The organism is Planktothrix paucivesiculata PCC 9631, from assembly GCF_900009265.2.
GTDB lineage: Bacteria > Cyanobacteriota > Cyanobacteriia > Cyanobacteriales > Microcoleaceae > Planktothrix > Planktothrix paucivesiculata.
Genome location: NZ_LR735013.1, coordinates 1 through 57,671, shown reverse-complemented (window position 1 = coordinate 57,671; position 57,671 = coordinate 1). Strand labels below are relative to the sequence as shown.

Sequence of the window (57,671 nt, the reverse complement as noted above, 5' to 3'; positions counted from 1 at the left end):
GAACCGAAAGAGTCCAAGTCCCGTCTGTGTCTTTTAAATACCAATTGGCGGGAGTAGGATTTATTAACCACCCACATCGGGTTTCTAGGGCGTTAGCGGGTAGAATAACAGTAAAAAGAGATGAAACAACTACAGGAAGCAGAAGGTTTTTTTTCATTGTTTGATTTCTTTTGACTAACATCGGGCTCCACACCTTCTAATCATGTTAATATAAAATGGAATTATAGCAAGCCTAAAAAGATATCAACAACCCATAAATCTTCCTAAGAATAAAATTAGATCTGTATTGCGATCGCGAATAAAAAACAAAAAGGGTTGATCTGCATAGAAATCCTCATAATCGGGTACAGAAAAGCACCTGGAGATTAATGCAGTAACAGCCGCCGCTTTCGTTCCTTCTTCATCCACTTCTAAAAAGGTTTGGTGAATAACTTCATCAATCTGAATCTCACCATCATACATTTTTTGAAATTGAGCATTTGCGTTAAAAGCCCGGGGCATTCCTAAATCGGATAAATATTTTTTTAAGGAAAATCTAGTCTCAATTTTGAATTTTGGCATCAGTAAATTACAGGAAGTAGGCGAAAGTTGAGCTAGCCATTGATTCAGTTTTTCATAACTTAATTGGGATTCCAAAAAGGGCAGTTGATCATGAGCAGCAGGAAGTAGAATCACCATTGAGAATTGCTGATTCCGATACGGTAACTCAATGATTTGTACCTGGGGTACTCTTTCCTGTTCATCCAATCTTGTTTGAAAAAATTTACTTTTTTCACCCTGCTCAACATTAAAGCAACCATAGTTAAATTTTTCTTCTCTCATGTTCATAAAGGGAATTTTTATTTTTGTCCCCTCTAATTGAGTAAAATCCTGGTCATGGGTATTTTGAGGATTAAATTCATGCAGCCAATTGCCTCGAAAATAAATCGCATTGATTAAAACTAGGATAGTAGTAGGATTAATATCTTCAGGTTTTAAGCAATCTTTGATTTTTTGTCCAGTATTATTTTCAATCCACTGGTTAATTTCTAGCCTAACTTGTTCGGATTGTGTAAAATCTACAGGATGGACAACTTCACCATAGAATTGATTTAAAGTTTCTAAAAAAGTTGGTTTAAAATCCACTTTTTTTTCTTGCCAAATACTATTGGCGATCGCAATTTCTACAGGTATACCTTGCTTATAAAGCAAATTTAATTGTTCAGCAGTTGATTGTTCTTCTTGCCATAAGTGCTCTTGATAACTTCTATAATATTCTAAAGTTTGGGCATTCGGTTGCTTTTGTAATTCTTGAAGTCTGATCTTATAAAGTTCTTGTGCTTGTTTACCAATCTCTTTAAGATGTTGCTCAATTTCTGCTTGTTCTTGTTTAATTTTAGGATCAGTTATAGCTTTAACTTGGTTATAGTTTTCGTAGCACTGTTCATGAATAATTTGACGTTGTTTACTATAATTCATCTCGGCTTCATAACTTAAATGACGATAATCGTCGGATTGTTTTTGAATCAGTTTAAGATTTTCTTCTAATTCTTTAATTTGATTATTAATTGCTAGTTTATTTTCAGAAGATTCTGTAACTAAGTTGATTAAATTTCGAGTTAATTCTGCAACCATAGGATGAACATTTTCTGTTAACCAAGGCGAATCTAAAGACTCAGCATTACTTACATTTTCTGGCAAACATAAAACCGCTCTCATTTGTTGAGCCGTTTCCCCATTTGCTCCTTCTAATGCCATTAATAACGGAATAAAAATAGAGTAAGGGGACAAAAATAGATTGTTAGGTTTATTTTTATTATCTTGGCTGAGTTGATGATATAAATTCAACCCCAAGCTATTAATTGCATCACTCACTGGATTTAAGGAGTTGATCATAGGAAATATACTCATTAGTTTGCGGAACTACAGGAGGTTAAAGCCTACAAAAAAACAAATCAAAGGGGCGGGTTATTGAAATACCTTCACGTTTGTGACATCACCCGCCCATCAATGTTAATTATGCCGACTCATGTTGTCGATGCCAAGCGGGATGCCATAATATTTCGGCTGTGGAACGTTTTTCTACCATTTCTTGGGTGATCACACAGTGAACCACATCCTTTCTGGAGGGAATTTCATACATGACTTCTAACATTAATTCCTCTAAAATTCCCCGTAAGGCTCGCGCCCCGGTTTTGCGACGGAAGGCTTCTTTGGCAATAGCTTTTAACGCTTCGGGTTCAAATTCTAACCGGACATTATCCATGCGTAATAGCTTTTTATATTGTTTAACTAAAGCATTACTCGGCTCGGTTAAAATTTGCATTAATGCCCCTTCATCTAAAGGAGAAACCCGAGTTAAAACGGGAAGGCGGCCAATAAACTCAGGAATTAAGCCAAATCTTACTAAATCTTCCGGTTGAACATGATACAAAACTTCGTCGGACTGGAGGGGAGCAATCGGAGTTTTAGGATCTTCTCTGGACTGCACAAAACCGAGGGATTTTTTGCCTAAACGTTGTTCAATTAGTTTTTCTAAACCCACGAAAGCGCCGCCACAGACAAATAGAATTTTGCTAGTATCAATTTGGATAAAATCTTGATAGGGATGCTTACGTCCGCCCTGGGGAGGAACATTAACTACTGTTCCTTCTAACATTTTTAATAGGGCTTGTTGTACCCCTTCTCCAGACACATCTCGGGTGATGGAGGTATTTTCACTTTTGCGGGCTATTTTATCAATTTCATCAATATAAATAATCCCTTGTTGTGCGGCTTCAATATCAAAATCAGCAACCTGTAATAACCGCAATAAAATATTTTCCACATCATCCCCAACATAACCGGCTTCGGTTAAGGTTGTCGCATCGGCAACGGCAAAGGGAACATCTAATAATTTGGCTAAAGATTGGGCGAGTAAGGTTTTACCGCAACCGGTTGGCCCCATCAATAGGATATTGGCTTTTTGTAATTCTATAGCATCATCAGCCTCGGTTTCAGAAGCTTTTAACTTTTCTACACTCAGGCGTTTATAGTGATTATAAACCGCAACGGATAGCACTTTTTTTGCCCCATCTTGACCGATGACATGATCATCTAAATAGTTTTTAATTTCGATGGGTTTAGGAATGGAAGTCAGAGAAAATCCTTTATTCGTAGACTGTTTGGAAGAACTTACTCCCGGTTGTCCTGTGACAGAAGCCGTAGCTAGATTTTTGTCCGAAAATTCTTCTTCTAAAATCTCGTTACAGAGTTCGACGCATTCATCACAGATATAAACACCAGGGCCTGCAATTAATTTGCGAACTTGCTCTTGAGATTTACCGCAGAACGAACATCGTAAATGAGAATCATATCTGGACATATTGAATTAATTTTTAATTAACAACTGCTGGTGGTTTTTCCCTAAATAGGGGAGATAGACTGAATTGGGTCACGACTGAGACTGGGGTAAATTTCCGAACATCCACACGCCAGATCAATCCCATACTATCTTTCCCTAAACTAACACTAAATGAAGAAAACGTGGGAATTATTAGTTATTTTTTTGTAAAGTTCAGATTAAACCGGGGCTGTTGGGAGATAAACTGTAAATTTAGAACCGACACCGAGTTCGCTAGAAACGCTGATTTGTCCTCCCAGCATTTTGCAATAGTGATGGGTAATTGCTAAACCCAAACCCGTGCCGCCATACTCCCGACTTAAAGAATTATCAACTTGGGTAAAGGCTTGAAATAAATTTTTCTGCTGTTCACGAGAAATACCAATTCCGGTGTCCGTGACTTCAAAACAAATCCAGTCTAAATCTTGATTCTGTTCTCGCTTTAGGCTGAGGGTGACTTTCCCCTGATGGGTAAATTTTAGAGCATTACTCATTACATTATAAAGAATTTGTCGAATTTTAGTGATATCTCCCTCCATGATATCCAAATTATTTTTACAACAAATTTGCACCGTGTTTTGATTTTGCTCGGCGAGGGGTTGTAAGGAAGTCACCACATCATGAACAAAACTAGCCACTTCAAAGGTTTCTAAAGATAAAGGCATTTGTCCGGCTTCAACCTTACATAAATCTAGAATATCATTAATTAAGGTAAGTAAATGGTAGCCTGACTGATGAATTTTTTCCACATCGGGTAATAGGTCATAGAGTTTTTTATCCACTACTTCTTCAAGTAATAAATCGCTAAAACCGATAATGGCGTGTAGAGGTGTGCGTAACTCATGACTCATGTTTGCTAAGAAGGTACTTTTAGCTTGGGAAGCGGCTTGAGCTTGATGTAAAGCCGTTTCTAAAATCCCTTCTACTTTCAACCTTTCTACCATTTCTATTCGTAACTGTTGAACAGCTTCTTGTAATTCTTTTGTGCGTTTTTTAACTCTAATTTCTAGCTCATTTTTGACCTGAGCTAATGCTTTTTCAGCTTTAATCCGTTCAAATCGTTCAATCGCTAAGGCGACTAAATTCGCCAAGGAATCAATAAATATTCGATCTTCTAGGCTACAGTCCTGTTGATCGAGGGGATATTCAACACAAATAAACCCAATAATTTTGCCATCTAACCAAATGGGTCGATCTAAACAGTGACTCAAAAAAGCAGCCAGACTATTATCAATCAGTTCCGATGATTTAGATAAAGATTTAGTTAATAAATCGAGAGGATAAAATGAGAATTTTTTCAAATTAAACGGATTTGAACACAGGGAAATATTATGATTAATGATTGCTGATTCATCGGGTGAATGATGATGGGTTTGACGTTCATACAAATCTAAACAAGTCCATTCTAAAGCATTTTTTTTAACCCAAACTTCATCTCCCAAATCGGCGTTTAAATCATTGACTAGCTCGTGATCGGACACCGCATCACCCAAGCCACTATGGAGCCAAACACTCACTCTGTCAACGTCTAAAGTATGAGCCGCAGTTTCGGTAATTTGACGAATAGCCGTATCGATATGATCAGAATTGCGGGTTTGTTCTCGACTTAAATCCCGTAGGGCAACATTTTGACGATAGAGGCGTTCTGTACTCAATTGTAGGGTGGCTTCGGTTTTTTTTCGCTCCGTAATATCATGGAAAATTGAAAGGATGGCTCGCTCGCCTTGAAAGGGTAAAATTTGGAAGGAACCCATCACCCAAAAAGGAGTTGCATCGGTTTTTCTGACTTCTAATTCATGGTTATAAACATAGCCTTCCGTGATAATTTTATCAATTAATTTTTGTCGATCTAAGGCAATAGGATAAAAATCCAGAGTTGTGATAATTTTGATTTGATTCAGGGGGAAATTAAATAACTGACTGGAGAAAGAATTAGCGTATAAGATTAAGCCATCAGATAGACGGCTAATCATGATGGGAATAGGAGTTACCTCGGCGATCGCTTCAAAAATTTCCCGTTGTGGCATCAAGAGTTCAGGACTATCGGCAGAAACAGGAGGTTTGTTTTTCTGTTTTTCATACCAAACTTTAAGGTCAACGGTCGTATTTTTCCAGGTTTCAACTTCTGGAAAGTGGGTTTGACCCATAAAGGATTCTGGGGAAAGTTTTTTTTCTGGCATCATTCAAGAGTTTAAAGGTTGAACTAAAGGTTTAATCAAAAACCCATTAACGGGTAATTTGCCAATAGCAAACTAAGGGAAAATCGACTCATATATCACTAATCAGCGTCAATCCAATATTCTCTGGTTGATATTACATAAAAGTCCGAGTCCTATTCTTCCGACCCCCATGAATTTGAGGAAGAAGTCGGAGTCAATTCGTATCGTCGCTTACATTTTCCCTGCACCCTGTATGACTTCGATAATTCTGAACAGTGTAGAACAGGATAGTCGGGTTTGGGCACAGATACCAGGATTTTATTTACAAATCCGATTGCATTCTAGCTTAATCAAAAATTTGATCAGCCTTTAGGCACAGAAAATGAAAATATTCCTCTAATTCCCAAGCTGTGGGATATTAATTCTTGCACTCTCACCGGATGGATGTTTGCTGTGTCGTTAACATACGCAATGGTTCATGAATGGTTAACACCCCTGGCAACGGGAGGTTCAGAACTCGTTGTCCAGGAAATTCTCAACCATATTCAGGCGGATGTTTACTCATTAATTGATTTTGAATCCACCAACCCCGATAGCTATTTATATCAACGCTCCATTGGCACAACCTTTCTTCAGCATTTCCCCAAAGCGCGTTCCGGGGTGCAGAAATATCTGCCTTTGCTCCCCCTGGCCATTGAACAACTCGATGTCCGAGGGTATGACGTGATCCTCTCCTCCTCCCATGCGGTGGCGAAGGGAGTGATTACCAGTCCCCATCAACTCCACCTCTGTTACTGCCATACACCCATGCGCTACGCCTGGGATTTAACCTTTGACTACCTGAACAGCAGTTCGGCTGGAAAGGGGCTACAAGGGGTGTTTACCCGCTATCTGCTGCACCGTTTGCGCCAGTGGGATGTGATCTCGGCGAACCGGGTGGATTATTTTATGGCGAATTCCAAACATACAGCCCGACGAATTTGGCGCTGTTATCGTCGCCGGGCTACGGTGATTTATCCCCCGGTACAGGTAGAACGTTTTCAGTTTCAACCGCAAAAACAGGATTTTTACTTAACGGTTTGTCGTTTGGTTAGTTATAAAAAAATTTCCTTGATTGTCCAAGCCTTTAACCGCCTAGGATACCCGTTGATTGTGATTGGGACGGGGGCGGAATTGAACGCCATTCAACAAATGGCTAAACCCAATATTCAGGTTTTAGGGTGGCAACCCAATGAGGTCGTAGACCAGTATATGCGGGATGCCAAAGCCTTTGTTTATGCCTCCTGTGAGGATTTTGGCATCGCCCTAGTCGAAGCTCAAGCCTGTGGAACTCCGGTAATTGCCTACGGGGCCGGAGGTGCTTTAGAAACCGTGCGAGATCTGCGACAATATCCAGATTCAGCAACGGGTTTATTATTTTCAGCCCAAACTGACGAAGCCCTAGTGGAGACAGTAGAAGCCTTTGAGGAGTCTAAGGACAGGTTCAACCCCGAGATGGCTCGATTAAATGCCACCCAATTTAGCCCGAAACAATTCCAAGAACATTACTTGGGATTCGTAGAGCATTGCTTACAACAATTTCAATCGGGCAATATCAGCTAAAATGCCAATTAATTTCGGACTTATGAAAATCCGTTCCCGATTGCAGAGGCTTGAAAATCCAAGAATACTTAGATTTCTGGGTAACAAATTTAGCTGTTTCCCCCTCTGTCCTTGAGTTTTCCCGTCCTCAAAGGAACGATTTTCTATCCGAATTTTGACGAACTAAAGCCGAATTACCTATATTGGGTGTCTTGAGGCTTTATGATCAGGACTGTGTGTGGTGTGAATTGAAGGAGTAAGATGACTGCCAATAGCCAACTCATCTTTGGTAAGGGACTTCGGCGTGGGTTCACAAGGCGAGGGGTTTTACCCTTGGCCTATCGAGCGGTACCTGAACGCCTCTCTCTACAGCGTGTAGATGAGGAATTTTGGAAGCGATTATTTGATATTGTCTTCTCTCTGTTTGTTCTGATTTTATTCGCTCCGGTTTACTTAATTTTGGCTCTGCTGATTGCATTAAGCTCTCCAGGGTCAGTTTTTTATGTACAGGAACGAGTCGGAAAAAACCGCCAGTTATTCGGCTGCATTAAATTCAGAACCATGGTGAGTAATGCCGATGAAATATTAACGCAAATTATGGAAACTTCTCCCCATTTGCGAGAGGAATTTCAGAGCAATTTCAAACTCAAACATGATCCTAGAATTACTTGGATAGGTCGGTTTCTCCGGGTGACAAGTTTAGATGAATTTCCCCAATTTTGGAATGTTTTAATAGGAGACATGAGTGTAGTCGGCCCCAGACCTTTAGTGGTGGAAGAACTACACAAATATGGTCGTCACATGGATAAAATCCTAACTATTAAACCTGGACTCACTGGACTATGGCAAGTTTCGGGGCGCAATGATATTCCCTATCCGCGTCGAGTTCAGATGGATTTATACTATGTCACTTTCAAGAATTTTTGGACAGACTTGGGAATTGTCATCAAAACAATTGGTATTGTGATTTTTCCTAAAAATAATGGAGCTTATTAGTTCAAACAGAAAAATACATAGGTAATTTTATTTCCCCTTAACTCTTTTATCGATGGGTTTAGGGGTTTTATTTTGAGTCTAATGGAAGTAGACTAGAAGATATAAGTTAGGTTTAGATCTCCGGTTTCTAAATTAAACGGATAGAAGTAGAAATTGATCCTAACCTTGAATTAAACCTGATCTCAGGTTAATTTGGGTGTAGCTACGGCTAGAACACTCAAAGGTCTAGCAAGACTTTGACGACTAAATCGCTGAATCTATATCTAGGGTGCATAATCAACACACTTCCCTGATTAGTTATTATATATAATTAAACCAGGGAATATTAACCCACAAAACTCTAAGGAATTCTTGAAATGACAGAACGGAAACGGGCATTGATTACTGGAATCACGGGTCAAGATGGCTCATACTTAAGTGAATTGTTACTAGAAAAAGGCTATGAAGTCCATGGGATTATCCGCCGATGCTCTAGTTTCAATACCGAACGCATTGACCATATTTATAAAGACTCTCACAACCCTGATGCTCGGTTATTTCTACACTATGGAGATTTAACCGATGGCACAACTTTGCGGCGGATTATTGAAGAAGTTAAACCCGTAGAAATTTATAATCTGGGTGCTCAATCCCATGTTCGGGTTAGTTTTGACTCTCCAGAATATACGGTTGATGCCGTTGGTATGGGGGTATTACGTCTATTAGAAGCAATTCGAGACTATCAACAACGTACCGGAATTGAAGTCCGATTTTATCAAGCGGGTTCCTCGGAAATGTTCGGGAAAGTGTTAGAAATTCCCCAAAAAGAAACCACACCATTTTATCCCCGTAGTCCCTATGCCTGTGCTAAGGTTTATGGACATTGGCAAACCGTAAACTATCGAGAATCCTATGGTTTATTTGCCTCTAATGGGATTTTATTTAACCATGAAAGTCCCCGTCGCGGCCCTACTTTTGTTACCCGCAAAATTACCCGGGCGGTGGCTCGAATTGTCAAGGGAAAACAGAAGGAAATCTACTTAGGAAATCTGGATTCCAAACGGGATTGGGGCTATGCTAAAGATTATGTTCGAGCTATGTGGCTGATGCTCCAACATTCTGAACCGGATGATTATGTGGTTGCTACCAATGAAACCCATTCGATTCGGGAATTCCTCGATATTGCCTTTGGTCATGTTAATTTAGATTGGCAAAATTATGTCAAATTTGATGAGCGTTATCTGCGTCCGGCGGAAGTCGATATTTTAATTGGTGACGCCACTAAAGCCAAAGAAAAATTAGGCTGGGAACCGACTGTTACCTTTGAAGAATTGGTGAAGTTAATGGTAGATTCCGATCTCAAAGCCTTAGAAGAAACTGAAGAAACCCACCATCAATTTGATTAATTACGGATACAGTAGAGGCTAGATTTATGAGTCCATTAGATTTAACAAATAAACGGATTTTAGTAACAGGAGGTGCGGGGTTTTTAGGGCGTCAAGTCGTAGCTCAACTACTGCAATCGGGCGCTGATCCAAATAAGATTATGATTCCTCGTTCTCAGGAGTATAATCTTTGTACCTTAGACGCTTGCCAAAAAGTTGTTCAGGGTCAAGATATTGTGATTCATTTAGCAGCCCATGTGGGTGGAATTGGCTTAAATTTAGTCAAACCCGCCGAACTTTTTTATGATAACTTAATGATGGGGACTCAATTAATTGAAAGTGCCTATCGTGCGGGGGTGAAAAAGTTTGTCTGTGTGGGGACAATTTGCGCCTATCCAAAATTCACTCCAGTTCCTTTCAAAGAAGATGATCTTTGGGAAGGTTATCCCGAAGAAACTAACGCCCCCTATGGAATTGCTAAAAAAGCCCTATTGGTGCAATTACAATCCTATCGTCAACAGTATGGTTTTAACGGTATCTATCTGTTACCCGTGAATTTATACGGCCCAGAAGATAATTTTGATCCGAAAAGTTCCCATGTTATTCCCGCATTAGTTCGCAAGGTTCATGAAGCTCAAAAACGGGGAGATCAGACCCTTCCAGTTTGGGGAGATGGCAGTCCAACCCGGGAGTTTCTGTATTCAACCGATGCCGGGCGGGGCATTGTGATGGCGACTCAATTATATAATGAACCCGACCCAGTTAATTTAGGCACAAATCACGAAGTCACAATTAAAGACTTAGTAGAAACGATTTGTGAATTAATGGAATTTCAGGGGGAAATTGTCTGGGAAACCGATAAACCTAACGGTCAACCTCGCCGTTGTTTAGATACAACTAGAGCTAAAGAAAAATTCGGGTTTATGGCAGAAGTTGGCTTTAAGGAAGGGTTGAAAAATACCATTGAGTGGTATCGTCAACACGGGGAGTAATTGTTAACCCATAGGGCTTAGTAGGATGGGTTATGCCCATTCTACTATTAAAAAACGTCCTTTAAAATATGTTTGTAGTCTCATAATATATTCCCTCTTTATTGATAGGTACTCGGATTTTATTTTAATAAATGCAGGCGGTGCATATTCATAATGAAAAATATTCATATTACAAAAAGATAAATTTATAAAGTTATTCTGTACTATCAATTATTAATCACTATCATTAGAGATCAAAAATTAATGAGCAATCCCGTGCAACTTAACGCCGATACCTCGACTAATCCCATAGTCAGCGTCAAAGTCAATCGAACTATCATCTCTGAAAATGGTGGGGTAGGGGCTTTCATAATCCGACTCAGTGAGCCTGCACCCAGCACCGGGCTGAATCTGAATATCAGTGCCCTCGACAGCGATAATGCCGGGCCAGATGTCACCAATACTAAGAGTACAAATCTAAGCATTCAAATGGATCCGGTCACCAATAAACCTGCTGCCCTCACCATTGTCCCAGGTGCCACCGAAGCCAGACTCATCCTGACAGGCATACCTGATAATGTAGTCGAAGGGGATGAAGTCAGTACCCTCAGCTTGTTACCCGGTACAGGCTATACCGTTGCACCCGGCTTTAGCACCGATGCGATTACAGTGACTGAGAAACTCGTGGTGAGTGTCACGGCTAGTCCAAATGCGATCGCTGAAAATGGTGGGGTAGGGACTTTCACCATCAAACTCAGTGAGCCTGCACCCAGCACCGGGCTGAATCTGAATATCAGTGCCCTCGACAGCGATAATGCCGGGGGAGATGTCAGCAACACTAAGAGTGAAAATCTAACCACTCAAATGGATCCGGTCACCAAGAGACCTGCTGGCCTCACCATTGCCCCAGGTGCCACCGAAGCCAAACTCATCCTAACTGGGATACCTGATAATGTAGTCGAAGGGGATGAAGTCAGTACCGTAACCCTGTTAGCCGGTGAAGGCTATATAGTTTTACCGAGCCAGAGCACCGATGGGATTACGCTAATTGATGGTATTATCAGCAATCCCAGCTTACGGACTGCGACTCAATCACCTTCCTTTACAACTGGTGCTGCTGATCCCCTGACCGGTGAAAACCTGGGGATTCGCTTAATGAACTTAAATACAAACAGAGGTACAGAAGTTGACTTTGATAATATTAGTCTAAAAGCTCAAAGTTTAATTACTAATTCGATTACACCTAATCAAGCATTACTCAGTCGCCCTGAAGTGATGCTCAGTAGCCATCAAGATAATGACCTCCTCTATAGCAAAGTCTTGTCTCCCATGATGTTTAGTAGTAACGAGAATAATACAATTTACCCTAATAATGGGAATGGGTTTTTTGTGTAATTAGGGTATTTTAAAATTAAGTTTTGCACCTTTTTTTACAAATATCAAATAAACCCCTTGTTGTTGGAATGAGTGTCCCCAAAAAAGACAGAATTCAAGCCCAACAACTGGGGAATTTCGTTTGTTACTGCCAAGACCCCTAAAAAAGACAGGGCTAAAGCCCAACAACGAACAAGGATAATTAGCTTGAACTCAAGACGTTTGATTAGCAGAATAATTGTAACAAATTATTGTCAATTCTTGTTGATTTAAGAGGGATAGTTTATAATACTATAGTGACATGAATTAGAACTAAAACAGAATTAGTTATTCCTTCAGATTCCTGACTGCTGCGGTGAGTAAGAGTGTTCGTTTTGAACAAGGAGCAAACCGTGATTACTACAGCGATTTTCCCAGCCCGATATGTTCAAGGTAGTCATGCCATCCGGTTCCTGGGTGAAGAATTGAGTCGTTTAGGTCGAAAAGCCCTGGTGATGATGGGGCCAGTCATTTTTCCGAAATTGCAACCCATTGTTGAAGAATTCACCCAGGGAAAAATAGAGATTTATCTCGAACGCTTTGGAGGTGAGTGTTGCGATCGCGAAATTGAACACATGGTCAGTTTAGGTAAAACTCAGGAAGTTGATTTAATTGTGGGGATTGGCGGCGGAAAAACCATCGACACGGCTAAAGCCACCGCCTATCACCTGGAACTGCCCGTGGCGATTGTTCCGACCATTGCTTCCACCGATGCCCCCTGTAGTGCCCTATCTGTGATTTATACCCCGGAAGGGGTGTGGGAGCGTTATCTAGTCTTACCGCGCAACCCTGATTTAGTGTTGGTAGATACCGATATTATTGCCCAAGCCCCTGTACGGTTCTTGGTGGCCGGGATGGGAGATGCCCTGGCAACTTGGTTTGAAGCCGAAGACTGTCAAATTAAACGCGCCAAAAATATGACCGGACGCATGGGGCCCATGACCGCCTTTAGTTTGGCCCATTTGTGCTATGAAACCTTGCTCGAATATGGGGTTTATGGAAAAATTGCCTGTGAACAACAGGTCGTTACTCCCGCCTTGGAACGGATAATCGAAGCGAATACCTTACTGAGTGGGTTGGGTTTTGAAAGTGGTGGACTGGCCGCCGCCCATGCCATTCATAATGGGTTTACGGTTTTGGAAGAAACCCAAAAATTCTGGCACGGTGAAAAAGTCGCCTTTGGGGTTTTAGCGATGTTGATTTTAACCGATCGCCCGAGTCCAGTGATCGATCGGGTGTTCAGTTTCTGCGAGTCCATCGGACTGCCTACGACTTTGGCGGATATCGGACTGGAAGGAGTCAGTCGCGATCGCCTATTATTAGCCGCAGAGCGGGCTTGTAGTACGGGTGAAACTATCCATAATGAACCCTGTGAAATCAGTCCTGAAACCGTTCTGGCGGCTATGTTAGCAGCAGATGCCCAAGGACGGCGACGGAAACAATTCTAGGTTGATTTTCTAATAATTTAGGGGCGATCGCTTTTTGGGGAGGTATAAAGAGCGATCGCATTGATTACTGATAACGTGGAGTATAAACCCATGGCTTTTTTTCCCCTTGCTGAATCATCCGAGTTTTACTCGATCCGATTAAAATAACCGTCCGCATATCGGCATCTTCAACAGTTAATTCTTCTAGGAATTTAATCGTCACAGTTTGCCCTTTTCTCCCTAAATTACGGGCTAAAATAATAGGGGTTTGGGGCGATCGCCAATTTAATAAAATCTCTTTTGCCTTCAACAGTTGCCAAGTCCGATCCTTAGAAACCGGGTTATAAAATGCGATCGCTAAATCCGCTTCTGCTGCTAACTCAATCCGTCTAGCAATAGTTTCCCAGGATTTGAGAATATCAGATAAAGAAATCACACAAAAATCATGTCCTAACGGGGCTCCCACACTCGCCGCCGCCGCTTGCATAGCTGAAATCCCAGGACATACCTGAATATCCAGGGTTTCCCATTGCGGTTTTGCCTTTTTTTCTAATACCTCAAACACCGCCGCCGCCATAGCATAAATCCCCGGATCACCGGAAGAAACGACCACCACTGACCGCCCCTGGGATGCTAAATCTAAGGCCGTTTCCGCCCGATCTAATTCCACCCGATTATCCGATTCATGGCGAATAATTTCCGGTTTCCGCAGGGATTCTACCAAATCTAAATAGGTTTTATAACCCACCCAATCCGTTGCGGTTTCCAGCACCTCTCGCACTTCTGGGGACATCCAACGAACTGCACCCGGCCCCGTTCCCACGATCGCTAATTTCCCCGGATTTAGCCCGGTTTCTGGCGGGGAAATCGGGTTTTCTGACCCTAGAATAGTGGGGTAGAAATCCTTTTTTTCCTCCGTTGAGTTGCCCTGATCTAAGAGATAAACCAAAGAATTTAAACTCGGTTTTGCTAATTCTAAACTATTATGATCTCGAATCTCAATAGTTAATTTCCCATCAGTTGTAAAGGGTAACTGACTCTTTTCTAACCAGTCGGCTTTACCGATTAATTTTACTGTTTCCCCCCCCAACAAATCAGCAATAAAAGTTTTAGCATCATCGGGATTAACTAATTGATAACCCGCCGGGGGAGATAATAACGTGGTTTTAAATCTAATCTCGCCACTGGTGGTAATTGCCGGGGAAATATTCAGGGTTGAAGCAATTTTACGGGCTAAATCATTTACTCCTTGTAAACCTCCCAATAAAGGCACAACAGCACTACCATCTTCCGCGATCGCTAAAACCGGAGGTTCGGTATTTTTATTGATTAATAAAGGAGCAATTGTCCGAATCAAAATTCCCGCCGCACAAACTCCAATTATCGGTGTTCCCGTTTGGAATAATTCTCGCACCGTTTCCCCAAAATTAGTATAGGTTAAATCCGCCGATTGGGTACGATTAATTAAACCATAAATCATCCCTGAACCGATGCCCTCTTGAATTTTCCGAGCAACTTTTATACTGGTTTCTGTTAGAATAATAATAGCAGGTGGTTTCATTGCGGTTGGGTGATACTCGGAACTAAAATTAATGACCAATAGGTGACAGCTTCAGGATCAACTTCAGTAATCGGAATAATTTTCTGATTTGGTAAAGTAGCTCTTTCGATATAAAGGGCGCGATTTAATAACCCTAATTCCTCTAAAATATCCCGAACTTTAGCAAAATGTCGGCCTAATTTAATAATAGCCGCCGCGTCAACTTTGGAAAGGCGATCGCGCAATATTTCCGCCTCCAATGTGCCGGGCATAATGCTAAAAACATCATTGCGATAGGTGATCGGCACGCCCAACATGGCGGCACTGGCCATCACCGAAGAAATTCCGGGGACAACTTCAATGGCAAACCGCCCCGCTAGGCGATTAAAGATATACATAAAACTGCCATACAGCATGGGATCGCCCACACAAAGCACCGCCACATCTCGCCCCAGACTCAACTGTTCGGCAATCTTTTCGGCCGCGATATCATAATAGGGTTGGGAACTGCGCTCCACACTAAAGGGTAGGGGCATGGGAATTTCAATTTGATCGGGGCGAATAAAATCAGCCACGATCGCCCGGGCCAAAACCTTGCCATTTTCTAAGGTCGGATAGGCAATGACCGGCACGGCGGTTAGAATGCGGTGGGCTTTGAGGGTGAGTAATTCGGGATCTCCAGGGCCAATACCCAATCCATAAAGTCGTCCTAATGGGCTCATAATTCGTTTTCCTTTGCTAAGGCGTTGACTGCTGCGGCTGCGATCGCACTTCCCCCCCGCCGTCCGTGCAGGGTGATAAAGGGAACGCCGCGACTATTGGCTGCTAATTCGGCTTTTGATTCTTCTGCCCCCACAAACCCCACGGGAAAACCCAAAATTAGGGCGGGTTTTGCTATTCCCAAATCCAGTAATTCTAGTAAGCGAAATAGGGCGGTGGGAGCATTGCCAATGGCAACTACAGCCCCGGCTAAATCCGGTTTCCATAATTCTAACGCCGCGGCCGATCTGGTATTATTAATTCGATGGGCTATTTCGGGAACTTCTGGATGATTCAGGGTACAAATAATCGGGTTATTTTGAGGGAGTCTTTTGCGGGTAATCCCATTAGCAACCATCTGAGAATCACAGAGAATTTTAGCCCCATTTGTAAGGGCATCCCGTCCAATTTTTACCGCATCGGATGAGGCTTCTAAATCCTTAACAATATCGGTCATTCCACAGGAATGAATCAAACGCACTGCCACATGAGCTAAATCCTGGGATAGATTTTCTAAGGGAGTTTCAGCGCGAATCATCGCAAAGGATTTTCTATAAATATCGTCACCATTTCGCAGGTAATCCAGCATATTAATTGTTTGATGTTTAAAAAATTATTCGGGTTGGGTTTTATTGATATCAACACAAACTTTTTTAATTAATGGAAGAATATCAACCAGTTTTCCCTCACCCACTTGATGATTTAACGATGCTTGACCCTTGCCAATATAAACTTGATACCCCTCAACTCTTTTGCCATTTTGTTCAATTGTTGTTCCTAGAAGTGTAATTTCTGCCGGACTCGGTTGGGCGCATAATTTATCACAACCGGTTAAATGAATATTCACGGGGGAATTCAGCGTTAACTGTTCCTTGAGATAATCTCCTAATATTAAAGCATGGATTTGAGTTGCAGTTGCCGCCGCCGCACACCCGGGTTTTCCCGCACAGGCGACAATTGCCGCATCAACTAAAGAATTCGATAATCCGAATGGGGCGAGTTTGGGCAATAATTCTGGTACTTTTTGATTGGGAATATCGGGAATTAAAATAGTCTGCCAAGGAGTTAAACGTAACTGACCACTTCCAAAAGTTTCGGAGATTTCTACTAATTGCAATAGTTGATCTGCCGTCAATTTTCCTAATTTTAAGGATAAGCCTAAATAGGATAATCCGGCTGGTTTTTGGGGATGAATTCCTAAATGGGCATAGGGTTGAGAGGGTAAGGGATTTAAAGTTTTTAATACTGTCTTTTCTGCGTCAGAAATTAGAGTTAAGGGATGCTCTAAATTAGCATTAACCGCTTGCAGATATTTTTCCACTCCCCAATCTTTAAGTAAGTGTTTCATCCGATATTGTTTACCCGTTGGAGATGGATTTTTCTGAACATAATCGATATAAACGTTAACCAAAGATTCTACTACAGACAAACAGTTTTCTGGCTTAATTAATATTGGGGTAGGATATAAATTTTTATCCCCTCCGAGGGCTAACTGGAAATAAATATCAGAGGTTGAATTGATAGGATGCTCAAGAGCAATTGCTAAGAGTTGAATTTCATTATAACGGTGTTCCCACGCAATCGGTGAACGGGTTCCAATTCCCACTTTTCCCCCGCCATCAATGCCAATACTAAATTTAGGACTCAGTTCAATAATTGAGGGATGATTCTGAATAAAATAATCTAATTTTTCAACTAATGGACGAGTATCAATTAATTCTTGAGGATCAATTCCGGCGGTGGGACTAGCCATAATATTCCGCAGGTGATCGATCCGAGGATCGGATGCGGCTAACCCCAGGTTTTGTAAGGTTTGAAATACGTCTAAACTGGGGGAAGTTTGTACCGCCCGAATTTGCAAATTCCCTCGATTTGTGACTTGTAGGGTTTCACTTCCCCACTCTTGGAGTAATTGGGCGATCAATTTCCCTTGTTGAGCATTCAGCCATCCCCCAGGGGTGCGAATACGAATTAAAAACCCATCTTGGGCGGGAGTCCCATAAAATAACCCCGGACAAACATTTGATTTAACTAACCAATTCACAGTTGTTTTTTCTCCATGCGACGCAGAGAATTAGTTAGAAACAAGGGTTTTTTTGCTATTAGTTGAAAACCGTGTTTCTATCCAATCTTGAACCGCTTGAAATTGGCATTCTGACTCGCAAGGGAAAAGGTAAAAAGGTAGAATCCAATTATTTTTTCCTTGATTACAGTTGCGGCACAGTAACGGAATCTCACCGGACTTTCCCAACAACAAGCTAGGAAATTATACCATAGACTATAGTTGACAATAATTTTTTTAATTATGAGCGATCAGGATCAGCAGCATCCATGGCTATCGGTTGTGGGAATTGGGGACAATGGACTAGAGGACTTAACCTCCGTAGGCCGGAGTCTCCTCTCCCTTGCCTCTGTAATTGTTGGCGGTGAACGTCATCTTGCCATGCTTCCTCAAGAAGATAAGCAAGAAAAAATTCTTTGGTCTTCTCCGATTGAAAATTCAATTAATGAGATTGTTCATCGTCGCGGTCAGGCTGTCTGTGTTTTAGCCAGTGGTGATCCGATGTGTTATGGCATTGGCGTTACCCTAACTCGTCATATTCCGATCAACGAAATAACGATTATTCCCTCTCCGTCTACCTTTAGCCTCGCCTGTAGTCGTTTGGGTTGGTCACTTACGGAGGTAGAAACCTTGAGTTTATGTGGTCGCCCTGTGGCTTTGTTAAATGCGATACTGTATCCAGGGGCTAAACTATTAGTGCTCAGTGCTGATCGACAAACCCCCGCGATCGTCGCCCAACTGCTAACCCAACAGGGTTTTGGGGAGAGTCCGATGGTCGTGTTAGAACATCTAGGAGGAACCCAAGAACGCCGAATTGAAGGGACTGCCGGCGCTTGGAATGCCACGGATATCGCGGATTTGAATGCGATCGCCATTACCTGTATTTCCTCCCCAACCCTCTCTTTTCCCCCTCGCCTCCCGGGACTGCCCGATCTTGCCTATCGCCATGACGGACAATTAACGAAAAGGGAAGTACGGGCGATTACCCTGGCGGCCCTGGCTCCCCTACCCGGACAACTGCTGTGGGATGTGGGGGCGGGTTGTGGCTCCATTGGGATTGAGTGGATGCGAAGCGATCGCCGTTGCCAAAGTATTGCGATCGAACAGCACCCCACCCGATTACAATATATTGCTGATAATGCAACGGCCTTGGGAACTCCTAACCTCAAAATTGTGGCGGGAAAAGCGCCGATCGCCCTCCAAGATTTACCCCAACCTAATGCTATTTTTATCGGTGGGGGAATTACAGTCCCCGAACTTTTAGAAACCTGTTGGCAAGCCTTACCCTCGGGCGGTCGTTTGGTTGCTAATGCTGTTACCGTAGAAAGTGAATTAATCATATTTCAATGGTACAGTAAATTAGGGGGAGAACTAATTCGCATCGGGATTCAAAGGGCTGAACCGATAGGCAAATTTTTAGGCTGGAAAGCCATGGCTCCCGTAACTCAATGGGTTGTTTTAAAACCTTGAAAATATCTAAATTGAAACATTATCGATTCACGAACGTTATTGACAGATATAATTTAATTGAGTTTGATTATTGGTTTTTCACCCAGGAAAGAACACTTTCTACATCCGTAACGGTCTCTCCTTCAGGAACCGGGGGACGTTGTATCATGACAATGGGTAATCCTAACTCCCGGGCGGCGATAATCTTGGCATAAGTCGCATCACCTCCACTATTTTTACTAACAATTGCCCCGATTTGATGTTTTTGTAAAAGCGATCGCTCTGACTCCAAAGAAAACGGCCCCCGTTGCAAAATTAACTGTCCGGGGGGGATGGGTAAATTGGGTTCAGGAGGGTCAATCATCCGCATCAAAAACCAGATATTTTTTATATGGGCATAAGCGGGGAGTTCTTGCCGACCAATGGTAAGAAATATGCGTTCAGCTAACCCTGGTAAGGCCTTCGCCGCGGCTTGATTTGTGTTTACCTCAATCCAGTGATCTCCTAATACTGGTTTCCAAGCGGGACGAATTAGCATTAATCGGGGAATCCCAGATTTAGAGGTGGCTTGAGCAGCATTAAAAGAAATTTGGGCGGCAAAAGGATGGGTAGCATCAATTAACAGATCAATGTGTTCTTGGCTTAGATAATCTGCTAATCCAGCCACTCCCCCAAACCCTCCGATCCGAAAAGAAACCTGGCTAGTTTGAGTCACAGGTTGCTGAGTTCGACCTGCTAAAGAAGCGATCGCCTCCACACCCGGAATTTGATTAATTTGAGTTGCTATTGCTACCGCTTCGGTCGTTCCGCCTAAAATTAAGACTCTTTTTTGATGACTCATAAGTATAGCAAGCAACACAGAAAAAAGTTATTTCTATCTTACTTTAATTGTTAATAAATTTCTCGAAAATATCGCCAAAGTCTTTACGAACATAAGTTTTATGAGCTTGATCGAGCCAATGAAAAGCATACTGGTTAATTGCTTTAAATTGTTCTTCTAAAGCGGAGGCAGTTGTAGAACGGTTAATGGCGTTTGTTGCTGTATTTAAGCTGGTTTTAGCATATTCGTAATAAATCGCATTTTCATGCTGAATGGCTGATATTGTAATTAATGCTTTATACAAGTCTTTAAGTTTTTCGATAAAGGCTTTACCAACATCAATGGAATAGGAATGTTCACCCATAGTAAATTTGATTTCAATGTCCATATCTAAAGTTCCTGCTGTTTCTAGCTTCACATTTTTAATGATATGATGATTGTAACTAAAACGGTGTAGCAAGCGTTTTTTGCTAACAGCAGAAGTGCCATCAAGATGAATCAAAGCGCGATTAGTAAAGCAATATTCATCGGTTTTTGACTTAATTAGAAAATAGATTTTTTCCCCTTCTTCCTGGATGATATAATCATCGGTATCTACTTTGTCATAGTCTTTGGGTTGGATGACAGCACCAATATCACTTAAACCCAAAACATCCGCCGCAATATTTTTGAACATATATTTGCCTCTGCGATCGCATGAATAACATTAACTTAATTATATCCGACATTCCACACTTTAAAAGAGCAACAGACTGTACTACATAAATTTCGATAGATCAGTATAAATACTTATCTATCTAATTAATTAGAATCTTCAACAAGAGGTTCGATTAAATCAATAATTTGCTCAAATTGAAATTGACGCACCAGTTTAGTCAAACTTTTAGGGAAAGCAGCTTCGGTTTCGGGAATTTCTGAGATTAATCTCACGATTTGCTGCTCATCTGCTTCGAGAACTGCTTGATATAATCTGAGCAGCCATGCTTGGGGCATGATTTGAAATTGTTCTGTAGTTAGTTGGGGTAATTCATGAATTGTTTCTCCTATTTTACTATTCCCATCTGTCATATTTTCATAAATATATTTGACTCCTAAATGCTTTGTTAAGATTTCAAAAATTGTAGATTCTTTAAAGGGTTTTCTCATAAAATCATCACATCCTGCTGATAAAGTAATCGCTTTTTCTTCTTCTAAAACACTGGCAGTTAAAGCAATAATCGCGGTAGCATTACCTTGAGTAGTTGACTTAATATATTTAGTAGCTTCATAACCATCCATTACAGGCATTCTCATATCCATAAATATTAAATGAGGTTGCCATTCTTGCCAAATATTAATAGCTTCCTGTCCATTACTGGCTTGTTTAACCTCAAATCCTAAAGGGGAAAGTAATTTTGTTAATAATTGGCAATTAATCGCTTTATCATCTACCGTCAAAATTTTGTAAGTCGGTTGATCGGGTGCTAGTGCTAATACCCATTGGGAATTAATTTGTTCAATTTTAGTTAATTCTTGACCTAATTGTACCACAATCGAAAATTGAAAAGTTGTACCTTTCCCTAATTCACTCTCTACCGTAATATCTCCTCCCATTAACTGCACAAATTGACGACTAATCGCTAATCCTAATCCCGTTCCTTCTTGGGATTCTCGTCCTGATTCGGTTTGGGAAAATGCCTCGAATAATTTAGTTAATTCTGCTTGAGAAATTCCTTTACCTGTGTCGCTAATTTGAAAATTTAAAGTCTGATTTTGGTTCTCTTTATTTTCCTGGCTATTAACCCTTAAAATCACTTCACCTTGAGATGTGAATTTAATCGCGTTGCCTAATAAATTCAGTAAAACCTGACGTAATTTTACGTCATCAGCATAAATATAACGCGGTAAATTTTCACCCCGATCAAAGATTAATTCTAATCCGGCATTAAACGCCATCAGATGAAGCATATCTTGCAAATCATCTAATAATTGATCTAGATCAACATCTTTTTGATTTAAAGTAGTTTTTTGGGCTTCAATTTTGGCAAAATCTAAGACATTATTAATTAAATTTAATAAATAATCACCACTTCGTTGAATAATTCCGGCATTTTTATATTGTTCAGAAGGTAGATTTTTTGTGCGTAACATTAACTGAGAAAAACCAATAATGGCGTTTAATGGACTCCGCAATTCATGGCTCATATTGGCAATGAAGGTACTTTTTGCTTGATTAGCAACTTCTGCTTTTTCCTTAGCAATAGATAATTCTGCGGTGCGTTCTTCTACTCGATTTTCTAAGGTTTCAAAAGATTCTTGTAACTGTTTTGCCATTTGATTAAAAGAATCAGCTAGAGTTTCGATCTCAGAAACTCCTTTGATTTCGACAACCTGATTAAATTCACCATCAGCGAGCGCACTACTAGCTTGACTTAATCTGCGTATTGGTGCAGTAATTAAATTTGAGGTAATAATTCCTAATCCTGTAGCGATTATTAAAGCAAATAAACTCAGAATCAGAGTTGAATGAGTATTCTCATTAATTTGTTCCATAAAATCGGCTTCTGGAATCACCACAACAATAATCCAATTAATTCCTCTATGATCATTTAATGGTAATACCTGTATAAACTGTCGTTGACCCTTCCAATTAAAATCTAACTGTTCTGATTTTTGAATATGTGTAAAGTCACCAAAATGCTGCTGCAAATATTGAGATGTCTCACGGATTAAAGAGTTACTGCTTGCCAATGCTTTAATTAAGGTTTTCTCCCTATCTTTTCCCATAGTTAATGGTTCTTGAGTCGAACTAGAAATGATTAAACCAGATCGATCCATCACAAATGCCTGTCCTGTTTTACCAATAGTCAGACTCCTTAAAAAATTCCTTAAATTTTTACTAAAAATCACATCATCACCACAAACACCGATCAAGTTTCCTTTTTGGTCATAGACAGGTTCACTAGCAGTAATTGTCGGCTCTCCCGTTGCAAAATCTAGGTATAGTTCACTCCAGATCGGTTTACCTGCCTTCACGGCGGAAAGATACCAAGGGCGTTGACGAGGATCAAACTTTCGCAATTTTTTATTAATTTCTTTCCGATTACCCCAATCATCTATTCTATATCGGTGAAAAAGATAATTGGTTTCCTGATTACTAGCTGCCAGATATAACGCTGTGTCACGGTTCGATACACCCAAATACTGTCCTTGAGAATTACCACAATAAAATGAATAAATAAAAGGAAATTTTTTGACTTGGATTAATAATTGTCTAGCATTACTGGCTTTCGCCATATCAAATTTACCTTCGGCTAAAGAGGCGGCATTAATTTCATTGAGAATATGTGGCGTATTAATATATTGTTTTATTTCCCCATCTATCTGTACTGAAATTTGTTGACGTAGTTGAGTTGCTACTTCGTTAACCGCTTTTTGTCCATTGCGTAGTGAAACATAACCAACTAATCCTACTGCTCCCACAATTTGTAAAATAAAGGGGATTATTAATACTAATCTCAGGGGGATTTGTCGAGTTTTTTTTTGTTTTGAGGTGCGATCGCTAGTCATCATTAAGTAATCAGGAATTTTATTTATAAAAATTATCAATTATCGCTTGTCAATTGTCCATTATTAAAGGTTCGATTAAATCAATAATTTGTTCAAATTGATATTGACGCACCAGTTTAGTCAAGATTTTAGCTAAAGCAGCTTCGGTTTCAGGAATTTCTGAGATTAATCTCATGATTTGCTGCTCATCTGCTTCGAGAACTGCTTGATATAATCTGAGCAGCCATGCTTGGGGCATTATTTGGAATTGTTCTGTAGTTAGTTGGGGTAATTCATGAATTGTTTCTCCTATTTTACTATTCCCATCTGTCATATTTTCATAAATATATTTGACTCCTAAATGCTTTGTTAAGATTTCAAAAATTGTAGATTCTTTAAAGGGTTTTCTCATAAAATCATCACATCCTGCTGATAAAGTAATCGCTTTTTCTTCTTCTAAAACACTGGCAGTTAAAGCAATAATCGCGGTAGCATTACCTTGAGTAGTTGACTTAATATATTTAGTAGCTTCATAACCATCCATTACAGGCATTCTCATATCCATAAATATTAAATGAGGTTGCCATTCTTGCCAAATATTAATAGCTTCCTGTCCATTACTGGCTTGTTTAACCTCAAATCCTAAAGGGGAAAGTAATTTTGTTAATAATTGGCAATTAATCGCTTTATCATCTACCGTCAAAATTTTGTAAGTCGGTTGATCGGGTGCTAGTGCTAATACCCATTGGGAATTAATTTGTTCAATTTTAGTTAATTCTTGACCTAATTGTACCACAATCGAAAATTGAAAAGTTGTACCTTTCCCTAATTCACTCTCTACCGTAATATCTCCTCCCATTAACTGCACAAATTGACGACTAATCGCTAATCCTAATCCCGTTCCTTCTTGGGATTCTCGTCCTGATTCGGTTTGGGAAAATGCCTCGAATAATTTAGTTAATTCTGCTTGAGAAATTCCTTTACCTGTGTCGCTAATTTGAAAATTTAAAGTCTGATTTTGGTTCTCTTTATTTTCCTGGCTATTAACCCTTAAAATCACTTCACCTTGAGATGTAAATTTAATCGCGTTGCCTAATAAATTTAATAAAACTTGACGTAATTTTATCCCGTCACCATAAATATAACGCGGTAAATTTTCACCCCGATCAAATATTAATTCTAATCCGCCATTAAACGCCCTTAAATGTAACATATCTTCCAAATCATCTAACAATTGATAGAGGTCAAAATCCTTTTGATTCAGAGTAGTTTTTTGAGCTTCAATTTTAGAAAAATCTAAAACATTATTAATTAAAGTTAATAAATATTCCCCACTTCGTTGAATAATTCCCGCATTTTCGTATTGTTCAGAAGGTAAATTTTTGGTGCGTAACATTAATTGGGAAAAACCAATAATTGCATTTAATGGACTCCGCAATTCATGGCTCATATTCGCAATAAATGTACTTTTTGCCTGATTTGCTACTTCTGCTTTTTCCTTAGCAATAACTAATTCTGCGGTGCGTTCTTCTACTCGATTTTCTAAAGTTTCAAAAGATGTTTGTAACTGAATTGCCATACTATTAAATGAATTGGCAAGAGTTGATATCTCTGTAATATTTTTAGTTCTTATTAAATCATTTTCTTGATCAGACTTTTGCCATTCTCCTAATGCTAAAGCCTGACTTGCTTGACTTAATCGTAAAATTGGTTTAGTAATCCATCGTGCAGTGAGAATACCAATTATTGTGGCAACAATAAGAGTTAGGCCACACAAGACAATTGTTAAATGGGCATTTTCCTGGATATGTTCCATGAAGTCAGATTCAGGAATAACAATAACTGTTAACCAGTTTAAATTCTGTTTGCTGACTGGAAGAACCTGCACAAAATATTTCTGACCATCCAATGACAAATTAAGTTTTTGAATATTTTGAATACTTTCTAGTTGAAAGTTATCTGTTAAATATTGGGAGGTTAAGCGAGTGATTTTATTTTTACTAGCTGTTGCTTTTAAGCGGCGGGAACTAGCATTAACATTTTGAGATAATTTACTTTTAGCGGTAGTTATAAATGGTACTTCATTAATAGAATTAGCAATCATTTTTCCTTGTTGATCTATTAAAAATGCTTGCCCTGTATCCCCAAATTTTAGACCTTGAAGAAAGTCTCCAAACTGAGTTAAATATAGACCAGAAACAAGTACCCCTTGAAATTTTCCCTGTACATCTTTAAATGGCAAATAATAAGCTGAAAGCAGAAGTGGGTGATCTTTTCCCCGTGCTAAGCTGACCACAATATTCCAATTTCCCGTCTTCGCTTCCTTTGCAGCACGATACCAAGGCTTCCCCCCAGGAGGGTCATTATGGGGATTATAGTCAGTCCTAATATCCAGTAACTCATGAGTTTTACCTGTGATATCTGCTAGGTAACGATAGAAATTTTTACTTTTTGAAGTATCTAAAATCCTAACGGTAAGCTGATCAGATGCAGATCGTGAAACTGATATAAAATCTTTTCTTTCGTTAGAAATAAACGCATTACTGACACTAGGAAAAATTTGTAATTGCTGGGCAAAGTGTGTTTGCAGAACTGGTAAATTTTGGTAATCTAAAATTCCTTGACGGATGAGGGAGGCATTAGTTTGAGTAAGTTGTTCGGGTGCTTTGAGATAGCTGTTTAAGTTTTGTTCAATGCGATCGCCGATTTCTGACATCAAAGATGTTGCCATATCTTCCACTGCTTCTTGTCCACTGCGATAGGAAAGATAACCGACTAATCCCACAGCGCCCACAATTTGCAGGACAAAAGGGACAATTAGCAGTAATCTTAGGGGAATTTGTCGAGTTTTTGGGGTTTTATCGGCGCGATCGCTAGTCATCATTAAGTAATCAGGAATTTTATTTATAAAAATTATCAATTATCGCTTGTCAATTGTCCATTGTTAAAGGTTCGATTAAATCAATAATTTGCTCAAATTGAAATTGACGCACCAGTTTAGTCAAACTTTTAGGGAAAGCAGCTTCGGTTTCGGGAATTTCTGAGATTAATCTCACGATTTGCTGCTCATCTGCTTCGAGAACTGCTTGATATAATCTGAGCAGCCATGCTTGGGGCATGATTTGAAATTGTTCTGTAGTTAGTTGGGGTAATTCATGAATTGTTTCTCCTATTTTACTATTCCCATCTGTCATATTTTCATAAATATATTTGACTCCTAAATGCTTTGTTAAGATTTCAAAAATTGTAGATTCTTTAAAGGGTTTTCTCATAAAATCATCACATCCTGCTGATAAAGTAATCGCTTTTTCTTCTTCTAAAACACTGGCAGTTAAAGCAATAATCGCGGTAGCATTACCTTGAGTAGTTGACTTAATATATTTAGTAGCTTCATAACCATCCATTACAGGCATTCTCATATCCATAAATATTAAATGAGGTTGCCATTCTTGCCAAATATTAATAGCTTCCTGTCCATTACTGGCTTGTTTAACCTCAAATCCTAAAGGGGAAAGTAATTTTGTTAATAATTGGCAATTAATCGCTTTATCATCTACCGTCAAGATTTTGTAAGTCGCTTGTTCGGGTGCTAGTGCTAACACCCGTTGGGAATTAATTTGTTCAATTTTAGTTAATTCTTTACCTAATTGTACTGGAATCGAAAATTGAAAAGTTGTCCCTTTTCCTAATTCACTCTCTACCGTAATATCTCCCCCCATTAACTGCACAAATTGACGACTAATTACTAATCCTAATCCTGTTCCTTCTTGGGCTTCTCGTCCTGATTCGGTTTGAGAAAATGCCTCAAATAATTTAGTTAATTCTTCAGATGAAATTCCCACACCAGTGTCAAGAATACTAAAATTTAAACTATATTTTTCATCTATTTCATCGGCTGTTGAGTTCACACTCAAAACCACTTCACCTTGATGGGTGAATTTAATCGCATTACCCAATAAATTTAGTAGAACCTGACGTAATTTTACCCCATCTGTATGAATATAACGCGGTAAATTTTCACCCCGATCAAAGATTAATTCTAATCCAGCATTAAAGGCTATTAAATGTAACATATCCTCTAAATCATCTAATAATTGATATAAGTCAAAATCTTTTGGATTTAAAGTAGTTTTTTGGGCTTCAATTTTGGCAAAATCGAGAACATTATTAATTAAAGTCAATAAATATTCCCCACTTCGTTGAATAATTCCCGCATTTTCGTATTGTTCAGAAGGTAGATTTTTTGCGCGTAACATTAACTGCGAAAAACCAATAACTGCGTTTAATGGACTCCGTAATTCATGGCTCATATTGGCAATAAAGCTACTTTTAGCCTGATTAGCAACTTCTGCTTTTTCCTTAGCAATAACTAACTCTGCTGTGCGTTCTTCTACTCGATTTTCTAAAGTTTCAAAAGATTCTTGTAACTGACTTGCCATAATATTAAATGAATGGGCAAGAGTTGATATTTCTGTAATATTTTTAGTTCTTATTAAATCATTTTTTTGATCAGACTTTTGCCATTCACCTAATGCTAAAGCCTGACTTACTTGACTTAATTGTAAAATTGGTTTAGTAATCCATCGAGCAGTAAGAATACCAATTATTGTGGCAACAACAAGAGTTAGACCACACAAGACAATTGTTAAATGGGCATTTTCCTGAATATGTTCCATGAAGTCAGATTCAGGAATAACAATAACTGTTAGCCAGTTTAAATTTTGTTTGTTCACAGGAAGAACCTGCACAAAATATTTCTGACCATCCACTGATAAATTAAATTTTTGAATTTTTTGAATATCTTGTAGTTTAAAGTGATCTGTTAAATATTGGGAGGTTAATCGAATGAGTTTATTTGTACTAGCGGTTGCTTTTAAGCGTCGTGAATTAGCATCAACATTTTGAGATAACTCACTTTTCGCGGTAGCTATAAATGGTACTTCATTAACAGAATTAGCAATCATTTGTCCTTGTTGATCGATCAAAAATGCTTGCCCTGTGTTCCCAATTTTTAGACCTTGGAGAAAGTCTCCAAACAGAGGTAGATATAGATTAGAACCAAGTACCCCTTGAAATTGTCCCTGTGCATCTTGAAATGGCAAATGATAAGTTGCAGACAGAAGCGGGCGATTTTTTCCCTGTGATAAATTGACAAAAATGCCCCAAGTTCCGATCTTGGCTTCCCTTGCCTCACTATACCAAGGCTTCCCAGGAGGGTCATTATGAGGATTATAGTCAGTCCTAATGTCCAGTAACTTATGAGTTTTACCTGTTATATCTACTCGGTAACGATAGTGATTATTGCTTTCTGAAGTATTTATAATCCTCACAATAAGCTGATCAGATGATAGGTCTCGTGAAACTGATATATAGTCTTTTTTTTCGTTAGCAATTTTCACCATACTCACACTAGGAAAAATTTGCATTTGCTGGGCAAAGTGTGTTTGCAGGGCGGGTAAATTTTGGTAATCTAAAATTCCTTGACGGATGAGGGAGGCATTAGTTTGAGCAACTTGTTCCGGTGCATTGAGATAGCTGTTTAAGCTTTGTTCAATGCGATCGCCTATTTCTGACATCAAAGATATTGCCATATCTTCTACCGCTTCTTGTCCACTGCGATAGGAAAGAAAACCTACTAATCCTACTGCTCCCACAATTTGCAAGACAAAGGGGACAATTAGCAGTAATCTTAGGGGAATTTGTCGAGTTTTTGGGGTTTTATCGGCGCGATCGCTAGTCATCATTAAGTAATCAGGAATTTTATTTATAAAAATTATCAATTATCGCTTGTCAATTGTCCATTGTTAAAGGTTCGATTAAATCAATAATTTGCTCAAATTGAAATTGACGCACCAGTTTAGTCAAACTTTTAGCCAAACAAGATTCGGTTTCAGGAATTTCTGGGATTAATTTCATGATTTGCTGCTCATCTGCTTCGAGAACTGCTTGATATAATCTGAACACCCATTTCTGGGGCATGACTTGGAATTGTTCTGTAGTTAGTCGGGGTAATTCATTAATTTTCCCTCCTATTTGACTATTCCCATCTGTCATATTTTCATAAATATATTTGACTCCTAAATGCTTTGTTAAGATTTCAAAAATTGTAGATTCTTTAAAGGGTTTTCTCATAAAATCATCACATCCTGCTGATAAAGTAATCGCTTTTTCTTCTTCTAAAACACTGGCAGTTAAAGCAATAATCGCGGTAGCATTACCTTGAGTAGTTGACTTAATATATTTAGTAGCTTCATAACCATCCATTACAGGCATTCTCATATCCATAAATATTAAATGAGGTTGCCATTCTTGCCAAATATTAATAGCTTCCTGTCCATTACTGGCTTGTTTAACCTCAAATCCTAAAGGGGAAAGTAATTTTGTTAATAATTGGCAATTAATCGCTTTATCATCTACCGTCAAGATTTTGTAAGTCGCTTGTTCGGGTGCTAGTGCTAACACCCGTTGGGAATTAATTTGTTCAATTTTAGTTAATTCTTTACCTAATTGTACTGGAATCGAAAATTGAAAAGTTGTCCCTTTTCCTAATTCACTCTCTACCGTAATATCTCCCCCCATTAACTGCACAAATTGACGACTAATTACTAATCCTAATCCTGTTCCTTCTTGGGATTCTCGTCCTGATTCGGTTTGAGAAAATGCCTCGAATAATTGAGTTAATTCTGCTGGAGAAATTCCTTTTCCTGTGTCGCCAATTTGAAAATTTAAAGTCTGATTTTGGTTCTCTTTATTTTCCTGGCTATTAACCCTTACAATCACTTCACCTTGAGATGTAAATTTAATCGCGTTGCCTAATAAATTTAATAAAACTTGACGTAGTTTTACTCCATCAGCATAAAGATAACGAGGTAGATTTTCTCCACGGACAAAAATCAATTCTAATCCCGCATTAAACGCTCTTAAATGTAACATATCTTCCAAATCATCTAACAATTGATATAGATCAAAATCTTTTTGATTCAGAGTAGTTTTCTGAGCTTCAATTTTAGAAAAATCTAAAACATTATTAATTAAAGTTAATAAATATTCCCCACTACGATGAATAATACCAGCATTTTCGTACTGTTCAGAAGGTAGATCTTTTGTGCGTAACATTAACTGCGAAAAACCAATAACTGCGTTTAATGGACTCCGCAATTCATGACTCATATTAGCAATAAATGTACTTTTAGCCTGATTTGCTACCTCGGCTTTTTCCTTAGCAATTGCTAACTCTGCTGTGCGTTCCTTTACACGATTTTCTAACTCTTGATTTAATTTTTGTAACTGCTTTTCTGCTTGTATCCGTTCACTAACTGTAGCTAATAATACTAGATTAGTAATAGTTGTTACAGCCATAAATGTTTGTAATAATAGAGTTGCCTCGCTGATATTACTTGTTCTTGCTATAAATGGGCCACCATCATAAAAATTTGATAAAATCGAGATCATTGATACTAACAATGTAGCGATAATCGAGATTCTTTGATCAAATTTTAAAGTTGCCCAAATAATAAAAGGTAAAGGCAAATATTCTATGGGATAATTGGCAAGATGCTTATCTATTTTTTGAAAAAAGATTAGAGAACTAACAATGGTAATTATACTCAACAGAAGCAAAGATTTTACCCTTTTTCTCAGTAATTCTGGTTCGGATAAAATTTGCTGATCGGGTAGCAACTTATTTGGATATAACAATAAAATTAAGGGAGTAAAAATTAATATTCCCATGACATTTCCTAGCCACCAATTCCAAAAAAGATTAATAAAATTACTCCAATCTCCTAAAGGAGATACACAAACAAAATCACGCCACATCCCTTCTTTAAATAAACAAATAGTTGAGACTTGCAAAATTGTTTTAATTTGAGTAGAAATTATCGCCCCCCAAAATATCAACTTAAAGACATCACTTAAACGATTTAAACGGCGATCAAACTTAAAATAACTTAAACATTTGACTGCAAATATAGTTTGTAATATTTCACCAATTGCAGGCATAATTGATGTAGTAAAATCAAACTCATCTGAAAAAAAAATGATGTTTAATAAGATAAAACTAATGACTATACCGGGCCAAACCCTAATCCCAAATAATAACATTAGTGCTAGGGCGATTCCGGCAGGTGGCCAGACAGCTAGAGCAAGAGGATCTATTAACTGAAGTTTTATTGCTAGACTCATCCCTGCAATATAAATGACAGTAAATGTGATGAGTTGAAACTTATAGTTTCTGGATAGCGATCGCCGAATTTTTTGCCTTAATTTCATTGATAAATTTTAAATATTAAAAAAAATCCCTGGTTTATCAGGGAAGATCACAAAATTAACACTGATAACTGGTACGGGCGGGTTCTTTTATATGTGTTGTTAATCACCTAAATCTCGATGAACCCGCCCCTACAAATAATTACGCACCGCCCCGTAATTTTTCTAATACACTCCGATCCTGTAAGGTAGAGGTATCTCCGGTAATTTCCTGACCCGCAGCCAGCGATCGCAATAACCGCCGCATAATCTTCCCAGAGCGGGTTTTGGGTAAATCATCCGTAAACCGAATTTCCCCGGGACGGGCTAAAGCCCCAATTTCACCGACAACGTGCTTTTTCAATTCCTTAGCCAACTCCTCCGAGGCTTCCTTGCCTTCCTCCAAGGTGACAAAAGCCACAATCTCCTCCCCCTTAATCTCATCGGGTTTACCTACCACCGCCGCCTCAGCCACCGCCGGATGGGACACTAACGCCGACTCAATTTCCATTGTCCCTAAACGATGTCCCGACACATTGATCACGTCATCCACCCGACCCATAACCCAGAAATAGCCATCCCGGTCTTGATGGGCTCCATCCCCGGCAAAATAGAGGGGAATACCGTCTTTTGGTTTCAAATATTCCCAATATGTCCGACGGAAGCGGTCAGGATCACCATATATCGTCCGCATCATTCCCGGCCAGGGATACCGCACCACCAAATAGCCCCCACTATCATCGGTTACGGGATTTCCTTCGGTGTCCACCACATCCGCTAAAATCCCCGGGAAGGGTAAGGTAGCCGAACCGGGTTTGGTGGGAGTCGCCCCGGGTAAGGGGGTAATCATGAACCCGCCCGTTTCCGTTTGCCACCAGGTATCGACAATCGGGCATTGACCGTTTCCAATAACTCGTTGATACCACATCCAAGCTTCTGGGTTAATGGGTTCTCCCACGGTTCCTAAGAGCCGTAGAGAGGATAAATTACGGGACTTGGGATGATGTTCCCCCATTTTCATAAATGACCGAATCGCGGTGGGTGCGGTATAGAATATCGTCACCCCGTATTTTTCCACCACATCCCAGAAACAACCCGGGTTAGAAGTACGCGGCGCTCCTTCATACATTAAGGTTGTCGCCCCATTGGATAAGGGCCCATAGACAATATAACTGTGTCCAGTAATCCAACCGACATCGGCCGTACACCAATAGACATCGGTATCCTGTAAGTCAAAAGCCCATTTATTCGTAATGTGGGTGTAGAGGTTATACCCGCCCGTGGTGTGGACAACGCCCTTGGGTTTGCCCGTTGTTCCACTGGTATACAAGATGAACAGCATATCCTCACTATCCATCGGTTCGGCGGGACAGTCGGCGGAAACCCCCTGTCTGAGATCATGCCACCAATGATCCCGTCCCGGTTCCATATTAATTTTTTGGTTAGTTCTTTGTACCACTAAAACGTTATCAACGCAGGTCGCCCCCGCTTCAATGGCCCTATCCACCTGTTCTTTTAGGGGAACAATGGCATCTTTGCGCCAGCCCCCATCGGCGGTAATCACTAATTTGGCTTCCGCATCGACTAAGCGATCTTTGAGTGCTTCTCCACTAAACCCGCCAAAAACAACGGTATGGGGCGCACCAATGCGGGCACAGGCTAACATGGCAATGGCGGCTTCGGGTATCATGGGCATATAGATGCCAATCCGATCGCCTTTTTGCACTCCTAACTGTTTGAGAACGTTCGCCATTTGACAGACTTCTCGATGCAGTTGGAAGTAAGTTAAAGTTCGGGTATCGCCCGGTTCTCCTTCCCAAATTAAGGCGGCTTTATTTTTCCGCCAAGTGGTTAAATGCCGATCTAAACAATTATAGGAAATATTAATTTTGCCATTGACAAACCATTTGGCAAAGGGTGCTTGCCAGTCTAAAACCTGATCCCATTTTTGAAACCAATGGAGTTCTGTTTCCGCTAGTTCTGCCCAGAACGCTTCGGGGTTGGCTTTAGCTTTTTCATAGAGTTGTTTATACTCCTCTAAGGTTTTAATGTGGGCATTCTGGGAAAACTCAGAATTAGGTTGAAACAACCGATTTTCTTGCAGAATCGATTCTATCGTAGGTTGTGACATAATCAGTTATCAGTAATCGGTAATCAGTTATCAGTGTAAGAGTTAAGAGTTAAGAGTTAAGAATTGGCTTGATAATTCTTAACTTTTGTGATTACTATTTACTAATTACTGTTTATGGAAATGATTGGTCAATTATTAGATCGAAGATACCGGATTGTTCAAGTCCTGAGTTCAGGAGCCTTTGGACAAACCTATTTGGCTGCGGATACCCGACGTCCGGGTCATCCCCAATGTGTGGTCAAACAATTGCGACCACCTAATAATAATTCTAATACTTTAAAGACCGCATTACGATTATTTCGCCAAGAGGCAGAAATCTTAGAACGATTGGGAAAACATGATCAAATTCCCCAATTATTAGCTTATTTTGAAGATCACAATCAATTTTATTTGATCGAAGAATTCGTTAGTGGACAGCCTCTTATGAAAGAGTTGGTTCCTGGGGTTCCTTGGTCAGAAGAACAGGTGATTTTATTAATCGAAGATATTTTAGAAATTTTAGTGTTTGTCCATGATAATCAAGTGATTCATCGGGATGTTAACCCTTCTAATTTAATCCGTCGTAAATCCGATAAAAAATTAGTATTAATTGATTTTGGTTCCGTCAAAGAAGTCAGTACCCGACTCGCCGATGGTAATGGTCAAGGATTACGAACCATAGCCACGGGAACTCCGTTTTATATGCCCATTGAACAGTTCCAAGGTCATCCTCAATATAATAGTGATATTTATGCCGTGGGGATGATTGCCATTCAAGCCATTACAGGGTTAGAAGCTTCAGATTTACCTAAGTTACAAGATCCAAATTTATCGAGCACCGGAGAATTGAGTTGGCAAAGTTATGCCAAAGTTAGTGCGGGATTAGCCCAAGTGATTGATAGAATGGTACACCCTTATTATAGCAAACGCTATCTGAATGTTATTGATGTTTTAGATGATTTAAGAAAGGCGACGGGACGTTCGGGATTTAATATTAGTAAGTTAAAAAACTTTCCGGTTTACCAAGAGGAAAAGCTACCGATTCCTTGGCCAAAAATAGGCGCCATCACGATCACCGGATTAGTGGGTTTAATTGTAATTTTTGGGTTAATTCAAGTTTTAAATCGTCCCAGTCCTTTGAAAGCTCAAAATACGTTTAAAAAAGGTATCGAAAAATCTGAGGCTGGGGATGCAAAAGGCGCGATTAGGTTATTTACTCAATCGATTAAATTCAATCCAAACAATCCCGAGGCTTATCACAAACGGGCTAATTCCTATTATGATTTAAAGGAATATAAACAAGCTTTAGAAGATTATACAAAAGCGATTGAACTCGACCCAAACTATGTGAATGCCTATTTTAATCGAGGGTTAACCCGTTATGATGTGAAAGATTTATCGGGGGCTTTAGCGGATTTTAACCAAGTCTTAAAAAAAGAACCACAGGATGGAGATGCTTTCTATAAAAGAGGTTTAATTCATTATGACTTAGAAGATTATGCCGCCGCTATTGAAGATTATAATACGGTTTTACGACTGCAACCCAAACAAGCCAAAGTCTATCGCGCTAGAGGGACTGCATTAGTTAAATCCGGGGATTTACAATCAGGAATGGCCGATTATACGGAAGCGATTCGCCTAGAACCTAAAAACCCTATAGGGTATTATGATCGAGGTCGGGCGAGATTTCATTTAGGAGATTATCAAGGCGCCTTAGGGGATTATAATACCGTCTTACAAATTGATCCGAATAATTCGGAAGCCTACGCTAATCGTTGTAGTGTTTATATCAATTTATGGGACTATAATCAAGCGATTAAAGATTGCACGGAAGCGATTAATAGAACTCCCAATGAAGTCGCCTATAATAATCGTTGTATTGCTAATTTGAATTTAAAAAATTATCCCCAAGCGATTGAAGATTGTTCAAAAGCTATTGAAATTAAAGGAGATGATTATAAAGCCTATAGTAATCGAGGATTAGCCCGTTCCGCAGCCCAGGATTATGAAGGAGCAATTGCCGATTATACCCAAGGAATTAATATTAATCCCAATGACGCCGAAGCTTATGGAAATCGTGCCCAAGTTCATGTTAGAATGAAAAATTATGATAAGGCGATCGCCGATTATGCCCAAGCCATTCGTCTGAAACCTAACTATGCTGCGGCTTATTATGGACGAGGATTAGTTAGAATTGAAATCGGTGATAAAAGTGGCGCTATTAGTGATTTTGAACAGGCGGGCAAACTCTATTTGGAACAAGGCTTAACGGGCGGTTATAAAGATGCCCAGTTCCAAATTAAACGGTTACAATCGGGGGGGTAATTGAGTTTATCTGCCAATTCGATTGGTAAAACCAGAGGCTTTAAATTGCTTGAGTTGCAGAGGAGTTTCCAGGTTAGAAGGAACAGAAATTCTAAACTCAAAATCACTAATACCCGGGGGAACTGTATCAATATTCCCTAAGCGTCCTCGATTTTGCATCACAGGGTTATTAGTAGCATCATAAATTCTACCAAAAATATCGGCATCTACAACGACTTTTCCCGATGTATTATTGGCTTTTCCGGTAATAATAAAACAGTAGGCATCCTGACTTGACCCACTAGATACATAGCCTTCTGCTAATTCAGGAGGACAGTCTTTATAACTTAAATCTTGGAGTTGAATGGGAATAGATGCCCAAGCGGGAGGAGTCCAAAAACTGGCAATTAAAACCCAGAAACACAGGCAAAAAATAACGGGTAAAATTCTAAATTTCATGGGAATTTTAAATTATTTTAGATTTAGATATTGTTGCAGAGACTGACGCATAATCTCGATAGGAACAGGTTGCTGTAACCATAATTCTAAGGCAGCGGCTCCCTGAATTACTAACATTGGTAATCCATTTAAAATTATCGCACCTCTGGCGGCGGCTAAATTCAAGAATTGGGTAGTTTCAGGAATATAAATTAAATCATAGGCGATCGCACCTAGTTTAATTTTATCCATCACCGACGCTTCAACCGGAGACTCCCCGACGTGAGGATACATTCCCACCGGGGTTGTATTCACCAGCAGGTCAGCTTGGGGAAGGAGACTCGATAATTGTTCCCAGGGACAGGTTTTGACCGCTACCGAGAGGGGGGACGCGATCCAACTCTGTTGAAATGTGGCCAATTTCTGGGGGTCACGACCCACCACATAAATTTCCCCGATCCCTAACTGGGCACATCCGGCCACCACCGCCCGCGCCGCCCCACCATATCCCAGAATCACAGCCACCTGATCATTCCAGTTTTGATGATGCACCTCTAAGGGAGTCAGAAAACCCACAACATCGGTATTTGTGCCACTCCAGCCTTTTTGAGTCCGCCAAACAGTATTCACCGCCCCGACAGATTGGGCTAGGGTGGTTACTTCTGATAAAAAGGGTAAAATCGCCTGTTTGTGGGGAATAGTAATATTAAATCCCTGAATTCCCATGGCTGCAAATCCTTCAAGGGCGGTTTTTAAATCCTCGGGAGAAATAGCAAAAGGCAGGTAAACATAATCCACTCCCAAATGGGCGATCGCCGCATTGTGCATCACCGGAGAAAGGGAATGTTCAATCGGATCACCGATTACTCCTAATAGTTTTGTTGTTCCTTTAATCATAATATTATTAAATAGATTTACAGTCTTTTTCGCCATCCTCATTCCATATTCTTTGATATTTTCTCCTATTTAATCAATTCTTGCCATTCTAAAATAATAGGAGAAGGAAGAATTAGAGTGTGTTGTTGATCCTCTAATGGTAAATGTAGTTTTACCTGTTCTGTTGAGGAGAGTTGAGGCAAAATTTCCTTGAGGTTATATTCAGCAACATTAGCGGCTGGCGACTTTTTAGCAAATTGATCCTCAGCTTGAAACAGTCTTCCTTGAGAAGTCATAATTTCTAACCCTTGAGGATGAAGAAATACAGCCTGATTCGGAAATCCCACTAAACGTAAATTAATGGTGTCAATTTGATCATTCTTGACCCGTTTAAATAGAACAACTTGCCAAGCAGTCCCGGTTTCGTCTCGTAAGCTATGACGGGATTGATACAACATTTGTCCAGGGGCTTCCTGTTGCTGCCCGATAGTGGCGTGGGCCGGTTCTAGGATGAAAAATTGGCTCCCTAAGCTTAAAAACAACAAAATCATCCCGATGACTACGGTTTGGGTTAATAATTTCAACATCATTCCCCTGCTTGTAAATTATTCCTCTCCTGATGTGAGAGATGGCGATATATTAGCATAGATTATCTTTTTCTTCAAAAAACAATATTTTTTTTATTTGAACCCTATATACAAATTTAAAAAAATAAAATAGTATAACTATATGGTTGTAAAACCAATTAGCGAAATACCGCACCTTGAAAATTACATACGCAATACATAACTCCAATGACAACTTCCATTCAAAGACAGTCAAGTGAAAACTTGTGGGAACGGTTTTGTAACTGGGTCACAAGTACCGAAAACCGCCTGTATCTGGGCTGGTTTGGGGTTTTGATGGTTCCGACCTTACTGGTAGCCACCATCTGCTTCATCCTTGCCTTTATTGCCGCACCTCCGGTGGATATCGACGGTATCCGCGAACCTGTTTCCGGTGCACTGCTCTACGGAAATAACATCATCACGGCGGCGGTTGTGCCTAGTTCCAATGCCATTGGTCTGCACTTCTATCCCATCTGGGAAGCCGCAAATATTGATGAGTGGCTGTATAACGGTGGCCCCTACCAAATGATTGTGTTTCACTTCCTGATCGGCATTTTTTGCTACATGGGTCGGGAATGGGAATTATCCTATCGTTTAGGGATGAGACCTTGGATTGCTGTTGCCTATAGTGCTCCTGTAGCTGCTGCTACTGCGGTGTTGCTGGTCTATTCCATTGGTCAGGGTTCTTTCTCCGATGGTTTACCCCTAGGGATTTCCGGCACTTTCAACTTTATGATCGTCCTGCAAGCCGAACATAATGTTTTAATGCACCCCCTGCATATGTTGGGTGTGGTCGGTGTTTTTGGTGGATCTTTGTTCGCAGCCATGCACGGATCGTTAGTGACATCTTCTTTAGTTCGTGAAACTAGCGAAAATGAATCTCTAAACCAGGGTTACAAATTCGGTCAAGAAGAAGAAACCTACAACATTGTTGCGGCTCATGGTTACTTCGGTCGTTTAATCTTCCAGTACGCTAGTTTCAACAACAGCCGGAGCTTACACTTCCTGTTAGGTGCTTGGCCGGTGGTTGGGATCTGGTGTGCATCCCTAGCGGTGGCTTGCTTCTCTGTCAATCTGAATGGTTTTAACTTTAACGAGTCCTTACTGGATGCAGAGGGTCGAGTGATTAATACCTGGGCTGATGTGATCAATCACGCCAACTTGGGAATTGAGGCAATGCACGAACGCAATGTCCACAACTTCCCCTTAGACTTAGCTTCTGGTGAATCTATTCCCGTAGCTTTAGTTGCTCCTAAAGTTAATGCTTAATTCTTGACTTAAATCATAAAAAACGCTTTCCGAAAGGAAGGCGTTTTGTGGTGTCATTTTTTTGTCCATAGCGCGTAGCACTATAAAAATCAAAAATAGCTAGGTAAAGCCCAGCTAAAATCCGTGCAATCGCTTTAATCCCTATAAATTCCTGTTCAAAATTCCTGAGCTTCTACCAAAATCGGATTAACGTCATACCAAAAATGTTGGGATTGATGATATTCAAACACCCATAAACTTCTTAATAGGGTTTGATATTCCATTTGACCACTTAATTTTTTGGTTGCTGCAACTTGACGCAACATTTCTCTTTCATTGGCTTCAATTGCTAAGGTTAATTGGTGACGCCGTTGCAAAATTACCTCCTCTAAGGACTGTCTGGTTAATGGAGGATCTTCTCTTTGTAAACAGCTATATAACAAAATTAGTAAACTCCGAACATGACCACCACTAATTGTACAAAGTCGATCTAAGGTGTCATGATTATCAAAAATTTGTGTTACTAAATTTGTATATTCTTGGGAATCAATTCCCGGAAATGCTCTCGCCATTACCATGTGTCGTAATAGTTCAATCCCTTCTTCACAGGGTGTTCCATCTTCAAATTTTACCGTAACCATGGGTAAGGTTTTCGGGTCACTCCCAAAGCGATTCATCAGTTGTCCCAAATCATTAGAAAAAATTAAACCTAATGGAATCGTATAGACAACATGACAATTGAGTTTATTCAGTTGTTCGCCTCGATCAATAAATAAATATTCGGGTCGTGGACGTCCGGTACTCATTGGGCTACCAGAGATTCGGTCTAAATTATCAACAATGACCACCAAACCCTTTTTCCCCATTTGTTTCAATTGCCCGATTGAGGGTTCCAATAATTCTTTATTAATTGCCTCTAAAATATTATTGGTTCGAGGTTCTAAATATTGACGTAATAAAGATCTCAAATCTGGGCTATCTTTGGTTTTAGCGGTAATATTACCAATTCCCGTGGAAAGGGAAAACTCTCCTTCCGTATTCGCACTAACTGTGCCAATTCCAGGTAAATTCAGATCTCCTTTTAAATCAATTTCTGTATTTAAAACCCCGATTACTCCACTTAATAAACTCTTAAAACCTTTAGGTTGTAATTTGATTTTTAGCAGTTCAATACTTTCGCTGACTTGACGGGCGATCGCTAATAAAATATCCGTGATATCCACATCCCCCATATCTAAATCCTTACTCGACTCAAAATAAACGACATGGAATCCTTCTTTTTTGAGTTGAGATTGAAGTCGGAGTAATTCCGTTGATTTCCCTGATCCAACATGACCGGTAAAAAGTTGACAAGTGGGGCGATCGGGCGATAAACGGGTAATGGTTCGGGAAATTTGCTCAATCAGTTTCCCTCCCCGTGCGGGAGAAAAATCAATATAATATTGTTTATCTTCCGGGTTTTCCACATCTAGGGTTTCAGCCGGATTAGAAGCTTTAAAAAAACGAGATAAATCAAGTTCCATTGTTGTTAAATAAAGTTACAAATTTGACAGGATCTCTATTACCCTTAGACCATAAATCGATGTTTCAATGTTCCCGATTTTCTGCGATTCAATATAAATCTTTAGTTTCAAAGGATTAGTAGGCTAACCACAACCCAAAACTAAAACCAAGGCCGGAAATTATCCCTAAAATCAAAAAGGTATAAAACCCATTGTACGACGCCAGTAATTTTTCCCCGGCTACCATTTGCGCCACGACTCCGGCAACCAAGGCGATCGCACCCCAAGCTGCAATAATCACTTCTGGCTGTAGGCGTTCGATCACCCGAATCATGGCTTTTTGTCCCGCTCCCATCCAAGCCCCAATCCATCCTCCTAATACTAATCCAAATAAACTCCCCGTTCCCAGTTTGGCTCTGGATTGAAACATCGCATCCAAAATAATTCCTAACATTAATCCCATAATTACCCCAAAACCGCCACCCACAAATGAACCCACCCAATTTCCCCGGCGAGTTCCGGCAATTAATCCGGCAATGGCGGCAATTCCCATCAGCGTCAATAGTCCAATTAGCGATTTAGAGGCTGTTTCTGAGCCCGCGATCGCCCCTAATCCGATGCCAACCATCCCCCATACTGTTGCGGTAATCATGCCCCCCGCTTGATTTCCTAGAACCCAACCTGCGATCGCCCCAGCAAACATCAATGAGATTAACCAAGGTTGGGAGGAATCCGAATCCTCACTGGCGACCAAGGTAATCGTAAACCAAGCAATTAGGCCAAATATCCAAACCCAGAAGGGAATCTTCAAAGTTATTAAAATCCAAGCGATCAGGGTATAACAAACAAATACCGCCGTGAGCCAGNGGGCAGGGGAGGTAGGGGAGGTAGGGGAGGTAGGGTGAGTTAAATGGGTTTTTAGGGTTTCGTAGGCATCGCTAATTTCTTTGAATTGAGCTTCAGCCTGGATTTGTAAGGGAGAATTTTGGGGATAGCGATCGGGATGCCATATCAATGCTAGATGGCGATAGGCTTGTCTGACTTCCTCTAAGCTTACTCCGGGTTCTAGGTCTAAGATTTTATAGGACTTTTCAATCTCCACGTTTGAAATTTGTTGACCTTCGCTGATTTTTTACTACTCACAATTATTGCAATAAAGAATAAACTCCTTGCGGATTTAATTGTCTACGACAAAGTTCTCGGCGTTCTAAATTATTGGCGTAACATTCATTTACTTCAATTTTTTCTCGATCTAAAGAAATTAAACTATCAATTAAAATTACCTCTGATGGACTGTTGACCCTGTGACCAAATATGCCTGTTTCTCCCGGTTGAAGTTCCGTTGGGTTAACCGTTGCTTCTAAAGTTTCTAGTTCTACTAACTGATCATTCTGTTGTTGATATTCTCGATAAATAACTTTTGGCGATCGCATGGGTATTGAACTGGTATTTTTTACTTTACCCTCAATAAAATAACGCACTACACTTCCTTCTCCAACGCTCACTAACCTAACATCACTAAACATTGAGGCTGCATTTTTAGCAATCGTCACAGATGTAGATTGTTGTAATAAATTTTGACGAGGAGAAATCGGATTATTGTTAATTGTTTTTAATGCGGGAATCAGTCCAGCAATGATCACAAATACTAAAGCCCAAGGTAAATCAATTGGCATGATGAAATCCCCTAAATCAGAATATTATCCTAATAAATGCGGTTCTGCTGCGACAATTTTGTCATATAACGACTGAAAACTAAACCACCCCAGATAAGCACTGCCAACTTGACTAAAGGTTAAATGAATCGAAAGGCGGTGGCTAACCGTTGCTGACGATGCAGGCGTTCATCTTCGATTCGTTCAAAGGTGGGGGGCTGGGGTAGGTTAAACTGAATCATGATTTCCTAAATGGGTTTCTGTCTTCTGTTGTAGCTCAGGTTGAGGAGCAAAAAACTTTTTTTGAAAAAGGGGTTGACATTCCCAGAGAAAGGGAGTAGATTGGTAAGTTGTGAGGGAGAAACGAGCGAACCAAAAGAACGCCAAACCCTCAAAAACAGGAAAAGTTTTATAAAGCTTTCCTGGTGCCTATGGCTCAGTGGAACCACTCCGATCCATCTCGAACTCGGAAGTGAAACGCTGATACGGCGAAGATACTTGGCGGGTAGCCGCCTGGGAAAATAGCTCGGTGCCAGGTTAATATCAAACAAAAAACCCGCTTCCAGTGATAAATCGGAAGGGGGTTTTTTGTATTTTAATATCCTCAGAAACCCGGTTTCTCATCCAAATTTGGGATAAGAATAGGGAATCTGTACAGAAACCCAGTTTCTTTGACCCGTTTGATCCGTCAAACCCCGTCAGCAAGAGGAATCAGAGGATCAAAAAAACTTTTTTGAAAAAGGGGTTGACATTCCTAGAGAAAGGGAGTAGATTAGTAATTCGTGAGGGAGAAACGAGCGAACCACAAGAACGCCAAACCCTCCAAAACAGGAAAAGTTTTATAAAGCTTTCCTGGTGCCTATGGCTCAGTGGAACCACTCCGATCCATCTCGAACTCGGAAGTGAAACGCTGATACGGCGAAGATACTTGGCGGGTAGCCGCCTGGAAAAATAGCTCGGTGCCAGGTTAATATCAAACTAGAGCCTTCTTCCAGTGATAAATCGGAAGGAGGCTTTAGTATTAGAAACCGGGTTTCTTTCAAGATTTAGGATGGCAAATCAGGGTTTATATAGAAACCGGGTTTCTTGTTTCTTTGCCCCCGGTATTATAGGATGTTTTGACATTCCTAATAGATTAAATATGAAGGCAATATTACCCCCGAGGGTTATTTTAGATCCCCTATTACAACAATGGTTATTAGAAGATATTGGACGAGGCGATCGCACGACCGCAGGATTATTAATCGGAAATCAGATTAAATCTGCCGATTGGATTGTTAAAGAAAAGGGTGTAATTGCCGGATTACCTATAGCTGAAAGAGTGTTTAAACTGTTAGATAATCAGATGAAATTTACTTTTTTAGTTAAAGAGGGAGAATCCTGTGAAAAAGGTAGAAAAATAGCTATTTTAGAGGGGAGTTTAGAAGCGTTATTAATGGGTGAAAGAGTAGCATTAAATTTAGCGATGCGACTGAGTGGAATTGCGACGGCGACAAGGAAATATGTAGAAGCGATCGCTGATTTACCCTGTCAATTAGTTGATACCCGCAAAACCACACCCGGATTAAGAGTATTGGAAAAATATGCAATTCAAGTGGGAGGGGCAAAAAATCATCGGATGGGATTAGATGATGCAATTATGATTAAAGATAATCATATTGCGGTGGCGGGGGGAATAGCAGAAGCGATTACTACAATTAGAGAAACAATGCCCTATCCTTTAACTATTGAAGTGGAAACAGAAACCTTAGAACAGGTTAAAATAGCGTTGGAAAATCAAGCGGATATTATTATGTTAGATAATATGTCCTTAGAGTTAATGAGAGAAGCTGTTGATATAATTCGTCAAGATAAGTCCCGAATTAAAATAGAAGCATCAGGAAATATTACCTTAGAAACTATTCGTTCAATTGCGGAAACGGGAGTTGATTATATTTCAACCAGTGCACCGATTACCCGTTCAAATTGGTTAGATTTAAGTATGAAAATGTAGATTTTACCATGGGGGCGAGTTCGCCTCGCCCTAAGATCGCTTCTCTATTCCTAATCTCTACTTAGAAATAAAATGTACCCAAAAACTACCATCTGGCATACAAACGCGGCGGATTAATAGATAGGAATAATTCAAATAAGACCCACTCAAATCCGTGCGATAACCGGAGGAAAACCATTCTCCATAGGGATCATGAACAATAAACCCATATTCGTCATACCCGACCACCGGCATAATATGACCAAAGGAGGTAAAATACCCATGAATAACGGCGGGATTTCCGGCCGCAATCCAATCTTTAATATCCTCGATTGTGGCATTTTCAGTAAAATAATCCTGACAACCATAATCGCGAACAATTCGAGCTAAATCGTAGGGATTATGACGACTATAGCCTTTATTAATGGCGTATTCATAGAGTTCATCTTCAAACTGACCGACACTGGTTTTGCGACGAGCTTTAAAATATTCCAAACACATCGCTATGGAAGTTACGTTACAAGATCCCGTGGGATTAAACCAATTATCTAATTGAGACTTAAACGGAACATTGAGACGGGCACTTTTGGGAAGGGGTTTGGGATAAACCCGGCTGCCATTTTCATAAATTTCGGCGTGTTCTCCCCAAATATATAAAACAGAATATCCTCCGTAGGATTCAGTGCGTAGAGCGACTCGTAAATGTCCCCGAATCGGATCATAAGCCAAAACACTAAATTCTTGAGCGGCGGGAATCAAAAATTTTTCTGAGTCATTGAGTTGGGAAGAAGCAATGGGTTTAACCTTAAAAACTGTACTTTTAACGGTTTTTAGAATCGGGGTGGCGATCGGAATCTGGTCTTTTCGGGTTTCGATTAACTTTTTAGCTGTAACTGCACCCAGATAACCCGCTTCACCACACTCCATCAACTTTTGAAATTGGTGTAATCCAGCCGTTGATTTTGGGCCAAAAATCCCATCTACAGGCGGATCAAGCAGTCCTAAATCAATTAGTCGAGTCTGAATTTGACGGGAAAGATCGTCGTCTTCAGAAATGCCTTTAATATCATATCGAGTATCTTTACCGAGAAAATCTTGTAGTCTCATAAGAAAAGGATGGGAGTCATGATCAGCGTTGCACGATTTTACCATTATTTCCAGAAACTTCCCAACTCTGGGTTTTATTTGATTAAAGTAAAGTCATTTTTTTACTTTTTCACTGATAACTGATCGCTGATTACTGATGACTGTTTGAGGAAGGTTTCAAGATGACAATTCCATAGGCATCAGGAGACAAATACCGTTGTGCAGAGTGTTGAATGGTTTCTGAACTTAACCCTTGAATATGATCGGGGTAATGGAGACCCGCAGCTAAATCTCCCACCAAAGATTGATAGTATCCATACAAACCAGCCCGATCACTCGGGGTTTCATTTCCAAAGATAAATCGATTGGCTACCTGTGTTCTCACTTTGGCAATTTCGTCTTCAGTAATTAATTCGTTTTGAATTTCACGAATATGATCGGTAAGAATCGCCTCAACCCGCGCTAAATTCTCTACGGGTAAACGGGCCGAAATATAAAATACGCCCTGCCAACGCTGGGTCATATTACTCGCAGAAATGGATGACACTAACCCTTGATTTTCTCGTAGATCTTGAAAGAGTCGCGACGTTTTTCCCTGACCCAAAATATAAGCTAAAACATCTAAGGGATAGGTTTGAGGGAGTTCTTCTAAACCCGGAACACGCCATAACATCAATAATCGGGCTTGTTCTAAGGTATCATCGATGATTTCTTGACGGACAATTTCCCTAAAACTGGCTTCAGGAGTCCAGGGTTGGAGTTGGGGGAGCCCAGAATCCTTTGATGTGGGGGAATAAACAGAACCCACGGCATTTTCTACGGTTTGAATCAGAGTTTCCACGGGTAAATTGCCTACCACCGCAACGGTCATGGAGCGCGGCTGATACCAAGTGCGGTGGAAGTCCCGCATTTGTTGGGATTGTAACTGCTCAATTACTGCTGCTGGCCCTAAAACCGGACGCCGGTAGGGGAGTTGCTCAAAGGCGATTTCCATGGACTGACGGAAGGAGCGCCGACCTGGGTTATCTTCAGCCCGACGAATTTCTTCTAAGACTACAAATCGTTCCCGTTCAAACGCCTCGTCCGCCACACTGGCATTCATCACCACATCAAACTGCAACGGAGCTAAATCCGCAAAGTCTTGGGGGGCAGTGGTGATGTAGTAATGGGTATAGTCCTGACTGGTGGCTGCATTCGTGACCGCGCCCCGTTGTTCGATTTTTTGCTCAAATTCTCCGACTTGCAGATGGGGTGTGCCTTTAAAAACAATATGTTCTAAAAAGTGCGCCATGCCGTTGATATCATCGGATTCAATGGCTGAACCAATATTAATCCAAACATTGAGATTCACCGCATCAACGGCTAACTGTTCTGCCACAATGGTTAGACCATTAGGGAGTTGATGAACAGTGGGGGTATTAATCGGTCGAGGCAAAGATGGTTTGACGAGGATAGAAGTCATTTAGTTCAGTAATCAGTAATCAGTTATGAGTTATCAGTGGTTAGACCCGTCTTAGCAAAACCCAATATCGTTAGGCTAGGCGCGTCCCTACCAGTTATTCGTTGATAGTTGATAGTTGATAGTTGATAGTTTTTATTGTATTGTAAGTTATTAGCTAAAAACCGACAACTACTACACTTATAACTGTTTACTGATAACTGATAACTGATTATGGCATTTTTTCGTCAATATATTGCCCCGTTGATTGTGGTCATGATGTTTTTATTTGCCCTGTTCGTTGTCAGTGCGCGAATTTTTCTCCCTGGAGATATGACCGCCCCAGCCCCCATGGGCACGGTGATCGCGCCGACTGGATCGGATCTATTTTTTGTTAATCCTATCCGTGTCTGAAGTTTTTATCCCCGGTTATCATCTGCGCCAGGGGTCACGTTTAGATCGGGCTTTATTACTCAAGTTTGTGTACAGAACCTATAAGGAACAATTCCCTGAGCAAGAGTTAAGCCATCTAGCCTCCACCGTTGAGCAGTATTTTTCGCCTCAAACTCCTTTATGGTGGGTGGATGAGTTCGACCCAGACCGTTCCCCTGCCGGACAAGTGGCTTGTTTATGGTTAGGCAATGCGATTGATCTAACCGATGGAGAACGCACGGCCCATGTTTTTTTGTTGTATGTCGCACCGGAACACCGAAAACGGGGTATTGGTTCAGCTTTAATGGTTCATGCTCAACAGTGGGCCACCGGACGAGGCGATCGCAAAATCAGTCTACAAGTTTTCACCCATAACCAACCCGCCCTGAATCTGTATCAGAAACTCGGCTATCAACCCCAATCTTTGTTGATGCAGAAAATTCTATGGTGAGTTAAATATAGTCCATTAAATCATGTAAATTAATAATATGGAGGATGAAAAACTGAGCAGAATCAATACTAAAGACCCGTTAGAGAGTCCTTTGGATCAATTGGATGATGGCGAAATGGCCCAACCCGATCCAGAGGAGATGTTGCTGTTGTTAACATCTCCTGAATCTCAACAGCGCATGATTGCAGCCCGGGCTTTTTGTGAAATTCGGGACGAGCGGGCTATTCCTGATTTAATTCGACTCCTAGAGGATAGTTGCCCTTTGGTGCGGGTGAGTGTAGCCTATGCTTTGGGACGTAACTCCAATTCCCAATCGGTTGAAGCCTTGATGGCACAATTGCATCAAGATTGGAATGGCTATGTTCGGAAAGGAGTGGTTTGGGCTTTGGGAACCTGTGGCGATCGCCGAGCCTTGGAACCTTTACTGGATGCCCTGAAAACCGATATTCCCGCCGTGCGTCTCTGGGCGGCGAGTTCCCTGGGTCAAATGGCAAAAGTCAGTTATGATGCCGTAATTCGGGCGATTCCTCCGATGATTGAAGCGATGCGTCAAGATTCGGTTCCGGCGGTTAGAAGTAACTGTGCTTGGGCTTTGGGCCAACTGTGTCGGGAACTGCCCTCGAATGTTGTTTATGCTGTCGCTATTGATGCCTTAATTGAAGCCCTAGAAGAAGATGAGGATGTAGGGGTTAAGGATGATGCTAAATCATCTTTATTAAGAGTGGGTGATCCGCGAGGCTTACAAATTATTGAAGACTTGGAAATGGACGGTTTATTATAATCTTTTGTGGTCGTTATCGATAAGGTCAACCGCAACGCCGTGTTGCCTCAGCTTTTGACCTGGGTAAAACCAGGTGGGTACCTCGACCAGACTTAAAGTTTCCGAGTCTAAGCTCGGTTTACTGCCGCCTGCAATTCTCTTGGTTCCCGTATTCTTAAAGCTATAGATCAAAAAAACATATCGGCAAATCACCAACGTCGCAGCAGAACCTTGAGGTTATTATAACAGATCTTTCTGGGATAGCAAGGAGATGGGGGAGAAAGGAACAAACATGAACGGGCGTCCCCAGGATGTTAGCCCTCGAATCTAGGAATTATCCCTGCGTCAATTTTCTAAACACTGGATGGGACTCGAATTCGTTTGGATTGAGAAATTTAAAGGGCAGAAAATCCGAAAAAATATCAGGTTTTATTTTAGCTATATGCAGATCTAAATAACAATTCAAATCCGTAGAGAGATCACTGGATATGCTATGTCTTCCTTCTTCTATACATACTCGGGTTGTTACTCCTGAACCTGCGAAAAAATCAACCACAACCGAACCAGGGTAAGACATCCCACGGACAATTCTTCTAATCACTTCCGTTGGTTTTTGAGTCGGATGTCCTACTCTTTCCAGGGAATTACCATTTAATCTTCCCATCTCCCAAACATTAGTGGGATTTTTGCCTTTATTAACAGTCTCAGGATTGAGTCTTTTATCTTTTAAGTAAAGGTTTTTAGTCTTTTGATCAAAAGGAATACGAACAGCATCTAGGTCAAAAATATATTTTTTTGTCTTGGCAAACCAGGCTATTTCCTCATGTCGATTGGCAAAGAATCGATGGGCACTCATGCCATTTTTATAATACCAAATAATCACATTTACTAAACACATTTTACTATGATGGCGCATATACATCATAATTTCTAATAAATCACCACTTCCGGCTTCACTTTGATATTGAAATCCCCCAAAGATCACCAGATTTCCAGTATTTAATAGGACTCTTTCACTCTCAATCAGCCAATTAGATGCCCACTTAATATAATGATCAAAGTTATCCCATTCAGCGAGATTTATATTATAAGGAGGATCGCAAACAATAAGTTGAACAGAGTTTGAGGGGATTTTTTTAAGAAGTTCCAGACAATCGAGGTTCATAACCGCATGAACGGTTTCTTGATAGTCTTTGACTTCTATTTCCAGTTCAGAAGTGTGAAACCCATGCCGCTTTCGCAATGCGTTCATCCCAATATGTCGTGTATTTCTGTGCGATCGGTTAGCCATATTTTTTATATAGAGGATATTTTTTTCCTCTATATGGCAAAAAAGAATAATCCAGTCAATCTGAGAATGAAGTCTTTTTCCTGGCTGTTAATAGGAATAATTTAATCCAAGGAATTATTATTAGATTTATCTAAAATTTGATTAAATAAACTAGAAATCAAAGAAAGAACAATTGAGCCAAATAATGCCGCCCAAAAACTAGAAATCGAAAATCCAGGGGTTAAATAGGCGACTAAGGAAATAGAAATAGCATTGACCACCAATAAAAATAAACCTAAAGTTAGAATAGTTAGGGGAAGGGTCAAGATGGTAATAATCGGTTTAATGATAGCATTGACAAATGCCATAACGATCACTCCAATGGCAGCAGATTGCCAACTGCTAATGGTAAAACCCGGAACAATTTGGGCGGTTATTCCCAGCGAAATAGCAGAAATGATCCAAGTGACAAAAAAATTGATCATAGATGTTTCCTCAGAATAAAAATTAAAGCCTCGGTTGTTTTTAGAAACTTGTTATTCTAAAATAACCTGCTTCTGGATCATTTATTTTACACGATTATTCAAAAATTGGGTATGGGAGAAGTTAACATAACTATAAAGGATTTGATTCTAAAGTGGAGCAGTAAACAGATGATCAGACTTGGGCAATTCATCGTTTTAATGGTGGCTGTAGTCCTATTTGCTTTTCCGATTCCTTCCTGGGCGGGAAAAAATCCAGCCCATCTGTTTTTTAGTCATAGTTTGCTACAGGGACGGGATTTTTCTAATCAGTCTTTACCGGCGGCGGAATTTGCGAATTCAAATATGGAATTAGCAAAATTTGATGATTCGGATTTAGAAGGAGCGATTTTTAGTAAAGGGATTCTAACCAAAGCCAGCTTTAAACAAGCAAATTTAACCTATGCGATGTTAGATCAAGCGGATTTTACTGATGCCGATTTAACTGATGCTGTGTTAGTTGAGGCTTTATTTTTAGGGTCAACCTTTCGTCGTACAACCATTGCAGGTGCTGATTTTAGTGATGCCATCTTAGACAGAGAACAGATTCGACAATTGTGTGAAGTTGCCAGTGGAGTCAATTCAACGACTGGGGTAGCAACTCGTTACTCTTTGGGATGTCGATAAACCGGATCAAACCCAGGGAAATAATCCTACTTTAATCAATAATGTTTGGGTTATTTTTCCTGAGTTTAAACTCAATATAAACCTACTATTTTTTGATGAAATTAATAAAAATTTCTCCTGTTGAGTAAATTTAACCCAACTCAAAATCAAAGTTTAACTAAACTAATTTAGTCGCTTTAATCATGTGATAGGCAATTAATAATTGGGTTAAAGCTAGGGGATAGCTTTGTAAAATTTCTCCGGTTGTACCAGCTAAAATTCCCAAATTTTGATTCCCTCCAGAACTACAGAAATTTTTCAAACTCGGTAATTCATTACATAGCATCATTTCTAATGCGTTGACTTGTTCTAAAGTGGCGTGACTATCGATTTCTAGGACATCTACGGGTTTACCCATATCTCGATCTAATCCCAGACGCACAGCATCAATATGATGACCACTTTGTTGATTGAAAATTTCACTAAAATCTGGGTGAGGAATGGTCGGACGCAAAACCAAACGAACGTTTAAGCTGGTTCCATTTTCATCATCTGGAGGATAAAAGGTAACAATAACATCGGCTGATTTTCGTTGGGGACGAATAAAATCTTCTGAGTCAGGTTCCCGTTGTTTTAAAGCAAGAATTACATCTTCTTCGCTGTAACCCCGTTTCATTGTATCTCGTTTGATTTTCCATTGACATCGGAGGGATTCAGGGGGAGCTAAATACACTTTTACATCATAATTATCCCGAATTCCACGAGTTGCATAACCCAGTAAACCTTCGACAATCACAAATCGATTGGGTTTGATATATTCAGGGGGTTGAAATGTTCCATCATGATGATTATAAATGGGTTTAAGAATAGACTGTCCGGTTCTCAATAAAGTTAGATGTTGCTGCATAATATCCAGATAATTACAATCTGGATTCAAGGCAGTAATATCCATTTCAGCCCGTTGTTTGCGATCATAACGATGATAGTCGTCGGTACAAATTACCGTTACATTTTCTTCCCCCAAGACTTGAGCAATTCCTCGGGTTAAGGTAGTTTTTCCCGCGGCACTGTCTCCAACAATTCCTAAAATAATCGGGCGATGTGTCATCTCAAACCTCACGCAAAAGGAGAAACCGCAATATTTTAATTGGCGGCAAAAACCTGACTTATAGTTAAAAAACTTCTGCCCCTGTTTGGGGAATCCACAGAAATTAGACTAATATTAGCATGATATAGCAATCCTATCGATTTTCCTATAGCTAATCAAAAGATATTTCTGGTAACGAGTCTAGGTCAAGGGTGAGTGAAGATTGCAACGAAGCATTAAAAGTTGAACCCTGTCCCACCTGACTTTTCAGTAATTGTAAATCTCCTCCCATCATTTTACAGAAATGACGGCTAATGGCTAAACCTAATCCCGTCCCTCCATATCGGCGGGCTGTCGAATTATCTCCTTGAATAAAAGCCTCAAAAACGTATTTTTGTTGTTCTTCAGGAATCCCAATCCCCGTATCTTGAATACAGAAATTAATCTGATAACTCTGTAAAGAATTAGAGGTTGAATTTTTAGAATTTAAAGAATCGACAGGGTCATTAATCTTTTCACGGGTAATTGTTAAGATAATTTGACCCTGCTGTGTAAATTTAGCCGCATTACTCAGGAGGTTAAATAAAATTTGTCTAACTTTAGTTGAATCTGAATAAATCAAACTTAAACCCGAATCATAATTCAGGGTTAAAACATTGTTATTTTGATTCACTAAAGGTTTAACCGTCGCAACGACACTTTCAATTAAGTCCTTTAAATCGAAACTTTCTAAGTAGAGTTCCATACGTCCGGCTTCGATTTTTGATAAATCCAAAATATCATTAATTAATGATAACAAATGTTTTCCGGCTGTATTAATCATTTCTAAATCAGTCACAAATTCATCCTGACCTAAATCCTTGGCATCTTCCGCTAACATTTCGCTATAGCCTAAAATAGCGTTTAAAGGTGTTCTTAACTCATGACTCATATTTGCCAAGAATTGGCTTTTTGCCAGATTAGCAGATTCTGCTGAATTCTTGGATTGTTCTAACTGCTGAGTGCGTTGATCAACCTGTTCAATTAAGTAGTTAACCGAGTTAGCTAAGGAATAAATTTCATGAATATCGGTCTGGAAAGGAACTCGCAAATTATAGTCAGACTCCTGGGCAACTTGTTCAGCCACTTGTTGGGTTATACTTAGGGGCTGAGTAATTGAATGGGTGGTTTTTATGGCAGCAAGAATAGAAATTAGAACGGATAAAAAGGCACTAACTATAATAATTAAATTTTGGAGTTTCCGAGCATTTTTTAGTGCTATATCACTCATTTTTTCTTGATTTTCTGCTTCTTTCAACCATTGTTTTAATTGATTATTTAATTTTTCCAAGGTTTGAATAGATTGCTGATCAGACAATAAATTCAATGACTGATAAATTGCCTGATTTTTTAGGTTAGAGGATAAATTAGGTGAAATTTGTTTTAATATATCAAGAGTTTTAGTGTAAATTTGTAAACTATCTTGATAGGTTTTAAAAAACGATTTAACTTCCGTTGTTTCTGCAACCAACCAGCTAGGATTTTGATCAATAAAATCTTCAATTTCAATCACAAGATTTTTGAGTTTAGTTAAATCCTGAGCGATATTTTTTTTCTCCTGATTCCAAATTTTAGGTTGATCTGTGGAAGAAATTAAGTGATAACTCTGCAATTGTATTTTGAGAACAGTGGTATTAAAGTTATTGAACAGTTGGGCTTGTCGGCGAGCATCCGATAATTGATAATAAGCCTGTTTTTGGTAAATATCGGCTAGTAATAATCCCGTGATTGAACCCATAAAACCAATGGCAATAGCTAAAAAATAACCATAACCAATTTTTTGATAAATAAACCAACGATACCCTGAATGTTGATTCCGTCGAAAAGGATTATGTTGCTGGAGATAACCCTTAAAAGAATGGGCTACAAGGCGTTTAGTCTCTGGGTTCGTTGTATTAGATTTTAAGTCTTCAAATGGCATTAGCCTATACTCCTTTTCCCTCCTATGTTAAGTTTGATTAAAGAATATTTTCCTGGTTCATCTTGTTAAACCTTAACCTTTAAATTTTAAACTCCCAGAACAGGGTATGGGCTTGACCAAACCCATTTTCATTTTAGGGTGCGACCCCCAACTACAATTGTGACATGGGTGTGTTAGTGTTACGACTGATCTCAGTGATTAAATCGTTAAATCAAAATGTGAAAAACCCTCCAGCTTAAACTGAAGGGCTATCCAGACATAATATTCAAGATTTTAATCGATTTAGACAGCCCTAGGGACTTAACTGAACCCGACGGGAAAAGTTTGTTTAGCAAACCGACCCCTAGCTGTCACAATCTGTGATCTCAATCCCCCAAAAGCAATCACTACTTTCCAACCGCAGCCGGTTGCAGTAAAGCGGCTTTGAGTAATTCAGCTTTATCGGTTTTCTCCCAAGGTAAATCTAAATCTGTCCGGCCTAAATGACCATAGGCAGCCAAATCTTGGAAAAAACGACCTCCCCGCACACCGGGTAATTTTTGTAAATTAAAAGCCTGAATCATTCCCGCCGGGCGCAGTTCAAAGTTATTTTGTACAGCCTCGAGCAGTTTGTTTTCATCCACCTTGCAAGTTCCAAAGGTTTCAATTAAAATGCTCACGGGTCGAGCCACCCCAATCGCATAGCTCAACTGAACTTCACACTTATCGGCTAACCCGGCAGCTACAATATTTTTCGCCACATAACGGCAAGCATAAGCCGCGCTGCGGTCTACTTTCGTGGGATCTTTCCCAGAAAATGCCCCGCCCCCATGACGGGAATATCCGCCATAGGTATCGACAATAATTTTGCGACCCGTTAACCCGGAATCTCCTTGAGGGCCACCAATTACAAATTTACCCGTTGGATTCACTAAAAAGCGAGTTTGGTCATCGGGTTTAACCGCAATATCCTCGAATACGGGTTGGACAACGGCAGACCAGAGATCGGCTTTGATTTTTTCTTGTACCGCCGTAGTATCGGTAATGTCCCCAATGGTCTCGGTATGTTGAGTTGAGACTAAAATGGTATCAATTCCCACGGGACGATCATCTTCATAGATTACGGTCACTTGGGTTTTACCATCGGGACGTAAATAGGGAAGTGTCCCGTTTTTCCGCACCATTGCTAATTGCCGAGAAATCCGATGGGCTAAACTGATCGGCATAGGCATCAGTTCCGGGGTTTCATTGCAGGCAAAACCGAACATAATCCCCTGATCCCCAGCACCAATAGCATCAAGTTCTTGGTCGCTTAACAGTTCTCTGGCTTCTTGGGCTTGGTTCACCCCTTGAGCAATATCAGGAGACTGTTTATCTAGGGCAATCAGAACGGAGCAGCTACTCGCAGAAAAGCCATTATCTGCATCAACATAACCAATTTCCGCAATTTTTTTCCGAGCTAAATCAATATAGTTAATTTGCGCGTTGGTGGTAATTTCACCCGTGATCAATACTAAACCGGTATTGACAACCACTTCTGCGGCTACACGGCTTTTAGGATCTTGAGTTAATAAGGCATCTAAAATCGTATCGGAAATTTGATCGCAGATTTTATCGGGATGGCCTTCAGTCACGGATTCAGACGTAAACAGGTAACGGCGAGACAATAATCATTCCTCCTTGTATTCGAGTGAGATTGATTCAGCAGAACCGGATTGAAATTACACTACTACAGCATCATCTCTTAATTCTCATCAAATCCGCAAGTTCCCTTTCACCGATCCGACGGATTCTATTATAGAAAGTTGCGACGATCAGCAATTATACAGGGGTTATTCCCAATTTACCGAAAATTATGGGTTTAAAGCCCCGCCCTTTAGCTGAGTGGAGGGCGGCTTTGGTAGCCAGATTGTCAATGTTAAAACTCAAATTGTTTTAAAAATCCCCGTCGCGATATTCGCCCAGAGTATCAAATACGGGCAATAGCGGCGATCTTAATCAGCTTATTTGTGTTGAGTCCATCTAGTTCATTAAGATTTAGCCAACCATCTTTAACCAAACTGGCAAAAACAAAAATTAGTCCTGAATATTCATAATCATATTTGCCATCTATATTGTGTCTTCTAGCACTTAAAAAGTCGTGCAAACGCCAGATATCATCAATTTCTACAATCGCACTTGATTGTTTACGAACTTCGTCTATCAAAGCCTTTATTTCTCGTTTATAAGCCATATCAAAGGCAGCTTTAGCTACTTCTTTTTCTGCCTCAGACCATTCAATCTCATTTACTTGCATCATTACTAAAGTTAAATAGACTCTAAAAAACCCACACAATTAGAGTTTTGTCTGGGTGGCAACGGGTTTAAACCCGTTGCTAGATTAAATTAGATTCGTTTATTAATTAACGAACTAAATTTAACAACTCTTTAGGTGATGCTAACAAGTCAATTGCCACAAAGAAAATTTTATTTTCAGGACTTAGCAAAAATCTCCAAGCCATATTCATGCCCACACCAGCACCAAACCAAGGAGTTTGCACTTTACCAGTTACTTTGATTTGGGTATAACCACCATCTGCGGGTTCTGTTACGCCTCGCTCTGGAATCAACTTGAGATTCTGACACTCTTCTCGGAAAAATCGAAGAACAGCATCTTTCCCCACAATTGGTTTCTGAAAAGGAGGTTGAAGCGCGCCATCGGGGGTGAATAACTCAATCAGCACATCAAAGTCATTGGCGTTCATGTTATTCATGTAGTTGAGAACCGTGGGATTATCAACGCCTTCGATAGTAACTTGAGTCCGTTGTGCCATATCTCTAGGAACAACCACAGGTTCAGAAACTCTCTGAGAACTATCAAGCTTACTTGTATCAAATCCCATGTCAACAACGCAATTGCGTAAAACAGTGATTTGTTGACCTGATTCTAGTGCTTGAATTGCTTGCAGTACAGAAGCTGCATTAGCTGATAGCTTATATCCTGATGGAATTGGAGCGACAATTCCTTGAGCCATCCATTCTCCAAGCTGATACCAAAAACCTAGCTTAATGTTGGCAGTCCAACTACCGTAAGCTCGTGAAATTGGTGTATCGGTTCGGTTTGCCAAATCACACATGACCTGTGTTTGTTCTTGGAAAGACATTTGCCGAATTTGATTCATCGTTATTTCAGCAAACTGCATATTAGCCGCGCCTAAAGCAGCAACGGTAATCGTTTTACCCATTTCAAGGTAAGCAAACCAGATTAATGCCAGTTGATCTTCAGCATTAAGTTGATTGAAGCGGGCAATTGTAGCTGGTACTACGTCAGCAGTTAAAGTATTTGGAAAAATCCCACGGGCTGAATCGACTGTAAATGACATAAAGTAAATTCCAGACTAAAATTTGGACAAAAACCAATCCTGAGTTTCAAAACAGGGGATGAACTTTAACAGAACATGATCTTAAAAATTGCTCATGTTTTGACTATAGCACACAAATCTTAAAGAAAGTACAAAAATCTTTACATAAATTTTCAGACAACATTACGATCTTGGCGAAAAGTAGTGGCAAAATTCAGGGTTAGATCCTAGTCGAGTTGGTAGAGGCGTTTTGATATCGCCGTTGAAACAGGACTCACGCATCACCGCTATCAATAGTAGGGGTAATTCATGAATTACCCCTACATCTAGGGTTACATCCCCAAATTTGC

General features: G+C 40.1%; 44 protein-coding genes, 2 rRNA genes and 1 other RNA gene (1 of these 47 running past the window's edge). 16 read left to right on the top strand and 31 right to left on the bottom strand.

Annotated elements, in window-relative coordinates:
• From PL9631_RS10770 to PL9631_RS10755, 4 genes are all read right to left on the bottom strand, one after another.
• Nucleotides 1-157, bottom strand: partial view of a DUF4087 domain-containing protein gene (locus PL9631_RS10770; protein WP_083620243.1) — the beginning only. The gene continues 206 nt to the left of window position 1, outside the view; only the first 157 of its 363 coding nucleotides appear in the window; its start codon is at nt 155-157; the stop codon falls past the left edge of the window.
• An 86-nt stretch (nt 158-243) separates the two neighbouring features.
• Nucleotides 244-1,875: a serpin family protein gene (locus PL9631_RS10765; RefSeq protein ID WP_197046331.1), complete on the bottom strand. Its 1,632-nt coding sequence runs from the start codon at nt 1,873-1,875 to the stop codon at nt 244-246.
• 121 nt (nt 1,876-1,996) lie between these two features.
• The gene (clpX, locus tag PL9631_RS10760; protein WP_083620090.1) at nt 1,997-3,343 is read right to left on the bottom strand and encodes an ATP-dependent protease ATP-binding subunit ClpX; all 1,347 of its coding nucleotides are present in this window, start codon (nt 3,341-3,343) and stop codon (nt 1,997-1,999) included.
• 197 nt (nt 3,344-3,540) lie between these two features.
• Entirely contained in the window at nt 3,541-5,544 is a 2,004-nt protein-coding gene (locus PL9631_RS10755; protein WP_083620087.1) for a PAS domain-containing sensor histidine kinase, read from the bottom strand.
• Between the two features lie 420 nt (nt 5,545-5,964).
• Here PL9631_RS10755 and PL9631_RS10750 point away from each other — a divergent pair, with 420 nt between their 5' ends.
• From PL9631_RS10750 to PL9631_RS10725, 6 genes are all read left to right on the top strand, one after another.
• Nucleotides 5,965-7,122 (top strand): glycosyltransferase, encoded by a 1,158-nt coding sequence (locus PL9631_RS10750; protein ID WP_083620085.1) that lies wholly within the window; start codon nt 5,965-5,967, stop codon nt 7,120-7,122.
• A gap of 240 nt (nt 7,123-7,362) precedes the next feature.
• On the top strand, nt 7,363-8,097 hold the full coding sequence (locus tag PL9631_RS10745) for a sugar transferase (RefSeq protein ID WP_083620082.1): 735 nt from the start codon (nt 7,363-7,365) through the stop codon (nt 8,095-8,097).
• 356 nt (nt 8,098-8,453) lie between these two features.
• Complete coding sequence (gene gmd / locus PL9631_RS10740) at nt 8,454-9,482, top strand: GDP-mannose 4,6-dehydratase (RefSeq protein WP_083620079.1); 1,029 nt, start codon at nt 8,454-8,456, stop codon at nt 9,480-9,482.
• Between the two features lie 26 nt (nt 9,483-9,508).
• Entirely contained in the window at nt 9,509-10,453 is a 945-nt protein-coding gene (locus PL9631_RS10735; RefSeq protein WP_083620076.1) for a GDP-L-fucose synthase family protein, read from the top strand.
• 243 nt (nt 10,454-10,696) lie between these two features.
• On the top strand, nt 10,697-11,827 hold the full coding sequence (locus tag PL9631_RS10730; RefSeq protein WP_083620074.1) for a hypothetical protein: 1,131 nt from the start codon (nt 10,697-10,699) through the stop codon (nt 11,825-11,827).
• Between the two features lie 371 nt (nt 11,828-12,198).
• Nucleotides 12,199-13,293, top strand: a complete 1,095-nt coding sequence (locus PL9631_RS10725) for a glycerol dehydrogenase (RefSeq protein WP_083620071.1) — start codon at nt 12,199-12,201, stop codon at nt 13,291-13,293.
• A 64-nt stretch (nt 13,294-13,357) separates the two neighbouring features.
• Here the strand turns inward: PL9631_RS10725 and cobJ are convergent, their stop codons facing one another.
• The 4 genes from cobJ to cobG are packed head-to-tail and all read right to left on the bottom strand — an operon-like array spanning nt 13,358 to nt 17,615.
• A complete protein-coding gene (gene cobJ, locus PL9631_RS10720; RefSeq protein WP_083620068.1) occupies nt 13,358-14,833 on the bottom strand; it encodes a precorrin-3B C(17)-methyltransferase in 1,476 nt (491 codons plus the stop codon).
• A complete protein-coding gene (gene cobI, locus PL9631_RS10715; RefSeq protein ID WP_083620065.1) occupies nt 14,830-15,534 on the bottom strand; it encodes a precorrin-2 C(20)-methyltransferase in 705 nt (234 codons plus the stop codon). The genes cobJ and cobI overlap by 4 nt, the downstream gene beginning before the upstream one ends.
• Entirely contained in the window at nt 15,531-16,160 is a 630-nt protein-coding gene (locus tag PL9631_RS10710) for a precorrin-8X methylmutase (RefSeq protein WP_083620062.1), read from the bottom strand. Before PL9631_RS10710 ends, cobI begins: the two co-directional genes overlap by 4 nt.
• Before the next feature lie 24 nt (nt 16,161-16,184).
• Nucleotides 16,185-17,615: a precorrin-3B synthase gene (cobG, locus tag PL9631_RS10705; RefSeq protein ID WP_083620060.1), complete on the bottom strand. Its 1,431-nt coding sequence runs from the start codon at nt 17,613-17,615 to the stop codon at nt 16,185-16,187.
• Between the two features lie 261 nt (nt 17,616-17,876).
• On the opposite strand from cobG, the gene cbiE reads away from it, so the two are divergent.
• On the top strand, nt 17,877-19,103 hold the full coding sequence (gene cbiE / locus PL9631_RS10700; RefSeq protein ID WP_083620057.1) for a precorrin-6y C5,15-methyltransferase (decarboxylating) subunit CbiE: 1,227 nt from the start codon (nt 17,877-17,879) through the stop codon (nt 19,101-19,103).
• Nucleotides 19,104-19,170: 67 nt separating this feature from the next.
• On the opposite strand, the gene PL9631_RS10695 is transcribed toward cbiE, so the two are convergent.
• From PL9631_RS10695 to acs, 7 genes are all read right to left on the bottom strand, one after another.
• A complete protein-coding gene (locus PL9631_RS10695; RefSeq protein WP_083620055.1) occupies nt 19,171-19,923 on the bottom strand; it encodes a cobalt-precorrin-6A reductase in 753 nt (250 codons plus the stop codon).
• A 43-nt stretch (nt 19,924-19,966) separates the two neighbouring features.
• Nucleotides 19,967-20,578 carry a PH domain-containing protein gene (locus tag PL9631_RS10690; RefSeq protein WP_083620052.1) on the bottom strand — a complete coding sequence of 204 codons (612 nt, stop codon included), beginning with the start codon at nt 20,576-20,578 and terminating at the stop codon, nt 19,967-19,969.
• 125 nt (nt 20,579-20,703) lie between these two features.
• Entirely contained in the window at nt 20,704-23,454 is a 2,751-nt protein-coding gene (locus tag PL9631_RS10685) for a hybrid sensor histidine kinase/response regulator (protein ID WP_197046329.1), read from the bottom strand.
• A 46-nt stretch (nt 23,455-23,500) separates the two neighbouring features.
• Nucleotides 23,501-26,314, bottom strand: a complete 2,814-nt coding sequence (locus tag PL9631_RS10680) for a hybrid sensor histidine kinase/response regulator (protein ID WP_197046328.1) — start codon at nt 26,312-26,314, stop codon at nt 23,501-23,503.
• Between the two features lie 46 nt (nt 26,315-26,360).
• Nucleotides 26,361-29,174: a hybrid sensor histidine kinase/response regulator gene (locus PL9631_RS10675; protein ID WP_197046327.1), complete on the bottom strand. Its 2,814-nt coding sequence runs from the start codon at nt 29,172-29,174 to the stop codon at nt 26,361-26,363.
• A gap of 46 nt (nt 29,175-29,220) precedes the next feature.
• Entirely contained in the window at nt 29,221-31,701 is a 2,481-nt protein-coding gene (locus PL9631_RS26720) for an MASE1 domain-containing protein (protein WP_083620045.1), read from the bottom strand.
• Between the two features lie 139 nt (nt 31,702-31,840).
• Complete coding sequence (gene acs / locus PL9631_RS10665) at nt 31,841-33,808, bottom strand: acetate--CoA ligase (RefSeq protein ID WP_083620044.1); 1,968 nt, start codon at nt 33,806-33,808, stop codon at nt 31,841-31,843.
• A 114-nt stretch (nt 33,809-33,922) separates the two neighbouring features.
• Between acs and PL9631_RS10660 the strand changes: the two genes are divergently transcribed.
• On the top strand, nt 33,923-36,112 hold the full coding sequence (locus PL9631_RS10660) for a serine/threonine-protein kinase (RefSeq protein WP_083620041.1): 2,190 nt from the start codon (nt 33,923-33,925) through the stop codon (nt 36,110-36,112).
• Nucleotides 36,113-36,118: 6 nt separating this feature from the next.
• On the opposite strand, the gene PL9631_RS10655 is transcribed toward PL9631_RS10660, so the two are convergent.
• The 3 genes from PL9631_RS10655 to PL9631_RS10645 form a co-directional block, all read right to left on the bottom strand.
• Nucleotides 36,119-36,550, bottom strand: a complete 432-nt coding sequence (locus tag PL9631_RS10655) for a hypothetical protein (protein ID WP_083620037.1) — start codon at nt 36,548-36,550, stop codon at nt 36,119-36,121.
• A gap of 12 nt (nt 36,551-36,562) precedes the next feature.
• Nucleotides 36,563-37,426, bottom strand: coding sequence for a shikimate dehydrogenase (locus PL9631_RS10650; RefSeq protein ID WP_083620240.1), 864 nt, complete (start codon nt 37,424-37,426; stop codon nt 36,563-36,565).
• 65 nt (nt 37,427-37,491) lie between these two features.
• A complete protein-coding gene (locus PL9631_RS10645; RefSeq protein WP_156090513.1) occupies nt 37,492-37,995 on the bottom strand; it encodes a DUF3122 domain-containing protein in 504 nt (167 codons plus the stop codon).
• A gap of 204 nt (nt 37,996-38,199) precedes the next feature.
• Between PL9631_RS10645 and psbA the strand changes: the two genes are divergently transcribed.
• Nucleotides 38,200-39,282, top strand: a complete 1,083-nt coding sequence (psbA, locus tag PL9631_RS10640) for a photosystem II q(b) protein (protein WP_083620031.1) — start codon at nt 38,200-38,202, stop codon at nt 39,280-39,282.
• Nucleotides 39,283-39,437: 155 nt separating this feature from the next.
• On the opposite strand, the gene PL9631_RS10635 is transcribed toward psbA, so the two are convergent.
• The 3 genes from PL9631_RS10635 to PL9631_RS10625 all read right to left on the bottom strand — a co-directional run bounded on the left by PL9631_RS10635 (nt 39,438) and on the right by PL9631_RS10625 (nt 42,439).
• A complete protein-coding gene (locus PL9631_RS10635) occupies nt 39,438-40,784 on the bottom strand; it encodes a P-loop NTPase fold protein (RefSeq protein ID WP_083620029.1) in 1,347 nt (448 codons plus the stop codon).
• 115 nt (nt 40,785-40,899) lie between these two features.
• Complete coding sequence (locus PL9631_RS10630) at nt 40,900-41,865, bottom strand: J domain-containing protein (RefSeq protein WP_083620026.1); 966 nt, start codon at nt 41,863-41,865, stop codon at nt 40,900-40,902.
• A 43-nt stretch (nt 41,866-41,908) separates the two neighbouring features.
• Nucleotides 41,909-42,439, bottom strand: a complete 531-nt coding sequence (locus PL9631_RS10625; protein ID WP_083620024.1) for a hypothetical protein — start codon at nt 42,437-42,439, stop codon at nt 41,909-41,911.
• A 400-nt stretch (nt 42,440-42,839) separates the two neighbouring features.
• Between PL9631_RS10625 and rrf (PL9631_RS10615) the strand changes: the two genes are divergently transcribed.
• The 3 genes from rrf (PL9631_RS10615) to nadC all read left to right on the top strand — a co-directional run bounded on the left by rrf (PL9631_RS10615) (nt 42,840) and on the right by nadC (nt 44,411).
• A 5S ribosomal RNA gene (gene rrf, locus PL9631_RS10615) occupies nt 42,840-42,956 on the top strand.
• 313 nt (nt 42,957-43,269) lie between these two features.
• A 5S ribosomal RNA gene (gene rrf, locus PL9631_RS10610) occupies nt 43,270-43,386 on the top strand.
• Between the two features lie 173 nt (nt 43,387-43,559).
• Nucleotides 43,560-44,411, top strand: a complete 852-nt coding sequence (gene nadC, locus PL9631_RS10605) for a carboxylating nicotinate-nucleotide diphosphorylase (RefSeq protein WP_083620237.1) — start codon at nt 43,560-43,562, stop codon at nt 44,409-44,411.
• A 57-nt stretch (nt 44,412-44,468) separates the two neighbouring features.
• Here the strand turns inward: nadC and PL9631_RS10600 are convergent, their stop codons facing one another.
• Entirely contained in the window at nt 44,469-45,497 is a 1,029-nt protein-coding gene (locus PL9631_RS10600; protein ID WP_083620021.1) for a C39 family peptidase, read from the bottom strand.
• A gap of 130 nt (nt 45,498-45,627) precedes the next feature.
• Nucleotides 45,628-46,938 (bottom strand): M16 family metallopeptidase, encoded by a 1,311-nt coding sequence (locus PL9631_RS10595; protein ID WP_083620018.1) that lies wholly within the window; start codon nt 46,936-46,938, stop codon nt 45,628-45,630.
• 210 nt (nt 46,939-47,148) lie between these two features.
• On the opposite strand from PL9631_RS10595, the gene PL9631_RS10590 reads away from it, so the two are divergent.
• The 3 genes from PL9631_RS10590 to PL9631_RS10580 are packed head-to-tail and all read left to right on the top strand — an operon-like array spanning nt 47,149 to nt 48,578.
• Nucleotides 47,149-47,328 carry a hypothetical protein gene (locus PL9631_RS10590; protein WP_083620015.1) on the top strand — a complete coding sequence of 60 codons (180 nt, stop codon included), beginning with the start codon at nt 47,149-47,151 and terminating at the stop codon, nt 47,326-47,328.
• The gene (locus tag PL9631_RS10585) at nt 47,321-47,797 is read left to right on the top strand and encodes a GNAT family N-acetyltransferase (RefSeq protein ID WP_083620012.1); all 477 of its coding nucleotides are present in this window, start codon (nt 47,321-47,323) and stop codon (nt 47,795-47,797) included. Before PL9631_RS10590 ends, PL9631_RS10585 begins: the two co-directional genes overlap by 8 nt.
• A gap of 37 nt (nt 47,798-47,834) precedes the next feature.
• The gene (locus PL9631_RS10580) at nt 47,835-48,578 is read left to right on the top strand and encodes a HEAT repeat domain-containing protein (RefSeq protein ID WP_083620009.1); all 744 of its coding nucleotides are present in this window, start codon (nt 47,835-47,837) and stop codon (nt 48,576-48,578) included.
• Between the two features lie 22 nt (nt 48,579-48,600).
• On the opposite strand, the gene ssrS is transcribed toward PL9631_RS10580, so the two are convergent.
• The 3 genes from ssrS to PL9631_RS10565 form a co-directional block, all read right to left on the bottom strand.
• Nucleotides 48,601-48,787: non-coding RNA, 6S RNA (gene ssrS / locus PL9631_RS10575), on the bottom strand.
• Between the two features lie 104 nt (nt 48,788-48,891).
• Nucleotides 48,892-49,809: a DNA-methyltransferase gene (locus tag PL9631_RS10570; RefSeq protein ID WP_156090512.1), complete on the bottom strand. Its 918-nt coding sequence runs from the start codon at nt 49,807-49,809 to the stop codon at nt 48,892-48,894.
• Nucleotides 49,810-49,949: 140 nt separating this feature from the next.
• Entirely contained in the window at nt 49,950-50,312 is a 363-nt protein-coding gene (locus tag PL9631_RS10565; protein ID WP_083620004.1) for a phage holin family protein, read from the bottom strand.
• A gap of 168 nt (nt 50,313-50,480) precedes the next feature.
• Between PL9631_RS10565 and PL9631_RS10560 the strand changes: the two genes are divergently transcribed.
• Nucleotides 50,481-50,975 (top strand): pentapeptide repeat-containing protein, encoded by a 495-nt coding sequence (locus PL9631_RS10560; RefSeq protein WP_156090510.1) that lies wholly within the window; start codon nt 50,481-50,483, stop codon nt 50,973-50,975.
• Between the two features lie 157 nt (nt 50,976-51,132).
• On the opposite strand, the gene PL9631_RS10555 is transcribed toward PL9631_RS10560, so the two are convergent.
• From PL9631_RS10555 to PL9631_RS10535, 5 genes are all read right to left on the bottom strand, one after another.
• Nucleotides 51,133-52,062 carry a phosphoribulokinase gene (locus PL9631_RS10555; protein WP_083620001.1) on the bottom strand — a complete coding sequence of 310 codons (930 nt, stop codon included), beginning with the start codon at nt 52,060-52,062 and terminating at the stop codon, nt 51,133-51,135.
• 151 nt (nt 52,063-52,213) lie between these two features.
• Entirely contained in the window at nt 52,214-54,001 is a 1,788-nt protein-coding gene (locus PL9631_RS26715) for a sensor histidine kinase (protein ID WP_083619999.1), read from the bottom strand.
• 386 nt (nt 54,002-54,387) lie between these two features.
• Nucleotides 54,388-55,647, bottom strand: coding sequence for a methionine adenosyltransferase (metK, locus tag PL9631_RS10545; RefSeq protein ID WP_083619996.1), 1,260 nt, complete (start codon nt 55,645-55,647; stop codon nt 54,388-54,390).
• Nucleotides 55,648-55,949: 302 nt separating this feature from the next.
• Nucleotides 55,950-56,279 carry a hypothetical protein gene (locus PL9631_RS10540; protein ID WP_083619993.1) on the bottom strand — a complete coding sequence of 110 codons (330 nt, stop codon included), beginning with the start codon at nt 56,277-56,279 and terminating at the stop codon, nt 55,950-55,952.
• A 103-nt stretch (nt 56,280-56,382) separates the two neighbouring features.
• Nucleotides 56,383-57,342: an orange carotenoid-binding protein gene (locus PL9631_RS10535; protein WP_083619990.1), complete on the bottom strand. Its 960-nt coding sequence runs from the start codon at nt 57,340-57,342 to the stop codon at nt 56,383-56,385.
• Nucleotides 57,343-57,671 lie beyond the last annotated feature (329 nt).

What these genes read in the sequence shown, in the direction of transcription:
- PL9631_RS10765 (WP_197046331.1), bottom strand. Translation starts at nt 1,875, where the DNA reads ATGATCAACTCCTTAAATCCAGTGAGTGATGCAATTAATAGCTTGGGG.
- PL9631_RS10555 (WP_083620001.1), bottom strand. Translation starts at nt 52,062, where the DNA reads ATGACACATCGCCCGATTATTTTAGGAATTGTTGGAGACAGTGCCGCG.
- PL9631_RS10675 (WP_197046327.1), bottom strand. Translation starts at nt 29,174, where the DNA reads ATGATGACTAGCGATCGCGCCGATAAAACCCCAAAAACTCGACAAATT.
- PL9631_RS10685 (WP_197046329.1), bottom strand. Translation starts at nt 23,454, where the DNA reads ATGATGACTAGCGATCGCACCTCAAAACAAAAAAAAACTCGACAAATC.
- PL9631_RS10580 (WP_083620009.1), top strand. Translation starts at nt 47,835, where the DNA reads ATGGAGGATGAAAAACTGAGCAGAATCAATACTAAAGACCCGTTAGAG.
- clpX (WP_083620090.1), bottom strand. Translation starts at nt 3,343, where the DNA reads ATGTCCAGATATGATTCTCATTTACGATGTTCGTTCTGCGGTAAATCT.
- PL9631_RS10710 (WP_083620062.1), bottom strand. Translation starts at nt 16,160, where the DNA reads ATGCTGGATTACCTGCGAAATGGTGACGATATTTATAGAAAATCCTTT.
- PL9631_RS10660 (WP_083620041.1), top strand. Translation starts at nt 33,923, where the DNA reads ATGGAAATGATTGGTCAATTATTAGATCGAAGATACCGGATTGTTCAA.
- PL9631_RS26715 (WP_083619999.1), bottom strand. Translation starts at nt 54,001, where the DNA reads ATGCCATTTGAAGACTTAAAATCTAATACAACGAACCCAGAGACTAAA.
- PL9631_RS10690 (WP_083620052.1), bottom strand. Translation starts at nt 20,578, where the DNA reads ATGTTCAAAAATATTGCGGCGGATGTTTTGGGTTTAAGTGATATTGGT.
- PL9631_RS10645 (WP_156090513.1), bottom strand. Translation starts at nt 37,995, where the DNA reads ATGATGTTGAAATTATTAACCCAAACCGTAGTCATCGGGATGATTTTG.
- PL9631_RS10600 (WP_083620021.1), bottom strand. Translation starts at nt 45,497, where the DNA reads ATGAGACTACAAGATTTTCTCGGTAAAGATACTCGATATGATATTAAA.
- PL9631_RS10535 (WP_083619990.1), bottom strand. Translation starts at nt 57,342, where the DNA reads ATGTCATTTACAGTCGATTCAGCCCGTGGGATTTTTCCAAATACTTTA.
- PL9631_RS10570 (WP_156090512.1), bottom strand. Translation starts at nt 49,809, where the DNA reads ATGAACGCATTGCGAAAGCGGCATGGGTTTCACACTTCTGAACTGGAA.
- PL9631_RS10540 (WP_083619993.1), bottom strand. Translation starts at nt 56,279, where the DNA reads ATGATGCAAGTAAATGAGATTGAATGGTCTGAGGCAGAAAAAGAAGTA.
- PL9631_RS10635 (WP_083620029.1), bottom strand. Translation starts at nt 40,784, where the DNA reads ATGGAACTTGATTTATCTCGTTTTTTTAAAGCTTCTAATCCGGCTGAA.
- acs (WP_083620044.1), bottom strand. Translation starts at nt 33,808, where the DNA reads ATGTCACAACCTACGATAGAATCGATTCTGCAAGAAAATCGGTTGTTT.
- PL9631_RS10695 (WP_083620055.1), bottom strand. Translation starts at nt 19,923, where the DNA reads ATGAGTCATCAAAAAAGAGTCTTAATTTTAGGCGGAACGACCGAAGCG.
- nadC (WP_083620237.1), top strand. Translation starts at nt 43,560, where the DNA reads ATGAAGGCAATATTACCCCCGAGGGTTATTTTAGATCCCCTATTACAA.
- PL9631_RS10745 (WP_083620082.1), top strand. Translation starts at nt 7,363, where the DNA reads ATGACTGCCAATAGCCAACTCATCTTTGGTAAGGGACTTCGGCGTGGG.
- PL9631_RS10730 (WP_083620074.1), top strand. Translation starts at nt 10,697, where the DNA reads ATGAGCAATCCCGTGCAACTTAACGCCGATACCTCGACTAATCCCATA.
- cbiE (WP_083620057.1), top strand. Translation starts at nt 17,877, where the DNA reads ATGAGCGATCAGGATCAGCAGCATCCATGGCTATCGGTTGTGGGAATT.
- PL9631_RS10750 (WP_083620085.1), top strand. Translation starts at nt 5,965, where the DNA reads ATGTTTGCTGTGTCGTTAACATACGCAATGGTTCATGAATGGTTAACA.
- PL9631_RS10625 (WP_083620024.1), bottom strand. Translation starts at nt 42,439, where the DNA reads ATGCCAATTGATTTACCTTGGGCTTTAGTATTTGTGATCATTGCTGGA.
- PL9631_RS10680 (WP_197046328.1), bottom strand. Translation starts at nt 26,314, where the DNA reads ATGATGACTAGCGATCGCGCCGATAAAACCCCAAAAACTCGACAAATT.
- psbA (WP_083620031.1), top strand. Translation starts at nt 38,200, where the DNA reads ATGACAACTTCCATTCAAAGACAGTCAAGTGAAAACTTGTGGGAACGG.
- PL9631_RS10590 (WP_083620015.1), top strand. Translation starts at nt 47,149, where the DNA reads ATGGCATTTTTTCGTCAATATATTGCCCCGTTGATTGTGGTCATGATG.
- PL9631_RS26720 (WP_083620045.1), bottom strand. Translation starts at nt 31,701, where the DNA reads ATGAAATTAAGGCAAAAAATTCGGCGATCGCTATCCAGAAACTATAAG.
- gmd (WP_083620079.1), top strand. Translation starts at nt 8,454, where the DNA reads ATGACAGAACGGAAACGGGCATTGATTACTGGAATCACGGGTCAAGAT.
- cobJ (WP_083620068.1), bottom strand. Translation starts at nt 14,833, where the DNA reads ATGAAACCACCTGCTATTATTATTCTAACAGAAACCAGTATAAAAGTT.
- PL9631_RS10735 (WP_083620076.1), top strand. Translation starts at nt 9,509, where the DNA reads ATGAGTCCATTAGATTTAACAAATAAACGGATTTTAGTAACAGGAGGT.
- PL9631_RS10655 (WP_083620037.1), bottom strand. Translation starts at nt 36,550, where the DNA reads ATGAAATTTAGAATTTTACCCGTTATTTTTTGCCTGTGTTTCTGGGTT.
- PL9631_RS10595 (WP_083620018.1), bottom strand. Translation starts at nt 46,938, where the DNA reads ATGACTTCTATCCTCGTCAAACCATCTTTGCCTCGACCGATTAATACC.
- cobI (WP_083620065.1), bottom strand. Translation starts at nt 15,534, where the DNA reads ATGAGCCCATTAGGACGACTTTATGGATTGGGTATTGGCCCTGGAGAT.
- PL9631_RS10650 (WP_083620240.1), bottom strand. Translation starts at nt 37,426, where the DNA reads ATGATTAAAGGAACAACAAAACTATTAGGAGTAATCGGTGATCCGATT.
- PL9631_RS10755 (WP_083620087.1), bottom strand. Translation starts at nt 5,544, where the DNA reads ATGATGCCAGAAAAAAAACTTTCCCCAGAATCCTTTATGGGTCAAACC.
- PL9631_RS10565 (WP_083620004.1), bottom strand. Translation starts at nt 50,312, where the DNA reads ATGATCAATTTTTTTGTCACTTGGATCATTTCTGCTATTTCGCTGGGA.
- PL9631_RS10560 (WP_156090510.1), top strand. Translation starts at nt 50,481, where the DNA reads ATGATCAGACTTGGGCAATTCATCGTTTTAATGGTGGCTGTAGTCCTA.